Annotated in this window: 49 protein-coding genes, 4 tRNA genes and 1 other RNA gene (1 of these 54 running past the window's edge); 4 read left to right on the top strand and 50 right to left on the bottom strand. The window is 52.5% G+C overall.

Annotated features, from left to right (window positions below):
• The 3 genes in view from WC515_05465 to WC515_05455 are tightly spaced (at most 8 nt apart) and all read right to left on the bottom strand, a layout consistent with a single transcriptional unit that may run on beyond the window.
• Positions 1-600 carry the start of a site-specific DNA-methyltransferase gene (locus WC515_05465; protein MFA5146796.1) on the bottom strand. Its footprint begins 1,089 nt before the window's first position, so only the first 600 of its 1,689 coding nucleotides appear in the window; it begins with the start codon at positions 598-600; its stop codon lies beyond the left edge, outside the window.
• A gap of 8 nt (positions 601-608) precedes the next feature.
• Positions 609-3,551: an SNF2-related protein gene (locus tag WC515_05460; GenBank protein MFA5146795.1), complete on the bottom strand. Its 2,943-nt coding sequence runs from the start codon at positions 3,549-3,551 to the stop codon at positions 609-611.
• A complete protein-coding gene (locus tag WC515_05455) occupies positions 3,548-3,724 on the bottom strand; it encodes a helix-turn-helix domain-containing protein (protein MFA5146794.1) in 177 nt (58 codons plus the stop codon). Before WC515_05455 ends, WC515_05460 begins: the two co-directional genes overlap by 4 nt.
• A gap of 142 nt (positions 3,725-3,866) precedes the next feature.
• Here WC515_05455 and WC515_05450 point away from each other — a divergent pair, with 142 nt between their 5' ends.
• Together WC515_05450 and WC515_05445 are read left to right on the top strand one after the other, a co-directional pair.
• On the top strand, positions 3,867-4,337 hold the full coding sequence (locus WC515_05450; protein MFA5146793.1) for a DUF2924 domain-containing protein: 471 nt from the start codon (positions 3,867-3,869) through the stop codon (positions 4,335-4,337).
• 9 nt (positions 4,338-4,346) lie between these two features.
• Complete coding sequence (locus tag WC515_05445; protein ID MFA5146792.1) at positions 4,347-5,948, top strand: recombinase family protein; 1,602 nt, start codon at positions 4,347-4,349, stop codon at positions 5,946-5,948.
• 303 nt (positions 5,949-6,251) lie between these two features.
• Here the strand turns inward: WC515_05445 and WC515_05440 are convergent.
• The 16 genes from WC515_05440 to smpB form a co-directional block, all read right to left on the bottom strand.
• Positions 6,252-6,329 (bottom strand) — tRNA-His (locus WC515_05440).
• 88 nt (positions 6,330-6,417) lie between these two features.
• The gene (locus tag WC515_05435; protein ID MFA5146791.1) at positions 6,418-7,425 is read right to left on the bottom strand and encodes an OmpA family protein; all 1,008 of its coding nucleotides are present in this window, start codon (positions 7,423-7,425) and stop codon (positions 6,418-6,420) included.
• Between the two features lie 572 nt (positions 7,426-7,997).
• Positions 7,998-8,074 (bottom strand) — tRNA-Arg (locus WC515_05430).
• Between the two features lie 308 nt (positions 8,075-8,382).
• Positions 8,383-8,459 (bottom strand) — tRNA-Pro (locus WC515_05425).
• A gap of 14 nt (positions 8,460-8,473) precedes the next feature.
• On the bottom strand, positions 8,474-9,070 hold the full coding sequence (gene rdgB / locus WC515_05420) for an RdgB/HAM1 family non-canonical purine NTP pyrophosphatase (protein ID MFA5146790.1): 597 nt from the start codon (positions 9,068-9,070) through the stop codon (positions 8,474-8,476).
• Positions 9,067-9,795: a ribonuclease PH gene (rph, locus tag WC515_05415; GenBank protein MFA5146789.1), complete on the bottom strand. Its 729-nt coding sequence runs from the start codon at positions 9,793-9,795 to the stop codon at positions 9,067-9,069. The genes rdgB and rph overlap by 4 nt, the downstream gene beginning before the upstream one ends.
• Positions 9,767-10,315, bottom strand: coding sequence for a Fe-S-containing hydro-lyase (locus WC515_05410; GenBank protein ID MFA5146788.1), 549 nt, complete (start codon positions 10,313-10,315; stop codon positions 9,767-9,769). Before WC515_05410 ends, rph begins: the two co-directional genes overlap by 29 nt.
• Complete coding sequence (locus WC515_05405) at positions 10,312-11,154, bottom strand: fumarate hydratase (GenBank protein MFA5146787.1); 843 nt, start codon at positions 11,152-11,154, stop codon at positions 10,312-10,314. Before WC515_05405 ends, WC515_05410 begins: the two co-directional genes overlap by 4 nt.
• Positions 11,151-11,573: a preQ(1) synthase gene (gene queF, locus WC515_05400; GenBank protein ID MFA5146786.1), complete on the bottom strand. Its 423-nt coding sequence runs from the start codon at positions 11,571-11,573 to the stop codon at positions 11,151-11,153. Before queF ends, WC515_05405 begins: the two co-directional genes overlap by 4 nt.
• 51 nt (positions 11,574-11,624) lie before the next feature.
• A complete protein-coding gene (locus tag WC515_05395) occupies positions 11,625-12,329 on the bottom strand; it encodes a 7-carboxy-7-deazaguanine synthase QueE (protein ID MFA5146785.1) in 705 nt (234 codons plus the stop codon).
• Between the two features lie 6 nt (positions 12,330-12,335).
• Positions 12,336-13,007: a 7-cyano-7-deazaguanine synthase QueC gene (queC, locus tag WC515_05390; GenBank protein ID MFA5146784.1), complete on the bottom strand. Its 672-nt coding sequence runs from the start codon at positions 13,005-13,007 to the stop codon at positions 12,336-12,338.
• Positions 13,008-13,014: 7 nt separating this feature from the next.
• A complete protein-coding gene (queD, locus tag WC515_05385; GenBank protein ID MFA5146783.1) occupies positions 13,015-13,374 on the bottom strand; it encodes a 6-carboxytetrahydropterin synthase QueD in 360 nt (119 codons plus the stop codon).
• A gap of 37 nt (positions 13,375-13,411) precedes the next feature.
• Positions 13,412-14,209 (bottom strand): glutamate racemase, encoded by a 798-nt coding sequence (gene murI, locus WC515_05380; GenBank protein ID MFA5146782.1) that lies wholly within the window; start codon positions 14,207-14,209, stop codon positions 13,412-13,414.
• Entirely contained in the window at positions 14,206-15,285 is a 1,080-nt protein-coding gene (locus WC515_05375) for an N-acetylmuramoyl-L-alanine amidase (protein MFA5146781.1), read from the bottom strand. The genes murI and WC515_05375 overlap by 4 nt, the downstream gene beginning before the upstream one ends.
• A gap of 63 nt (positions 15,286-15,348) precedes the next feature.
• Positions 15,349-15,760, bottom strand: a transfer-messenger RNA (tmRNA) gene (gene ssrA, locus WC515_05370).
• A 3-nt stretch (positions 15,761-15,763) separates the two neighbouring features.
• Complete coding sequence (gene smpB / locus WC515_05365) at positions 15,764-16,216, bottom strand: SsrA-binding protein SmpB (protein MFA5146780.1); 453 nt, start codon at positions 16,214-16,216, stop codon at positions 15,764-15,766.
• 132 nt (positions 16,217-16,348) lie between these two features.
• On the opposite strand from smpB, the gene WC515_05360 reads away from it, so the two are divergent.
• Positions 16,349-16,433: transfer RNA gene (locus tag WC515_05360), tRNA-Leu, on the top strand.
• Positions 16,434-16,505: 72 nt separating this feature from the next.
• On the opposite strand, the gene WC515_05355 is transcribed toward WC515_05360, so the two are convergent.
• From WC515_05355 to WC515_05330, 6 genes are all read right to left on the bottom strand, one after another.
• Positions 16,506-18,332 (bottom strand): tetratricopeptide repeat protein, encoded by a 1,827-nt coding sequence (locus WC515_05355; protein ID MFA5146779.1) that lies wholly within the window; start codon positions 18,330-18,332, stop codon positions 16,506-16,508.
• Positions 18,301-19,155, bottom strand: a complete 855-nt coding sequence (locus tag WC515_05350) for a ChbG/HpnK family deacetylase (protein ID MFA5146778.1) — start codon at positions 19,153-19,155, stop codon at positions 18,301-18,303. The genes WC515_05355 and WC515_05350 overlap by 32 nt, the downstream gene beginning before the upstream one ends.
• Entirely contained in the window at positions 19,152-19,847 is a 696-nt protein-coding gene (locus WC515_05345) for a glycosyltransferase family 2 protein (protein ID MFA5146777.1), read from the bottom strand. The genes WC515_05350 and WC515_05345 overlap by 4 nt, the downstream gene beginning before the upstream one ends.
• The gene (locus WC515_05340) at positions 19,844-21,502 is read right to left on the bottom strand and encodes a glycosyltransferase family 39 protein (protein ID MFA5146776.1); all 1,659 of its coding nucleotides are present in this window, start codon (positions 21,500-21,502) and stop codon (positions 19,844-19,846) included. Before WC515_05340 ends, WC515_05345 begins: the two co-directional genes overlap by 4 nt.
• A gap of 11 nt (positions 21,503-21,513) precedes the next feature.
• Complete coding sequence (locus tag WC515_05335) at positions 21,514-22,104, bottom strand: biotin transporter BioY (GenBank protein ID MFA5146775.1); 591 nt, start codon at positions 22,102-22,104, stop codon at positions 21,514-21,516.
• A gap of 102 nt (positions 22,105-22,206) precedes the next feature.
• Positions 22,207-29,199: a helix-turn-helix domain-containing protein gene (locus WC515_05330; protein MFA5146774.1), complete on the bottom strand. Its 6,993-nt coding sequence runs from the start codon at positions 29,197-29,199 to the stop codon at positions 22,207-22,209.
• Between the two features lie 171 nt (positions 29,200-29,370).
• Here WC515_05330 and WC515_05325 point away from each other — a divergent pair, with 171 nt between their 5' ends.
• Positions 29,371-31,191: a TonB-dependent receptor gene (locus WC515_05325; protein ID MFA5146773.1), complete on the top strand. Its 1,821-nt coding sequence runs from the start codon at positions 29,371-29,373 to the stop codon at positions 31,189-31,191.
• A gap of 54 nt (positions 31,192-31,245) precedes the next feature.
• Here the strand turns inward: WC515_05325 and WC515_05320 are convergent, their stop codons facing one another.
• The 25 genes from WC515_05320 to WC515_05200 form a co-directional block, all read right to left on the bottom strand.
• A complete protein-coding gene (locus WC515_05320; GenBank protein MFA5146772.1) occupies positions 31,246-32,115 on the bottom strand; it encodes an aminotransferase class IV in 870 nt (289 codons plus the stop codon).
• A complete protein-coding gene (gene pabB, locus WC515_05315; GenBank protein MFA5146771.1) occupies positions 32,112-33,572 on the bottom strand; it encodes an aminodeoxychorismate synthase component I in 1,461 nt (486 codons plus the stop codon). The genes WC515_05320 and pabB overlap by 4 nt, the downstream gene beginning before the upstream one ends.
• A 39-nt stretch (positions 33,573-33,611) precedes the next feature.
• Positions 33,612-34,109 (bottom strand): hydrogenase maturation protease, encoded by a 498-nt coding sequence (locus WC515_05310; protein ID MFA5146770.1) that lies wholly within the window; start codon positions 34,107-34,109, stop codon positions 33,612-33,614.
• Positions 34,096-34,716 carry a 4Fe-4S dicluster domain-containing protein gene (locus WC515_05305; protein MFA5146769.1) on the bottom strand — a complete coding sequence of 207 codons (621 nt, stop codon included), beginning with the start codon at positions 34,714-34,716 and terminating at the stop codon, positions 34,096-34,098. Before WC515_05305 ends, WC515_05310 begins: the two co-directional genes overlap by 14 nt.
• Position 34,717: 1 nt before the next feature.
• Positions 34,718-35,317, bottom strand: a complete 600-nt coding sequence (locus WC515_05300) for a PhoU domain-containing protein (protein MFA5146768.1) — start codon at positions 35,315-35,317, stop codon at positions 34,718-34,720.
• Between the two features lie 9 nt (positions 35,318-35,326).
• Positions 35,327-35,656 (bottom strand): monovalent cation/H(+) antiporter subunit G, encoded by a 330-nt coding sequence (gene mnhG / locus WC515_05295; protein ID MFA5146767.1) that lies wholly within the window; start codon positions 35,654-35,656, stop codon positions 35,327-35,329.
• Entirely contained in the window at positions 35,649-36,014 is a 366-nt protein-coding gene (locus tag WC515_05290; GenBank protein MFA5146766.1) for a cation:proton antiporter, read from the bottom strand. Before WC515_05290 ends, mnhG begins: the two co-directional genes overlap by 8 nt.
• The gene (locus WC515_05285; GenBank protein ID MFA5146765.1) at positions 36,011-36,508 is read right to left on the bottom strand and encodes a Na+/H+ antiporter subunit E; all 498 of its coding nucleotides are present in this window, start codon (positions 36,506-36,508) and stop codon (positions 36,011-36,013) included. The genes WC515_05290 and WC515_05285 overlap by 4 nt, the downstream gene beginning before the upstream one ends.
• A complete protein-coding gene (locus WC515_05280; GenBank protein MFA5146764.1) occupies positions 36,505-38,013 on the bottom strand; it encodes a proton-conducting transporter membrane subunit in 1,509 nt (502 codons plus the stop codon). Before WC515_05280 ends, WC515_05285 begins: the two co-directional genes overlap by 4 nt.
• Positions 38,010-38,348, bottom strand: a complete 339-nt coding sequence (locus tag WC515_05275) for a sodium:proton antiporter (protein ID MFA5146763.1) — start codon at positions 38,346-38,348, stop codon at positions 38,010-38,012. The genes WC515_05280 and WC515_05275 overlap by 4 nt, the downstream gene beginning before the upstream one ends.
• A 4-nt stretch (positions 38,349-38,352) precedes the next feature.
• Entirely contained in the window at positions 38,353-38,805 is a 453-nt protein-coding gene (locus WC515_05270; GenBank protein ID MFA5146762.1) for an MnhB domain-containing protein, read from the bottom strand.
• On the bottom strand, positions 38,792-39,331 hold the full coding sequence (mbhE, locus tag WC515_05265) for a hydrogen gas-evolving membrane-bound hydrogenase subunit E (GenBank protein MFA5146761.1): 540 nt from the start codon (positions 39,329-39,331) through the stop codon (positions 38,792-38,794). The genes WC515_05270 and mbhE overlap by 14 nt, the downstream gene beginning before the upstream one ends.
• 7 nt (positions 39,332-39,338) lie before the next feature.
• Positions 39,339-41,144, bottom strand: coding sequence for a proton-conducting transporter membrane subunit (locus WC515_05260; protein MFA5146760.1), 1,806 nt, complete (start codon positions 41,142-41,144; stop codon positions 39,339-39,341).
• Positions 41,141-42,334, bottom strand: coding sequence for a nickel-dependent hydrogenase large subunit (locus WC515_05255; protein MFA5146759.1), 1,194 nt, complete (start codon positions 42,332-42,334; stop codon positions 41,141-41,143). The genes WC515_05260 and WC515_05255 overlap by 4 nt, the downstream gene beginning before the upstream one ends.
• Positions 42,331-42,798, bottom strand: a complete 468-nt coding sequence (locus WC515_05250) for an NADH-quinone oxidoreductase subunit C (GenBank protein MFA5146758.1) — start codon at positions 42,796-42,798, stop codon at positions 42,331-42,333. Before WC515_05250 ends, WC515_05255 begins: the two co-directional genes overlap by 4 nt.
• The gene (gene nuoB / locus WC515_05245; protein ID MFA5146757.1) at positions 42,799-43,230 is read right to left on the bottom strand and encodes an NADH-quinone oxidoreductase subunit NuoB; all 432 of its coding nucleotides are present in this window, start codon (positions 43,228-43,230) and stop codon (positions 42,799-42,801) included. It abuts the gene before it with no gap.
• A 2-nt stretch (positions 43,231-43,232) separates the two neighbouring features.
• Positions 43,233-44,180 (bottom strand): complex I subunit 1 family protein, encoded by a 948-nt coding sequence (locus tag WC515_05240; protein MFA5146756.1) that lies wholly within the window; start codon positions 44,178-44,180, stop codon positions 43,233-43,235.
• Positions 44,177-44,683 carry a 4Fe-4S dicluster domain-containing protein gene (locus tag WC515_05235; protein ID MFA5146755.1) on the bottom strand — a complete coding sequence of 169 codons (507 nt, stop codon included), beginning with the start codon at positions 44,681-44,683 and terminating at the stop codon, positions 44,177-44,179. Before WC515_05235 ends, WC515_05240 begins: the two co-directional genes overlap by 4 nt.
• Positions 44,674-45,492, bottom strand: a complete 819-nt coding sequence (locus WC515_05230) for an FAD/NAD(P)-binding protein (protein ID MFA5146754.1) — start codon at positions 45,490-45,492, stop codon at positions 44,674-44,676. Before WC515_05230 ends, WC515_05235 begins: the two co-directional genes overlap by 10 nt.
• Positions 45,493-45,508: 16 nt before the next feature.
• The gene (locus WC515_05225; protein ID MFA5146753.1) at positions 45,509-46,558 is read right to left on the bottom strand and encodes a 4Fe-4S dicluster domain-containing protein; all 1,050 of its coding nucleotides are present in this window, start codon (positions 46,556-46,558) and stop codon (positions 45,509-45,511) included.
• A gap of 77 nt (positions 46,559-46,635) precedes the next feature.
• Positions 46,636-48,603 (bottom strand): O-antigen ligase family protein, encoded by a 1,968-nt coding sequence (locus WC515_05220; protein ID MFA5146752.1) that lies wholly within the window; start codon positions 48,601-48,603, stop codon positions 46,636-46,638.
• A 21-nt stretch (positions 48,604-48,624) separates the two neighbouring features.
• A complete protein-coding gene (locus tag WC515_05215) occupies positions 48,625-50,406 on the bottom strand; it encodes a polysaccharide biosynthesis tyrosine autokinase (GenBank protein MFA5146751.1) in 1,782 nt (593 codons plus the stop codon).
• A gap of 11 nt (positions 50,407-50,417) precedes the next feature.
• Positions 50,418-51,368 (bottom strand): polysaccharide biosynthesis/export family protein, encoded by a 951-nt coding sequence (locus WC515_05210; protein MFA5146750.1) that lies wholly within the window; start codon positions 51,366-51,368, stop codon positions 50,418-50,420.
• Entirely contained in the window at positions 51,369-53,561 is a 2,193-nt protein-coding gene (locus tag WC515_05205; GenBank protein ID MFA5146749.1) for an outer membrane beta-barrel protein, read from the bottom strand.
• Positions 53,562-53,646: 85 nt separating this feature from the next.
• A partial coding sequence (locus WC515_05200; protein MFA5146748.1) for a hypothetical protein occupies positions 53,647-57,671 on the bottom strand: 4,025 nt, incomplete at its 5' end.

The raw sequence follows: 57,671 nt of genomic DNA, 5'->3' as shown, positions 1-57,671 counted from the left end.
TTTAGTTATATTATCAAATACCCATTTATACTGTGTATCGTATTCGCGCTCAATAAATAGTTTATTTTCGTTTAGAACAAAACTATCCTTGTTTTTTGCATAAAAAAGTAACTGGTTCGCTTGTTGAAATAATGATGCGGCAGTACTTTTGTATCCAAATGGCTTATTCGTTGATACGGAAATTTGATTGAGATAATTATTTCTTCCAAATATTTCATCCATCATGACTTTACAATAAGATGCCTCGCTATCATCAAGCTGAATAAATATACATCCATCGTCTCTAAGTAAATTACGTAACAACCCCAAGCGATGTCGCATTAACTGAAGCCAAATTGAATGTTCAATGCTATCATCATAATGCTCAAAAGCTGCTCCGGTGTTAAAGGGTGGATCGACATAAATACACTTAATTTTGTCTGCAAAATCTTGTTCTAGTGCCTTAAGCGCTAGAAGATTATCGCCATGAATAAGTACGTTTTCTGATTTCGGATCTCCATAAGATTTTTTTGGATCTTCAATTAATATTCTAGGCTCTAGCCTTAACTCTTCTTCTTTTCCAATCCATGTTAATTCTAATTTTTGTTTTCTTCCGTTCATAGGACTCCTTATATTACTTTCCAGCGAATTGTAAAAAGCGTGGTTAAACTCGTTGTTTGTTTGAGCTGAGACTCTACACGCGCAATCAAATCTTCTTTTCTATTATCGACTTCATCTTGCGCTTCATAGAGTTTTTTACGCATCTCGTTGCGCTTCTTTTCCATATCTTTGACTGCGCGTTGCGCTTTAAGTTTTTCATCCAAATTCACATTCTTCTTTGCCAATGTCTTAGCAGCTTTGATATCGATATCCAACTTTTTTAATTCCAATTCAAGGGCTGTCTTCATATCATCTGCCCACCTGTCCAACTTATCGACTTCACTGTCAAAAAATTCACTGTTGCGCTCAGCACAACGCGTAGTGATAAGATCTACAGATTCTTGTTCAAGTATATCTAATTTCTTATTTCCATCATCAGAAATGCTATTCTTAGCTATGATAGATTCAGCAGTGAGAGAGAATAGCTTCTTTGCAACATCCTGAGGAATTACATCATCCTTATCATCTAAAGCCATTACCAATACCCTATCTTCTGCTTCAAGCGCCTCTAAAGTATAATTGCTCACTTTTAAAATTCCAGATCTTCCTATAAGAGGCTTCAGAACTGATATTATAGTTGAATTCTTGGAGTAATCAAAAACTACTTCGGCATCTTCTAATTCTTTTTTTTTGACCTCGCCAAGTATTCTTTGTGCCAAAGGATGCCCTGGGCGATATATATGTGCATCTTCTATGTTCTTCCCAATTTTGTATGGGCCAGAATCTATGCTACTTTCTCCAGGGAATGGGTTCCTTTTAAGTAAGAAAGAATATTCATGCTCTGAAAACTCTGCAGCATCACCAAGATAGTGTCTTGTCGTATCCCATAGCCAATGCTCGTAAATGTCCAGATAAGCCTGGCTTTCTCTAATATTGACTTTGAGTTTTTCATGAACTTCTGCGTCAAAGTTTTCTAAAAGTTTTTGGCGTGTTTCTCTAAGATTATTTTTTATACTATCATCCATCTCTTCTTGAAGAGAATCAAAAGCAGAGTTAATTTCTTCTTCACTTCGACAAGTCTGGTAGATAGCTGCGATCCGTTTCTCAAAGTCTACCCCAGATTCTATACTACCGAGGATCTCATCGCTTGCACCGAATACACCCTTGAATAAGTTAAACTTTTGATCCAATAGCTCATATACACGTTGATCGGCTGCATTCTTTCGATTCACAAAGTTTATTACCACAACATCGTGCTTCTGGCCGTATCGATGACAGCGACCAATGCGCTGCTCAATTCTTTGAGGGTTCCAGGGTAAATCATAATTAATAACTAGTGAGCTGAATTGTAGATTAACGCCCTCAGCACCCGCTTCAGTAGCAATCATTATTTCTGCATCATTTTTAAAGTATTCTATTAGGGCCGCACGTAGATCCGCTGTTTTAGAGCCCGTAATTTTATCTGTATCTTTGTTCTTCTTAATCCACTCCTGATAGATTTCTTTTGAACGAGCATCATTATTAGAGCCATTGAATAAAACTATCTTACCTTCATATCCGTTTTCCGAAAGCAACTTTAACAGATAACTTTGGGTAACTGTAGATTCTGTAAAAATGACGGCTTTCTTTTGTGCCCCAAGCTCTGCCGTCATCTCAAAACCTTTTTTAAGTGCAATAAGCAGGGCTTCCCCCTTTGAGTTTTTCCATATCTTCTTAGCCAGTTCACGAAATTTCTCAAGATCGATCTTTTCCTGCTTCATTAAATCAATATCTTCTTTAGTATATTTCTTTTTCTCATCGGCCTTCTCTTCATCCTCCTCTTCGTTATCATTCCATTCATCCGATAGCTCGTCATATTCCTCAAAGTTTTGTTCAAGCCCAGGGATACCTTCTTCCTGTGTAGCTTGCTGCTTCTCAGCTTCTTCTATAAGCCTCTTAAGCTTATAAACTAAGCTGTCGAGAGTGCTAGCAATAGCGAATGACGAAGAGGCCAGGAGTTTACGCAAAACAAGTGTAATTAATTGACGCTGGCTTGTAGGTAATGCAAAGAGTCTTGGGCGCTGCAGATATTCGGACATACCATTGTAGAGTTCGATTTCCTGCTCTGTTGGAATATAGTCCTGTGTCAGAGGAATACGCTTTGTATATTTTATATACTCTAGTACCTGACGACGTAATGTACGAGTGCATACCGGTTTAAGACGATTCCTAAGCTCTGTAAACATCTCCTGCTTGGGTTCGACTAAACCTAATTCGCTCTCATAAATATCCTGTTCACGCGAAACGCGAGCATATTTCGCTTTGAAACTTTTCAAATCACCAAAGAGATGTTCATCAAGAACGCTGGTAAGACCATACAATTCAAGCAACGAATTCTGGAGAGGAGTAGCTGTTAATAAGACCTTTGGTATTTCACTCAATGCATCTTTTATCTCTCTTGCAATCTTGTTGCTACTTTTATAGACATTACGCAAATGATGCGCTTCATCGATAACTACAAGATCCCATTTAGTCTGTTTTAAATATGACGCCTTTGCCCGTGCAAAATGATAAGAACTAATAATTATTACGTCTTTCTGATCAAAGGGGTTAAGATTACCATCCTTAATATATCGATTAAAGGATTTCGTTTCTAATATTATCGATGGTAGAAAAAACTTCTCTTGGAGTTCTGCATTCCACTGTTTACGTAAACTCGATGGAACAATAAGTAATATCTTACGTTTTCTTTCTGCCCATTTCTGAGACAGAACGATTCCTGCTTCAATGGTTTTACCAAGACCTACCTCATCAGCCAGAATTGCGCCTTTTGAGAGTGGTGAGCGAAAAGCAAAAAGAGCAGCTTCGATTTGATGGGGATTAAGGTCAACTTGCGCGTTAGAAAGCGTGGACGAAAGCTTTTCCAGGCTATCCGAAGCGCATCGTTTTGTTAATTCATATGCAAAATATTTAGCGTGATAATCGGTGATCATTTACTTCCTTCTGATCTGTTATTTCGAGACCAATTTTCTATCTCATCTTTGCGGAACCGCCATTGCCCACCAGCCTTGAAAGATGGTATCTTCCCTTCTCTGGCTAGGCGCCGGACAGTGAATGTATGCAGTTTAAGATATTTCGCTAAATCTTCTACGGTAAAAGTTTCCATAATCGCCCTCTCTTATAACAAAATGTAGTAACTCGTAGTTTATTATATTACTTTTGACCCCTTTTAACAATCAAAAATACCTCTCTATATGACTTGCTATACCTCGAAACCTATGCCTATATATGACTGAGGGTAGATACCTATGGAAAAGCCAATAGAAGCCAAAATTGCAGCCATAACTAAGCTGAATGCCTACGAGCTGCAAGAGGCCTATAAGGGCCTCTTTAAGGAGCCGGGTGAGTTCTCGCATAACAGAAGATATCTGATCAGGCGGATAGCTTACAGGCTTCAGGAGCTCGAATATGGCAGCATATCAGAAAAGGCGCAAAAACGCATTAAGGAACTTATTGCTAAGTATGATCCCATTAATAATAAGGTTCTCCGGCCTGACCCAGAAGCCGCTAATCAGAACTATTCATACAGGCCATTTAGAGATAAAAGGCTACCTATCCCGGGAAGCAAAATCATAAGGATGTATAAGGGCAAAAAACTCGAGGTAAAAGTGCTTGAACGAGGCTTTGAGTATGAGGGTAAGATTTATAAGTCCATATCTGCCGTTACCTTGGTTATAACAGGTACAAATTGGAATGCGTTTGATTTCTTTAAACTATAAGAGAAAACTATGGATGACAAATTAACACAAGATAAGAAGCCTATCCCCTGCGCCATCTATACGCGTGTTTCTACGAATGACGGCATGGAGCAGGAATTCACCTCGCTTGACGCGCAGCGCGAGGCAGCAGAAAGCTATATACTAAGCCAAAAATCCGAAGGATTGATCACGTTAGCTGATCACTATGACGATGCAGGGTTTTCAGGCGCAACTACTGAACGTCCTTCGCTGCAAAAACTGATAATAGACATCAAGTCTGGGAAAATAGGATGCGTGGTGGTCTACAAAGTAGACAGACTATCGCGCTCATTGCTCGATTTTAGTAAGCTGCTGGAATTTTTTGATCAAAATAACGTAGCCTTCGTATCCGTAACGCAGCATTTTAACACAAATACGTCAATGGGACGACTTACGCTCAATATTCTGCTCTCTTTCGCACAGTTCGAGCGTGAGATCATATCCGAGCGCACACGCGACAAAATGGGCGCTGCGCGCAAGAAAGGCCAGTGGATGGGCGGTAGGCCAGCCTTAGGCTATAACCTCGATAAGGAAAATCATAAGATCGTAATCAATGAGGCTGAGGCTCGAATTATCCGAGAAATGTTTGACCTTTATACCAAGGAACGCTCCCTCCTTTCCGTAGCCATGATCCTCAACAAAAGGGGTTATCGAACCAAACAATACCTAAGGAAGGGTAAGATGTCAGGCGGTGTTCCATTTAAGGCTACGAGCATGCAGCTAATGCTGCGTAATATGCTCTATATCGGCAAGATTAACTACAAAGGCAAGCAGGTGTACCAGGGACAGCATGAAGCGATAATCAGCGAAGAAGTCTTTAATAAGGTCCAAACTATTTTGGACGAGAATAGACGCGAGAAAAAAGTAAAACCGCATAAAAACATCGGCCTATTAAGCCAAATAGTCCGCTGCAAGCCATGCGATAGCTCTATGATATACGCATACTCTACCAAAAATCATAAATGGAAATACTTTTACTACGTTTGTTTAAACGCGCAAAAGCGAGGCTATGAGAATTGCCCTTCAAAGACCGTTAACGCATTAAGATTCGAGAATCAGATCATGCTGTGTCTGCGCCAGATCTCCGACAACAGAAACATAGCTACAGGAACGTGGGAGAACCTGCCATTTGAGAGGCAACGTGAAACGATTCTCGCCTTAGTAAAAGTTGTACTTTATGAAGCCGAGAGTAAAAAGGTCTTTATAACACTGCAAAGCTCTACTAAAATTTACGAATTCAATGTAGATTTGGCAACAAGCCTTGTACGTGAGACACCTAAAGCTGTGGCGATCCTAAAGGAGCCTAAGCTGCGCCAATTTTTAATATTAGCGTATCAAATACAAGGATTACTTGAAGACGGCAAGGCTAAAGATTTAAAACAGGTGGCTGATTGGCTCAATATAACGCACACTAAAATGTATCTTCTTCTAAATATGCTGATGCTCGCGCCTAGCATACAGGAAGAGATTCTCTTTTCAGATAATAACATCATCCAACTGATCCCCGAATACAAAATGAATGAGATCACCAGAGAAATATCCTGGAATAAGCAGAAAAAGATGTGGCAGACATTAACCGCAGGGCTCGCCTAAAGCTCTCCTCTCGTCTCTAGTCCTATATAATGACCTTTCAGCCCCGCAGTAATACTCCAAATACCGACGATATTCGCATTATATAGCCGTCAGTATATAAGATAGGAATTGGGCGATTTTGGTCTATAGTGGCGCGGAATAGGCGAGTTTATATACACACAAAACCGAAGCCGAAATTTGTAAGTTCCTAGGAATTTAATAATGCCCTAAGTCCTAGGGACATCGAGAGATAAAAAAGGCTATGATCAGGGTTACTGATCATAGCCTAGAACCTCTAACCTATGTCTATTAGAGGTTAATGATTGGGGTAGGCGACCGGATTTGAACCGGCGACACCCTGGGCCACAGCCAGGTGCTCTATCCAAGCTGAGCTACGCCCACCATAAAACTATTCGTGCGAAATCCGCCGAAGCACCTAATCTATTACGCGTTGATTGCGAAGGCGGACTGAGCTACGCCCACCGCAAAACTATTCGACCGGAATAACGAGCCTCTTCCCTGCGCTCAGCTTATTCGGGTTCTTGATCTTATCCTTATTGAGCTCGTATATTGTATTCCACCTTCTGCCCTCGCCGAGCTCCCTCTCTGCGATCTTCCAGAGCGTATCGCCCTTCTTCGTGACGTACGTCTTAGTGGAGACCTTGACCTCCGACTCGACTATCTCTTCCTTTTCTATGAGATACTTCCCTTCCTCGATCTGCGTCGCACCTTCGGGGATCTGTTCCGCCTCCTGGGACGGGACGGCCCCTTCGGCCTCACCCTGCGTGCTCGGCGCAGGGATCATGACCTCTTCCACCTCTGCTATCATGAACTGGGCATTCCTGTCTTTTGCCATGCCGGCGAGGTCCGTCACCGGCGCTATGGCATCGAGCTTACCGCGGCTTACGATCATCACCCTCTTCTCCGGGACACCGCTGTCGAGCATGAACTTCTTTACGCTGTCGCCGCGGCGCCGGCCGAGTTTCTCGTTATACTGTTCGGATCCGCGGATATCGCAGTTACCGGTGATCAGGATGCTCGTCTCCGGGTTCCGGCGCAAAGAGGCGACGGCCCCTTCCAGCACCGATACGGCATCGTCGCGAAGTTCCGCCTTATCGAAATCGAAGTAGACCTTGACGTTCTTTATGATCTTCTTGATGAGGAGCGACGGGCGCGGCTCCGAGGCCTTAGCCGGCGGTAGCTCTTCCTCTTTGTAATCGTATATGATCTTATATACGTAAATATAACCGCGGTTACCCCACGGTCTCGTCGTGCCCGGGGTGCGCGGCATCCACCAGTATCCGCCGCGCTTCTCGTCCTTCACCGGTTGCGGCTGGGCGTCGGTCGGCCACCATTCGAACCTCTTCTGGAGATCGTCTATCTCCTGCTTTTTGCGCTCCTCCTTGTCGACTTTCGTGAACGTGAACGCGCAGACGTCTCCGCATATGAAGAGCACCGCTAAAGCAACCAAAGCATACTTCAATTTTCGTAATCTCATACCCACCTCGCTTTTTGTTATAGACAAGTATATCGGTTCGAATTATGAGCGAAACTCTCTAATAGTCGTCTTTTCAATTTCGATAGCGTTATTATATAGTCATTGCCTAGTATTAGCAAGATTTTTGCGAAAGAATAAAAACAGAAGACTAACAGGTACCTCAAACACTTAAACAAGATGTCGTCTAATAAATGCTCTACCTGAGCCTGTTTTTAAATAAGCTTCGAATTCCTTAGCAGCCAAATTACTTTGAAATGAAATATATGTTTCGAGTTTCCAGGGACGATGGCGATATGTGTAATTATCACTTGCTGCTTCATCGTGCTCTTTGAGACGACGGTTCAGGTTATTGGTCATACCAACGTATATTTTATCTCTTACTTTAAGGCTTTTTAGGATGTAAACGTAGTGCATACACCTATTTGTGGCCCGCCTTCGCATTCAACGGAGCGCAACAGAATGCTTCGGCGGGCACATCCGCCGTCGCCTTCAGCATATTATAGCATGATGGCTATGGCGGATAAAATCCGCCGAAGCACCTTGCCGCTTTCCGCGTTGATTGCGAAGGCGGATGGCGTCCCTGGCCTGATTCGAACAGGCGACCCTCTGCTTAGAAGGCAGATGCTCTATCCAGCTGAGCTACAGGGACGTGAAATTTGCTCTGCAAATTTCCTTCCGAAAGCGAAACATTGAATTTCGGATATCGCCCTGCGATATACGAAATTCGCAGAGTGCTTTCGGAAGAACAAGACTACTTCCTACCGGCTCTGCTTCCCCATCTTCTAAGCGGCTGCCGGATTTCTTCGAAATCCGTCTGACCAGAAGATGAAGGTGACTTTCATCACCGTCATCAGCCGGTGAGATCATCCCCGCTCGTAATCATATCGGAAATTTCTCCGAAATTTCCGATATACTCGCGGGGATAGCCTGCCTACACGTAAACAAATGGCAGGCTTATGGTCGGGGCGCTCGGATTCGAACCGAGGACCTCTTGGTCCCAAACCAAGCGCGCTAGCCAACTGCGCTACGCCCCGATTATATCACAGAACTAAATATATCGCCTCAGGAACTTCCGGGCTTCCTTAAGCGCCTTCGAGCGATGGCTCATCCTGTCCTTCACCCTCGGCCCCAGCTCACCGAACGTCTTACCGTGCTTCGGTATGAGGAAGAGCGGATCGTATCCGAACCCGTAAGCGCCGCGCGTCGAAAAGGCGATGAGGCCCCTGCAATCCTTCTCTATGACCCTGACCGGCCTGCCCCTGTCCGCTATGGCTATGGCGCAGATGAAACGCGCTTTACGCATCCGGAGGGGCGTCTTAGCCAGCAGTTTCAAGAGCTTAAGATTATTGTCCGGGTCCCGCTTGCCCGGCCCCGCGAACCTTGCTGACCTTACGCCCGGTCTGCCCCCGAGAATATCTACACAGAGGCCGGAGTCGTCCGCCAGGACAAGGCCGCCTGTAAATTTCGAAATGGCCGCCGCCTTCTTGACGGCATTCTCCCTGAACGTATCGCCGTTCTCCACTATCCGCGGCGCGCCTTTCAGATCGAGGAGCGAACGGACCTCCGCCTTAACACCCTTCAGGTACTTCTTCAATTCGACCAGTTTCTTCTTATTCCTGGTCGCTATGATAAGTTCGCGCTTCACCGCATTATACCTTTAATGACCTTCTTCTGGTGAGCGATCAGTTCCTCCGTGCCTTTTTTGGCAAGCCCCAGGAGGTGGTCCATCTCACTCTTGCTGAACGGCTCCCTCTCTGCCGTCCCCTGGACCTCGATGAATTTCCCGGCGCCGGTCATCACTACGTTCATGTCCACTTCCGCCCTCGAATCCTCCGAATAATCGAGGTCCAGGACCGGTTCGCCCTTTATCATGCCGACGCTTATGGCCGCCACGTAATCGGCGATCGGCACCTTCTCGACTATCCTGTCCTTCTTCATCTTCTCCAGGGCAAGGGCGAGAGATATAAAGCTCCCCGTGATGCTCGCGCACCTCGTGCCGCCGTCAGCCTGCATTACATCGCAGTCGAGCATGATAGTCCTTTCGCCCAGCTTGGTCATGTCGACGACTGCCCTCATGGCCCTGCCTATCAGGCGCTGTATCTCCTGGGTCCTGCCCCCAAGCCGTCCCTTGGCGGCCTCTCTCTGGACGCGCGTCTTGCACGAACGCGGCAGCATGCCGTATTCGGCCGTGACCCAGCCGGTCCCGGTATTCTTCAGGAACGGCGGGACCGTATTCTCGATCGACGCCGTGCATATGACCCTGGTGGAACCCACTTCGATGAGGCATGAGCCCTCGGCATATTCTATATAGTCCCTGGTTATCTTAACATCACGTAACTCGTTACTTTTTCTTCCGTTTGATCTCGCCATATACATCTTTACCTTTCGTATCTATCCCCACTATGAGAGGAAAATCGCTGACCTCGAGCTTATGGACAGCCTCGGGACCGAGATCCCCGTACAATACGACCTTCGCGGACTTGACTCTCGCGGAGAGGAGCGCGCCTATGCCGCCGGTCGCCAGAAAATATACACATCCGTGCTTCCGTATCGCCTTCTTCACCTCTCCCGACCTGTCGCCCTTTCCTATCATGCCCCTCACGCCCAGATCAAGGAGAGAAGGCGTGAACGCGTCCATCCGCGAGCTCGTCGTCGGGCCGCATGAGCCGATCGCGCGGCCCGGCCGGGCCGGGGTCGGGCCGGCATAATATATTACGGCATCCTTCAGGTTCAGCGGGATGCGCTTCCCTTTTTTTACAAGATCCGCCATCCTTTTGTGCGCCGCGTCGCGCGCGGTAAATATCGTGCCGCTCAGCAGGACTTCGTCTCCGGCCTTCAGCCCTTTCAATGTCTTTGCGTCCAGAGGGGTTTGCAGTCTTATCGTCTTCATAATACCGCGCTCGCGCTCCTCGTCGCGTGACAGCTGACGTTGACGGCCACCGGAAGGCCCGCGATATGGGTCGGCGACTCGATGATATTGACACCGAGAACGGTGGCATCGCCTCCTAAGCCCATGGGCCCTATCCCCATACCGTTTATCTCTTTCAGGAGCTCCCTCTCCAGCCTGGCTATGTGACCCTTGCCGTTCCTGACATCTATGGGGCGGAGGAGGGCCTTCTTCGCGAGATGGGCTGCCCCATCGAACGTCCCGCCGATCCCTATGCCCAGGACGAGCGGCGGACACGCATCCGGACCGGCCTGCCGCACCACATCCTTAACGAACTCCTTTATATCGGCCGTTGACGCCATGGGCCTGAGCATCTTTATCGCGCTCTTATTCTCGCTGCCGAATCCTTTGGGCGCGACCGTTATCCTTATATTATCTCCGCGCACTATGTCGGTGATAAGTACGGCCGGGGCATTGGTCCGTGTATTGTTCCTCAGGATGGGGTCGTCCACTACCGACTTCCTGAGATATCCTTTACGGTAAGCCTCCTCTACGCCTTCATCGACCGCCTTCTCAAGGTCGCCGCCCGCTATGACGGCACCCTGCCCCACCTCGACGAACACGACCGCCATGCCCGTATCCTGGCATATTGCGATCCGTCTCTTCCCGGCCAGCTTTGCGTTCTCAATGATCGTCTTCAGGATACCCTTTGCGCGCCCGTCCGTCTCCTTTTTGAGAGCGGCCTTAAGGGCACGAACGATATCCTGCCTCAGCTCGAAATTCGCCTTCAGGCAAAGGTCCCGCACCGTGTCGCGTATTTTTGCAACGTTTATCTCTCTCATAGGCTTGGAGCTCGGGGCCTGGGGCTTGGAGGATTCCCGTATTCTGCCTTCACCGTCGTCTTTATCCCCCCGCGCGCATTGAATTCTCCGATCACCTCGATCCACCTAGGTCCTGATGCCTTCACAATATCATCGAGGATTTTATTGACCGCATTTTCGTTGAATATGCCGATATCCCTGTAGAATATGGTGTAATATTTCAGCGATTTCAACTCGAGACACCACCTGTCCGGTATATAACGTATGACTATGGTAGCAAAATCCGGAAGACCCGTCTTAGGGCATATACATGTGAACTCGGGTATGTCTATCGTTATGACATAATCCCTGTCGGGGTAACTGTTCTTCCAGACCTCTATCTTCGGCGTCTTCAAGTGCCGTATCTTATCCTGCAATCCCTCGTATTCCGATCTCTTCATTTTTTTCTTTTTCTTTTTTCTAATCCCTAAACCCTAACACCTAAACCCTTCTTATTTAATACCCCACGTCTTATGCATCTGCGGCACGATCCTAACGTCTTCAAATTTATTCTTCAGCGCAAATTCGAGAAACCCGAGGAGCTCCGTCTTCTCCACCTTCTTCTCGGAACTGCTGAGAGGCGTCACCGGCTGTATTATGAAAGGTATCTTTTCGCCCGTCTTCTTTATTATATCGAGCGACATTTCGATATCCTCCGTCCTGGTCGTGGGAGTGACGACGGCCTTCACGAAGACCTTCCTCTTGAGGGCTATATTCAGGAACTCCCTGTGTTCATCCCAGTAAGGGCGGTCACCCGTTGACGAAGGCAATTTGAAATCCATCGCTATGATATCGACCTGGTCCACTATATCGGCAAGCTTATCCGGCAGCGTACCGTTCGTCTCCAGGTATGATTTGATGCCGCCCCTCTTAAGGAACCCCAAAAAATCTTTAAGGAACGGCGTATAGAGAAGCGGCTCTCCTCCCGTAAGGGATACCGAGTGGTGCGGCCTCTTCATCCTCTCGAGGCGCCCCACCTCTGCGAATAGCTCCTGCGGAGAATAGTCCCGCGAATCCATATTATCGCGCTCGTCGCAGAATATACAGCGCAAATTGCAGTCCCTGAACCTGACGAATATCTGCCTGGCGCCGACGAATATACCTTCGCCCTGTATAGATGAAAAAACCTCCTTGATATGCGCCGTACGTATCCTCATAGTGACCTACCGGTTTATGAGCGGGTCCTTCATCCCGGCCGCGCTGAACCCCTTTGCCCTCAGGAGGCAGGAATCACACCGCATGCACGGCAGGCGTCCGCCGCTGTAACAGGACCACGTGCTCTGGAACGGTACCCCCAGGCTCGCGCCGAGTTTTATGATCTCTCTCTTCGTCTTACGGATAAGCGGAGACTTTATCCGCAATCTTCCCTCGAGCCCTGCCCTCGTACCAAGCCGCGCCGCATTATCGAACGCCTTGAGATACTCCGGCCGGCAATCCGGATAACCGCTCGAATCCTCAAAATGGGCGCCTATGAATATCGCCTCCGCCCCGATGGCTTCGGCATAAGAGACGGCTATGCTCAGGAATATCGTATTCCTGGCCGGGACATAAGTGCTCGGTATCCCCTTTTCGATCTCCGTTAAGCTCCTGTCTTTCGGGAGGGGGATCCGGCTGTCCACAAGGCTCGACCCCTTCCACGGCAGGGCCAGTTTCACGATAAAGAGCTTCGCCCCGGCCCTCCCTGCCAGCCGTTTAGCGGATAGCAGCTCCTTATTATGGCGCTGGCCGTAATCGAAGGCGAGCGCACGGCACCCGTAACCTTTCTTCGCCGCATAAAAGAGCGTCACAGCCGAATCGAGCCCGCCCGACAAAAGGACTACCGCCTTGCGCTTCATATAGCCCTCATGTCTCGCTGTATGTAGCACAGGAGTTCTCGTTCTCCCATACGGAGACCGATCTGATATTGCCGTTTTTGGCCTTCACGCGTCCGTATATGAAACGGGCTATATTTTCCGACGTGGGATTCGTCTTCTTGAAGAACGGCGCCCTGTTCAGATATCCGTGGTCAAGTCTCTCCGTTACGCCGCGCAGGACTTTCTTCGCTTCCCTGAAATCCACCGCAAGTCCGTCTTTGCCGAGCGTCTCGTACGCGAAGACCGCCTCCACCTGCCAGTTGTGGCCGTGGAGCAGTTCGCACTTGCCGCGGTAATTCCTGAGGTTGTGCGCCGCGCTGAACGTCGTCTTCACTTTTATCTCGTACATCTCTTTTCCTCCAAGCTCCCGGCTCCAGGCCCCAGGCTCAAACCGCCCTCTTCGCGCACTCGATCCGCTTTCTCAGGAACCTCTCGCCCATCTTCACAAAACGCGCCGGCTCATCGCTGACAAAGAATTTGTACCGCCCGGTCTTCCCGGACCGGTTAAGTATCCCGCCCGCGTCTAGTATATCCTTCGCCTCCATGGCGACCTCCCTCGCGGAATCGATAAGGAGGACGCCTTTACCCATGACGTCCTTTATCACATCCTTGAGGAGCGGGTAATGCGTACAGCCGAGTATGAGAGTATCTATCCCCTTCTTCCTTAATGCGCTGAGATATAATGCCGCTATCTCCCGGGTCACCTTTTTGCCCGTCCATCCCTCTTCTACCAGGGGGACGAAGAGAGGGCAGCTCTGGCCGTAGAACGATATTCGCGGGTTGATCCGCCGTATCGCCTTCTCGTAAGAGCCGGACGATACCGTCGCATTAGTCCCTATGACACCCACCCTGTTATTCCTGGTAACGCTGGCCGCGCCCCTGGCGCCGGGTTCTATCACGCCTGTGACCGGGACCTTGAAACACCGTTTTAGAAAATCGAGCGAGAGCGACGAAGCCGTATTGCAGGCCACCACGACGAGCTTTACGTTATGCTCCATCAGGAACTCAACATTCTCGACCGAGAACTTCGTCACCGTCTCTTTCGATTTGGTCCCGTACGGCACGCGTGCCGTGTCGCCGAAATATATGATATCCTCTCCCGGCAATATCCGCTCGAGCCCAGCCACGACCGTAAGTCCGCCTACACCCGAATCAAAGACGCCTATGGGCCTGGGATCGCTCATATCTCCGTAAATCCTTCCGTCCGTTCGAACTCTCTCTTGTACGACAATATACCCTGCGTGACGGCGTCGATCATCTTGTCGACATACTGCCCGTCCTTCAGCTTCAGCTCCTCATACCTGTTGCTGATATATCCCATCTCTACCAGCACCGCCGGCATCCGCGTACCCTTCAGCACATAAAATCTCGCCGACCTCGTCCCCCTGTCCTTCATCGCCAGACTGTCACCGACGGCTTTGCATATGTATCCGGCGAGCTCGGCCGATTCCTGCCTGTTCTCGGTCAGCGCCATATCCCACAACGTCTTGTCGAGGGCCTTCGAGTGGGCCAGCATCGTCCCCTCTTCCATGCTGAGAGGCGCGTTCTCCAGCGCCGCCACGGCCCGCGCGTTATCGTCGGTCGCGTTCGACAGATAATAACATTCGAACCCCCTGAGCGAGCGCGAGCGCGATGCGTTCACATGGACGCTGACGAAGAGGTCGGCGCCCGCCCTGTTGGCTATCTCGGCCCTGCGCGGGAGCGGTATAAATGTATCGTCGCTCCTTGTCATGATCACCCGTATGCCGTTCGCCTCCAGCCTGTCTCTCAGCTTTTTGGCCATGGCCAGCGTAAGGTCCTTCTCCTTGAGGCGTAACCTCCGGCCCGTCGCCCCCCTGTCCTTCCCGCCGTGGCCCGCGTCCACCACTACAGTCCTTATCGAAAATTTTCTTCGGACCTCGACAGGCGGTGGCGGCTGGACCGATATTATCTCGCCGAAGCTGCTCTTCACGAACGAGACCGGGACGAAGGCCGTGCCGCCGGTGATCAGCACCGGCTTTTCGAGCGACCTCTCCTCCCCGTTGACGAGACCGACCTTACTGCCTGCCCGCACCACGACCCGTTTGCCGTTCCTCTCGATGACGGCGGTAGAGGTGAACTGGTCCCACGCGCACCTAAGCCCGTAGGTATCGCACAGCCGCGTTAGCGGGACATACTGGATGCTGTCGAATGTCCGTATATCTTTCGACAGGGATGGGTCGAGCCTGATATATGATGACGGCCCGGCGCACCCGGCCAGGGCGATAAGTCCGCAGATCATGAGCGCTGCGCTATGTCTCGAATGCTTTAGCATGAAATAATATTATGATAGCCCGTAATATAATGGTGGAGGTGGCGAGATTCGAACTCGCGTCCCCAGATACCACAATAAAGGCATCTACATGTTTATCCTAATCTTTGAGTTCCCTTCCCGAACTTCAATAGGAGGAATTTCGCGAAGGTATCCTTTGACGATCTCATCTCACCGGCCGAAGGATAAACCGGAGAGACCATCCTGCTAGCGACGCTAATCCGGCCCCGCAGGAAGAGGCCGGTTAACGGGTTACCTTATAAAGGTAACGCTTGTGGTAGAACGGGCCCCGGTACCACTTGCATGGTAGCCAGAAGCTCGTTTACCGTAGCTGGCACTTTTACGTTGTCAGCATTTGATTTTTGCCAGGTGTTTAAAGAGGCCTCCTAGCAACCTCTACATGCCACCCTTACCGTATTTACCTAGGTCGATGCCTGTCACCCCCACGTTAGACCTTATCGTGCATAGCCCGCCGCAGCTCGCGTTCTGTCTCGCGGCGGCGTATCGTTTCGCGTTTATCGTACGTTTTCTTCCCTTTTGCGACGGCAAGCTCCACCTTGGCGATACCGCGCGTAAAGTATAATTTCAGAGGTATCAATGCAACGCGTTTAGAGGCAATATCCCCGATGAGCCGCCTTATTTGGCTTTTATGCAGAAGGAGTTTCCTGGGCCTTACCGGATCGACGTTGGCCCTGTTGCCGAATTCGTAAGGCGGTATATGCATATTATACAGGAAAAGTTCATTACCTTCAACCCTGGCGAAACTGTCCTTCAGGGCCGCCTGGCCCGACCTTAGGGACTTTACCTCGGTACCCTTAAGTTCAAGCCCCGCCTCAAAGCTCTCCAGGATGGTATAATTATACCGCGCCTGTCTGTTTGTTGCGACGACCTTATCCGCCATTGTAAGTCATATATATCATAATTTTGTTATAAAATCAACATAGATTGACACCTATAACGTTTTATTGTATACTAAATAAACTTATTTGGATATATAAGCGTTTTTATTTCTTAAAAATACGCTTTTCCACAGGCGGACGTGGCGGAACTGGCATACGCGTACGGCTCAGGACCGTATGGGGCAACCCTTGAGAGTTCAACTCTCTCCGTCCGCACCAATTAAAAAACCCGTCTCGATTTCTTGAGACGGGTTTTTCAATCTCTATACCCTATACCCTAACCCCCATACCCTACTTCAGTTCTCTCATCTTCCCCTCCACCACCTGCCGTATGTCTTCGGAGGAACGGTCGCATACCGCAAGCGATCTCTTATAGTGATCGAGAGCACTTATGGCGTCTTTTGTCTCGGCGTAGGTATCGCCGATACGCATGTACGCCACCGCGGCCTCCCTCTTCTCCTTTGCCTTTGCTATGATCCGGTAATACTGGGCGCGCGCCTTATCGTATTCGCCCCTCTTCTCCCAGATGCGCCCTATGTTGAGGTAGGTATTCAGGAATTCCGGGTTTATCTTACGGGCTTCCTCGAATTCCGCGGCCGCCTCATCGTACCTTCCGGCGCTCGCGTAGGCGACGCCGAGGGCGTTCCTCGACTCCACGAAATCCGGCTTTAACGATATCGATACCCTGAACTCTTCTATCGCCCGGTCGACCTTTCCCATCTTCAGATAGCAGTGGCCCAGGTTATTGTACGTTATATAGAAACCGCCCGATATGACCTCCGCCTTCTTCAGGTACCTGAGCGCCTTTTCGTAATCGCCCTTTTCGGTCAGATATGTGCCCAGCGAATTGAAGACCCAGGAGTTGAGCGGTGTCACCTCTATATTCTTCTCGCATATCGCAACGGCATTCTTCCAGTCCTCGTTCCTCTCCATCGTCCTGACGGAGTACGCCGACGCTATGAGCACTGCCGCGACGATAGCGATAAGCCGTCTCCGGCCGGCCCGGCCGTCACTGCCGCGGGTGAACTTTTCCATCATGGCCGCAAGGAATATACAGAACCCTATCGACGGCAGATACAGGAAACGCTCCGCCTCGAGCGCCTTGAGAGGGACTATGTTAAGCACCGGCAGGAGCGATATGAAGAACCATCCCATTGCAAACGATATCAGCCGCTCGCGCCTGTATGCCGCCAGGAGCGCCGCGCAGGCGAGGACTAGGAGGGCTATGGCGACCAGGACGTCCTTCTCCACGACGGATGTGGAGAGCGGCATCAGGTAGAATACGGCATACAACTTCGTCGGGAGGAAGAGCACCCTCACATAATCGACGACGACCTTGAGCATCGTAAGGAATGTGTAGTACGGGCTCTCTCCCCACCACCCCATCTGGCTCACCCGTCCGAGCATGGCGGACCTCGTTATGACGTAGAAAGCGGCCAGGGCAAAGTAAGGCGCATATACGAGGGCCCTCGGCTTCCATCCCTTCTTCCCGGCAAAATGGACGTCGTACAGGATGATGGCAAGGGGCAGCGTAACGGCCATCTCTTTCGAGAAGAGGGCTATTGCGCAGGATGCGATCGACAGGGCCAGGAACCTCTTCTTCGAAGAAGCCGAATACCTGACATAAGAGATGAGCGAGGCCAGATAAAAGAAGGTGAAGAGGACGCTCGAGCGGCCCGATACCCACGAAACGACCTCCGTCTGAACGGGATGCGCCAGGAACAGGAGCGCGCTGAAGAAGGCGACCAGAAAATTGCCGGATATGAGCCAGAGGAGGACACATACGAGTATGCCGTTACACGAATGCAAGAGCACATTGGAGAGGTGATAACCGAACGCGTTCAACCTCCATAAGAAATAGTCCAGCGAGTAAGATACGGTGGTGAACGGCCTGTAGACGTCTTTCGCCAGGGCGCCCAGGGCAACGGTAGACGGGTCGGTGAAGAAGGACGGGATATTTTCGAGCTTCCTTATGGAGATATTCCGCACAACGAAGAGCTCATCATCCCATATGAACTCGCCGCCGAGAGAGTTGGAATAGATGATGATGGATATGAAGGCAAGCAGTATCAACGCCTTCAGGAATTTAGGCGCCGGTCCCTGAAACGAATTCGCCATACGTGCTCAGCTTTATCCCTTCCGTCTTTAAGGCATCCTTTGCGCGTTTACCGGTGAGCGCATAAAGTTCATATTCGCTGTTGAGATGGAACCTATACCGAGATATGACTTCCGGGCCTATGAAACCGGGATGCGTAACAAGCTCGGTCGTCCCGTCTTTAAGGGACGCCAGGATGCCGAGGAGCGCCTCTTCGCGCAGACGGCCCGAATCGAGAAATCCTGCAAAGTGCTCCGCGTAACGGATGCCTCCGGCCCTGAGCCGTCTCTCCATGCCCGGGGCGAAACAGGCGACGATCATACGTTTGGCTATCTTCGCGGGTGATAACCCGGCCGCATATGTATCGTCGGCGGGCATCCTCAGCGCCGGTATGCCGTGCTCCTTCGCCAGGGCGACAAAGATATCGAAAAGTTTCGGCATCATGTGGATATGCTCGTGACTGCTGAGGTTCGAGATCGGTATGCCTATGCTCTCAGCCATACGGAGCTGCCGCTCAAGCTCGGTGCATATATCGTGGCGGTGTATCATCCCCAGCTTGAACTTCATAAAAAATAGGTTGTGGTCTTTATGGAACCTGCTGCCCCTTGTGACAAGGGCGGGTATCTTGCCGGGGTCGGAGACGGCATCCGTCTCGGTCAAAGAGAGATGGGCCCCTATATCCTTCGGCTTCAGCTCCTGCAACAACCGCACGGCATCGCCGAAAGCGCCGCCCGAGGGTAGGACGTTTATATTGGTGACTATGCCCTCCCGGCAGGCCTTTACGATACCTTCGTTTATGCTCCTGGTGAGCCCGAAATCGTCGGCTGTGACTATAAGTCGTTTCATGACCTTTTGGAGGAGAATTTATATGCCAGCATATCCCAGAACGTGCGCGCCACGATGGCGGGACGCGATATGGTGGACCTGCCGCCGGTACGGAGTTCGAAGATGAGGCCGAATTGCCTTATCCTGTAATTTTTCTTGATCGCTTCGGCGAATATCTCAACGTCTATGAACGGGCTCTTGGACCTGAGGTCGAGGCCCGAGATCGCCTCTCTCTTATATACCTTGAGGCCTGAATTGATATCCCGTATATCGAGATGGAACAGAACGCGGACGAGGAAGTTGTATACCTTGGACATGATGATGCGTTTCAAGCTTGCGTCCTTGAGTACCAGGCTATACGCCGTTACTATATCCGCTTCATCCAGGAGCTCCACGGCCTTCTTCATATCCTCTTCCCGCGCCGGGAGATCGGAATCCGTGTACAGGACGGCATCCTTCGAGGCGTTCTTCAGCCCCTCCCTGAGAGCCCCGCCGAACTTCGTATTCTTTTTAAGCCGTATCAATCTTATGTGCCGGTCGGCCCCGGCAATGGCGCTCACCATATCGGCGCTTCCATCGGTGGAGGCATCATCGACGACTATGATCTCGTAATCGACGCGCATCTTGCCGGCAAGGTCCGACGCCCGCTTTATCGTCGTCCTGATATTGTCGGCCTCGTTGAACATGGGAAAGACGAACGATACGCTCCTCATTCCTTCCTCTCCCTCTTCACCAGGTAGACGCCGTCGTCCGGTACCTTGTTAGTTATGATACACCGCTTGCCGATCTTGTAGACCATGTATGTAGGCCTCATGCAATAGGGCTTGGTATCGAGCGTATATAGCTGTATATGGTTCTTCTCTTTCAGCACACACCATACCCTTTCCTCGACATCCAGGAACTTTACGAACCTGTCATGCTTGTCTATATCGTCGGGAAATTTGCCGGTATAGAAGGCTACCCCCGAAAGGTAGTTGCTCTCGCAGGCGACCTTCTCCAGGGGCTTCATAAGCGAGGCGAGTTTCAACGCGACCTCTTTGCTCGTCTCATATCGCTCGATATCGTCGAGAACGAGCTTATTCAGGGGGTATATGAAGAGCACGACCGAAAACACGATAAAGAAGAAAGCGAATATAAAATTCCTGGCCTTGAATGCGATGAGCGACATGCCGAACCCGAGGACAAGGAAGGATGCCGACACGACCGCCCCGCCCAGGACCATGGGGAACTTCATCTTGATGAGGATGTAGAGAGTTATCACGCCCGCCAGCACCGCGATATCGAGGATATAGTACGATATCCTCATGCCCTTCCATATACCTCCCGGATCTCCGTCCTTCAGGAATTTATCCCAGACGACGGCTACTATCAGGGCAAGCGCCGGGAATAACGGGAATACGTAAGTGGGCAGCTTAGTGCTCGATATGGAGAAGAAGATGAATATCACGAAAAACCATGAAAGAACGAAGAGGATGGGACCCCTGTATTCCGAGGATCTCGTAAAGGCCTTCGTGAATATATACCAGAAGCCGAAAGGCAGAAAGACGCTCCACGGGAAGAATCCGCCCAGTATTATGGGGATGTTATAGTAGAACTGGGACCCTATCGCGTGCTCGGATTCGAGGAACCTCGTCACGTTATGGAACCCGAAGAAGGCGTCTACGAACTTCATGCCGTGGAGCCGGTATTCGACAAGATACCACGGGAGGGCTATCGCGAAGAATACCGCAAGGCATGGTATGACGGGTATCCTAAGGACCGACTTCAGGTCCCTGAAGAGTATCAGGTAGACCAGAAGGACAACGCCCGGCAACAGGACACCTATAGGCCCTTTCGTAAGCGTTGCAAGGGCGAAGAAGGATGCCGATAAGATATAAAAATAGCCTTTCCCCCGCATGCGGCCGTATAGGAAGAAGAGAAATCCGTACGCTATCAGTGTAGCCAGGATCATGTCCGTCACACAGGCCCGGGAGAGCATCACATATTCGACATTCGTCGCAAGTATGAGGGCCGAGAGGATACCGACGCGTTTATTGAATAAGAGCATGCCGAGGAGATATACAGCAACGAGGCCCAAAAAACCGAAGACGGCCGAAGGGAAGCGCGCGGCAAATTCGTTCACGCCGAATAGCTTATAAGAGGACTCGACGAACCAGTATAAGAGGATAGGTTTTTCGAATTGCGGTTTGCCGAAGAGATACGGGGTGAGCCATTCGCCCCTCTCCAGCATCTCCTTCGCGGTCTGTGCATAGAACGTCTCGTCCGGGTCGGATAGGGCCATGCCGCCCAGGTGGAAGAAGAAGAGATACCCTGAGAGTATGAGAAGAAGGAATATGGACGTAGCCGGATGCTCTAATAGTCGTTTCATAACAGTGACTTTTATTTTACAGAGAAGATGCGGCTTGTGCGGGATGATATCCCGGAAAACACGGAAGCCGCGCACAATATCTTCAACGCTTCGCCCGGGATGAAAGGCAGGAGACCGATAAGGAAAGCGCTTTCTAATGGTATGCGATATAGATAGATGAGCCATGCGATGCCGCATGTATAGATAACCGCATTTCCCAGAATGAATCCGAGTATGATCCGCCATATCGCGGGTCGTCCTGCTGTCTCTGTCAGACGGCCGGCGATATACGACGCGAAGACGAACCCTATGAGATATCCGCCAGTGGAACCCATAAAATGGCTTATGCCGGAAGAGTACCCCTGGAAGACCGGGAGGCCGACAACCCCGAGCAAGAGGTATCCGGCCTGACTGTAGAGGCCCAGCCGCTTTCCGAGCACGGCGCCTGAAAGGACGACAAAGAATGTCTGCAGGGTTATCGGGACAGGCGTCCCGGGTAACGGTATCCGAACATAAGCCCCAAGCACCATGGCAAGTATGAAGAATGCGACCCCCAACGCTGCGCTCGCTGGACGACTATAGATCACTTCCCTGCCCAGAGCCAATGTGTGCGAATGTCCCATCTGTAATGCCTCCTATATATACTATATATGTTTATATACCCTGATATTGTTATAAGATTACTATAAATGGCGGGCAGTGTCAACCATTTCTGGTTTGAGATCTTACGCGGCGATGAGCGCCGTCTGCTGCGAGTCGTAGATAATTTTCAGTTCACCGGGATCTTTGGGCTCTATATCCGGCATGAAGAGTACCATGCCATTTTCGAGCATCTCTTTATCGTCGATACCTATATGGGGATGGTTCTTTCTGAACGCCCGGAGCATTTCGCTGACTACCCCGGCAAGCTCTTCCTGGGCCAGCTCACCTCTCTCTCTTCTCTCTTTTGCCTTAGATACGAATTCGGCAAGCTCCATCGCCATGCGGACCATCTCACAGAGCCGTATGTAATTAAGCTCCTCCCCCGACTCCGCCTGCAGTTTTGAAGTATCCATGCCTGCGATGAACGCCCTGCCGATCAATTCTTTAAATTTCTCAAGATCTTTATTGTTTACGGTCACCTCGCTTGCTATTACAAAAGCGTTATGCGGTTTCACATTATATTCTGCGATCTTGGCCAGGACGTTCTGGGCCAGGTCATCTCCTGCGCCGCCGACTATCTTGACGTTATCATGACCGGCCTTCTTCAATTCCGCCTCCAGGCGGTTGGTGAACTCGTTCACGAGCGGCTGGATGAGGTTTTGCTTCCGCTGGAGCGGAGGGATCCACTCATTCGATTCAAGGCCTATCACTATAGTCTCGTTCTTCTCCTCCGCCGCATGCGCCATTAGCCGTATCCTATCGGTCAGCATCGTCGCTTCCCGGGCTTCCTCCGGTCGTTTTTCATCCCTCATCCTTCGTCCCTCTATCTTCTCGAGTTCCTCGAGGGCGCGCATCTGCACCTCCGCCCTGTAGAGGTTAATATCTTCCGATTGGCCGGGCCCCGGTTTAAAGTATCTGTTACCAACGAGAGAATCCGCGAAGAACCTGATACATTGGACATAGAGGAATTGTTTGAACGCCGTTACGGCCTCTCCCCGCAATTCTGCGGCCCTATCCGCGCCGTAAAATTCTCCTGTCTTATCCAGATATCCGTCTATTATGTCATTCACTACCTCCATATCTATGGTCACGCTATTTATATCCTCGGGCGCTTCGCCGGCCGGGTTGCCGGCCGAACGTAAGGCGTCACCGAGATCGTCCAGGAGGCCGCCCACCTGTATGGTATCGAGGTCTATCAGTGATATACAGCGTATCCGGCCCTGCGCGTCACGGGCGAAGACGGCATTATTTATCTTGGTGTCGCCATGGGTCAGCGCCTTACCGAGGTCGTTCAGGGATGCCGCAAGTCCGTCTCTCTCCCGCACCTTGGCCATGAGCGCGTCTACACGGTCTTTATATCTCGCCATGAAGGCGCCCTGTAATCTTACTTTTCTGGAGGTATCGTGGCTTAAACTTAATACCGTCTCCTCTCCCCGCAGAATGGCGTCAAGATAACCGCGGTGATATCCGGCATTGTGAAAGTTGGGAAGCGGGTTTCGCCACGAATCCTGCGGGACGTCCGCGACCATCCTGCCGAATATGGCTATCGCCTCGCCCAGGGAACGGGCTGCGTACTGTCTGTCTGCTTCGGGCACCTCGCTGAATGAGCTATATATAAGTATATCACCCGGTATGAAGTCCATGACGCGCCATGCCATGCCAGCCCCGTCGTAATAGATCTTGCCTCCTCCGTCTTTTCTGTCAAGGTAACTCACCTTTTGCCAGTGATCCGGCAGGAATTCGCCGGCCCTGGCCTGGGTATCTTCCAGGACCGTCAGGTTGTGGCCTATGGCGTCTATATCGAATATGGTATTCAGTTTCTGTACGATGAATCTCCTGCCGGCCGCCTTATCCGTGAGGCGCCACGTCACATTGATATGGCCTGTATAGTCGCGCTCTATCTCGCAATTGTCCGCCGTGGCCGCCAAGCCTGAATCGAAGGCATTGAATGCGGCTATCGCATCACTCTCCGTGGGCCTCGGCGTAAGTTTATAGACGACCTGCCCTCTATACTCCTCTTCCGCCTTTTCATCGAGCCGCGGGACCGTTATCTCTTCTATATCAAACCCTGCCTCATCAAAGAATTCGTCATAATAACCGGACTTGAAGAGCCTGACCAGGGCGAATCCGCCCGGCTTCAGGTGCTCTCGCATAGATCTCATTATCCTTTCAAAACCGGCGCGGTAGATGAAACCGGCGCTCATAATGGAATCTATCGGTACTTCGTCTTCCAACACTTCGGGACAATTGGATATGATGACGTCAAATCTGCCCAGGCCATTCAACCCGTCTCTTACGGAGATATTGGCCCGTTCACTTAAACCGCTATCCTTCACATTGGCCCTGGCATTTGCGACCGCCCAACCCTCACCTCTGTCTGTCGCCTCGACGTGCCCGTTAGGACCGACGTCGTTCGCCGCAAAGATCGTATCATATCCGGAACCGGCGCCGATCACGCCGACCTCCATCCCCTCTCTGATAAAGTTATTCTCATCGAGAGCAGCTATCAGATATTCGCTCGTATGGTCCGGGGCGAATACTCTGTCATGCACCAGCAGCGAATCTATCGTCCCTTTTGGCGTGCGCAGGGGTATCGTAAGCTTAACGCGTCCTCCCGTCCTCCTGACTTCGTCTTCGAGGCCGGCGAGCCATTTCTCCTGAGGGCTCTGAGCCCGTAACCTGTCGAACTCATCGGTGACGCCTTCTTTCTGCAGGGCAAGCGCAACCAGACGTACCACACCGGCTACGGTCACATCCGGCCCGAGCTGCCGTTCTCCCTCCGCGATGATAAGATCCGCGAGATCCCTGGCCACTTTTGCCGCAAAATACGGCACTTTCTCAAGAACCGCCCTGTATTGCCCTATCGCGATATCGGCACGACCCTTTTTTATATTGGCCATAGCGGCGGCCATGCGTGATGCATTGAAAGATTCATAGCCTATTCTCATATCGATCGCCTTGATCTCGTCCCGCATAGCAGCACAATCCCGGGCAGCAAAATAGAACAGAGAACCCGATGCCTTTCCGAAGAAAGATTGGTCAAATAGATCACCATACCTGTCATGACCTGCCGGCGTTAGGTTATCATATGAGATAAGGTCTGCCTCGTATTGTAACGGCAGCGCCGCTTTCGAATATTCCTCATATACGCCCATGATCTTTCTCCTGCCGTCATCTGTCAGCGCAGTGAATTCCTGGGCGGCCTCTTCCGACACGATAAATCCGCTTACGCACCGCAGCTTCCGGATAAACTGCCATTCTGATGACATCCGCCTGATATTTGTACGCCTTCGGACCGCCTCCATAAAGATGTCGACCGGATAATGCATCGCCCTGTCAAGCAGTACCGCCACTTCCGGGGTCAGAGAAACGACCTCACCTCTTTCATCGGGTTTGCCGAGCATAGTGTCATCCGCATTCCATACCGGTTGGACCGGGAATGCCTCCTTGCCCTCTTCGGTCTGTCTCGCCCATTCCAAAAGCGAATTCACGAAGAAAAATCTTGTCTTCATTTCATCCGGTAATGGCAATGAGCCGAGAACTCTATATGCCTTTTCCGTAACTCTGCCATCGCTATTTGCAAACTCCAGGAGCGCTTCCGCAAATTCCTCTACGGTCATCTTCCCGAGCTCTATCTCCGACCTTGCCTCCAGTATCCGCATCTCGATATCTTCCGCAGAGACCGAATTCCGTATCCTGTCCAATAGCCCCGGTATTCCTATCTGGCCGGACGCTTCGGGCGGAATCCTGCCTGGCCTCTCGCGCAGCTTCTCCGGCGTAGTAATGGGAGCATTTTTAAGGGCCGCCAGATTATCCAGGAAATTCGTCCTGTCATCTTTTATCATCGCGGCCAGATCTTCTTCCGCGGGAACCGACCTGTCCCGCCATACGATAGCCCTCTCCACGATCTGGCGGTCCCTATGCCTGAACTCATAGACCTCATGTTTTACGATATCCGACCCCGCCTCATCCTTAAGGTGTTTGTGGAAGATTAGGAAATAGGTGCCAAGCATCTCTCTCTCCATCCTCCCGGCAATGGCCTTCCTCTCTTCCTCGCTCGACCGGTCATCCTCCAGCACGATCTCTTCATACACCTCGTAGTTGCCGCTCACGATAATGCGTTGTATGCCTGTTGCGGCGGAATTTCTCTTTAGAATATTCGCGATATCTTCCCGAAGCCCTGACTTAAAATAATCGTGGCTCAACTGCCCATCCTCAAACTCGGTGCCTTTTTGTTCGATGAATTGAACTATCAGATCACGGACATTCTTACCGCTCACCCCTGCCGGTTCTTCCATCTTAAGAATGACAGGCCTCGCATAATCGTTATAGTCAATTTCGACTTTCATGTAGTGAAGCCCTTCGTTGGCCGCCTTATCGGCTTCCTCTGTCACCACAATATAAACTCCGGCGGCCTCGCCGGGATAGCTGAATGTTGTCGGCGCAAGCATCCGGCCCATGGCCGTGCCTCCGGACTCCGGTCCGTCCGCCGCGGCCGCGCCGAGGGAGCGGGGACGCCGCCCGGGTCCTTTACGCTTTTTGAGCACCCCATTAAGCCGCGCAAGCGTGGCCTCATCGCCTTTCCCGGAAGCGGCCTTTATTATCTTTCCGACCCTGTATGTGAGGGCCACCTTGGATATGTCGAGAACGGCGGCGGCCCTGGTCATGTTACCGTCTGTCTTTTCCAGCGCAGCTATCGTATCTTCCGTATAGGACGGTAATGATACGAGCGCCCTATTGAGGCGGGCAAGCGTGGCCTCATCGCCTTTCTCGGAAGCGGCCTTTCTTATAACCTTTGTCCTGTAGGATACGTCTGAATCGGATACGCCAAGGGTGCCGACGGCCTTTGCCTGACTACCGCCTGCCGTCTCCAGCGCGGAGATCGTCTCTTCCGTAAAGGGCGGTAATGATATGCGCGCCTTATTGAGGCGGGCAAGTGTGGCCTCGTCGCCCAATTTGGAAGCGGCCTTTCTGATCGTTACCATCCTTTTAAAAAAGGCCTCTCTTCTTATACCAAGGTAACCGGCCGCCTTCGTCTGGTTACCGTCTGCCCTATCCAGTGCGGCTATCGTATCTTCCGTATAGGACGGTAATGATACGAGCGCCCTATTGAGGCGGGCAAGCGTGGCTTTGTCGCCCGATCTGGAAGCGGTATTTCTTATCGTCTTTACCCTGTATGAGACGTCTGACTCGGATACGCTAAGGATCCCGGCGGCCCTGGTCATGTTACCGCCCGTCCTCTCCAGCGCGGAGATCGTCTCTTCCGTAAAGGACGGCAATGATATGTGCGCCCTATCGAGCCGGGCAAATGTGGCCTCGTCGCCCAATTCGTAAGCGGCCCTTCCTATCGCCTTTATCCTTTTAGAAAAGTCCTGTCTGCTTATGCCAAGATCATCGGCCGCCTTCGTCCATTTACCGCCTGCCCTCTCCAGCGCGGAGATCGTCTCTTCCATAAAGGGCGGGGGCTTGGGCAACTCACCCTCGGGACCTGACGATTTTGTGGACCTTGGACCGTCGACCGGGGACTCTACGACCGGTATCTTATCCCCAAACTCCGGCCCGTCCGCCGCGGCCGCGCCGAGGGAGCGGGGCTTCGGCTCGCCGGGCGTCTTCTCTATCAGCGGAACGAAGTAGCTGTACTGCACAACTCCGATCTTGACCAACCTCGGATCGCCCCAGAGCCGGGCCTTCTTCCTGGTGAATAATGTCAGGTCGTAGATCGTCTCATTGCGTTCAGCCGACATCTCCTTATTGTAAACGGGGATTATCATACGGCCGTTCACGGCCAGCTGGTCCGCCAGGACCTCGGGCGCATCTTCGCTTCCCGCGCCGGCCGAAACGACTATGACATCATACGGGCCCCCGGGAGGATAGCCCAGCGTCCCGCCGGCCTGCATGATCTCTACATTTTTTAAGCCCAGTGCTTTTATCGTCCTCCTTGCGCGCGCGGTAAGCTGAGGTATTATCTCGACCGCTTTCACATCGCGGGCAAGGCGGGCCATCACTGCAGAGAGCCAACCGCTCCCGGCGCCTACCTCAAGGACCCTTTCGTCTTCTTTTATATCGAGGAACGCCAGGATCATCGCCACAAGCGACGGCTGTGAGATCGTCTGGGAATATCCTATAGGCTGCGCATTGTCTTTATAAGCCAATAACTGCATAGGGCGCGGGATGAAGAGGTGGCGCGGTGTCATGCGCATGGCATTTGTTATCCTCTTCAGGACCTTTCCCAATTTCCCTTCAGGGATAAAATGATGCAGGGGGACGGAATAATTCTCTTCGCCATTCAGGATCGCCGGGATATTTGAAGCGAATGACTCGTTCTCTTCCATTAAGGGCAGATATTCCGCCGTCAATTCTCTCCCGGGCCCCGGGAATGCCTCTTCCGGCCACGCGCCGGCTTCGTATATACCGTCCACTATAGCGCGGACGCGCTCATCTTCCGTAAATCCTCCCGACTCTATCTTCAATAATCCAACCGCAAGCTCTAAGCCGGATCTTCCCTTAAGCCATGTTTTGAGATCTGCCAGGTCGTCTTCTTCCGTAGCAGCTTGTGGCCCGGGGCTCGCAGCTCCGGCCGGCTCGATCGTCATATAAACGCTAAGCTCCCCTTCGCCGCTCGCGGCGAGGATACGGCTGTCGCGCTTCTCCAGCGGCTTCTCGGCAAGGTAGAATCTATATTGCAAGGACTTTATTCCGTCACGGTATATCGGAAGAGAGTAGATCTTATTTGGGCCATCGTAAGAAAGCTCATCGATCTCGCAGCCTGCAAGGACAGGGTCTTTCGCCTTTATCGCCGCAAGGTCCGATGCGGATATGATCTTCTTCAGTTCGGGGATAAGGGTGTGCTGGGATACGCCGAGTTTTAGGTGGTGGGCGATCGTAGTCAAAATTATCGCGGTTGAGGCGCCTTCCCTGAATGATCCTCGAAGGGCCGCCTCTTCTCCGGCAGACGCTATCGGTTTAAACCTGGACGCGGGAGAGAGCGCAAAGGCAGCGTCCTGTAAGAGCATCGATGATGCTATAAGGATAGCAATTGCCCGGAAATATATCCTGCTGGTCATTATGTAGTTCATAATTTTAGCAAAGTAGCAATTATGATATCATATAATGGTGTTAAGTCAACAGAAACTCGGCTACCTTTTTCCTCCCTAACTAAAAAGGTGCCTGACCACTTTTATTGTCATTGTAAACTTATATGTATATTATAGGTTGACAATTGACAGCTCTTGAGCTAAAATGCGGAGATGCGGCGTATTGGCGCACTTATATTACTGGTTTCGTTATGCTCCGGAGTTGCCGCGCGTGCCGAAGAAGCGCGCACTCTCGAAAAGATCGTCGTCACCCCCTCCCGTCTCGAATATTCGCCGACCGGTTCAGGCCGCTCCGTCACTATCCTGGATGAAGATGCTATGGGCAGCTGCGTCTACAGCTCGATCCCGGATATGTTAGGCGACCTGGGCGGGATCGATCTGCGCAGGCGCGGTGTCGGCGGTGTCCAGTCAGATGTCAATATACGCGGCACGACGTTTGAGCAGAATACGGTCATGATAGACGGCATAAAGGTTAACGACCCGCAGACCGGCCACTACAATATGGACCTCCCCGTGACCGGGGCAGATATAGAGAGGATAGAGATACTGAAAGGCCCTGCGTCGGGTCTATACGGCCCGAACGCCTTCGGCGGCGTCATAAATATAATAACCAAAAAGCCCCGGGGAAGAAAGATCATGGCTGAGGCACAAGGCGGGTCCTTCGACTATTTTTCCGGAGTGGTCTCCGTCTCTCAGGATCTCGGGACCATCGCCAACCGTTTTTCGTTCGAGGAGAGCCGTTCGACGGGGTATATGCCGGAGACAGAATATAATATACTGTCATTGTCGGACAGCGCCGTCATGAAAATAGGCGAGGGGACGGCCGGCTTCTTCTTCGGGTATACCAAAAAGGACTTCGGCGCCGACAGCTTCTATTCGAACTTATATCCTAACGAGGAGGAAGATACCGACACGAGGTTCTTTAAGGCAGATTATTCTATCGAAACCGGCAGTTTAAAGATAGCGCCTAAACTCTTCTTAAGAAGGCACAAGGATAAATTTGCGCTCGACAGGAACAGGCCCGGATGGCAGACGAATTACCATACCACATATAATTACGGCGGAGAGCTCGGGTTCGTCCTTGAAAACGATTTCTGCGACGTCTCCTACGGATTCGAGCTTTCGCGGGACACGATAGATTCTACCAATATCCAGCGGCACAGGCGGACCAAAGACGGTATATACATAGAGGCCTCGCCGCATCTCGCCGACGACCTATCATTTATCGCAGGGATGAGGGAGGACCGGTTTTCTGATTTTGGCTGGGAGTGCTCTCCGTACATGAGCGTGATCTACCGTTTTTTCGAAGATCTCAGCGTGAGGTCTTCCGTCGGAAAGGCATACAGGGTCCCTACATTCACGGACCTCTATTACAGCGATGCGGCGAATATCGGCAGTGCCGACCTGACCCCGGAACACGCATGGTCATACGAAGCCGGTGCTGACTATGTAAACGGTGCAATAAAATGTTCGGCCACGTTCTTCCACCGTGACTCACAAGATACTATCGATTGGACCCGCGCTTCATCGAAAGAGCCGTGGCGTGTCTCCAATATCGGTTCTATAGAAACGAACGGGGTTGAGTTCTCTCTCGAGATAATGCCCAAAGCGATCATCAGATCGATCCCGGTCGACAGGATATACTTTGACTACACAACGGTCGATTCCTGCAGGAAACATGACTATCTTTCAAAATATGCCCTCGATTACCTGAAACAGCATATCACCTGCGGCCTTGAGTATACACTCTTGGATTTTAAAAACTATTGGACGCTCAATTACAAGAAGCGTACCGGCGATTCCGGCTATATAGTCGTCGATACCAAGTTCGAGAGGGAGATATTCCGTAAGAAGGGTCTCTCCCTGAAAGCATTCCTGAGCGTAGCAAACCTCTTCGATGTCACTTACTCCGAGCAGTCCGACATCCCCATGCCAGGCCGCGAGTTTCGCTCCGGCGCCCGTTTCGAGTTTTGAAATATCAAATCTGGAATCGGAAATTTGACATTGACGTGGAGGACCGGCGTAATTCTACAGCACCGTCTCTGCGATGACCTGCTTCTGGTAAGCGATGCGGAGGAGGCGGGTGACGTCGCCGGGGGCGCCCTTCCCTATCCGCTTCGAATCGACGGCACGGACGGGCAGGACCTCGGCGAGCGAATTTGTGAGAAAGACCTCGTCGGCGCCAAGGAGCTCGCCCCTCGTCACGGGCTTCTCTATGACGCGCATCTTAAGCCGTTTCGCTATCTCGATCACTGCGCCGCGGGTTATGCCCGGGAGTATCCCGCTTTCGAGGGAAGGCGTTATGAGGCAGTATCCTCTGACAATGAAGATATTGCTCGTCGCCGCCTCGGCGATATGCCCTTTTGTATTTGCCAGGATAGCTTCGTCGAAACCCTCTTCCTTTGCGTGTAGGCGCGCGAGTATGTAGGGCATGAAGTTGAGCGACTTTATGCCGGATAGCGGGGAGAGCTCGTTCTGCCTGAGATCGACCACCTTCGCGCTTATGCCTCTTTTGTGCATCCAGCGCGGGTACTCTTCGAACTCTTTTGCTACGACGACCGTGTTGGGCGTGAAGATGTCCCTGTATCCTATGCCGAACCGGCCTTCCCCCCTGGTCACCGCCATGCGTATATATGCGCTCTTCAGGTTGTTCGCCTTCAGCACCCTGTAAGCTATGCCGCGGAGATATTTTTTGGCGTACGGCGGGTCCATCTTCATGACGCGGAATGCCCCGAATAACCTGTCCAGATGCCGGTCGAGCCGGAATATGACGCCCGCGTATGAGCGCATCGTCTCGAAGACCCCGTCGCCGTATAAGAAACCCCTGTCGGATATCGGGACCTTTGCCTTATCGATATCGACGAACCGGCCGTTCATCCAGACCATCCCGTTCTTCATACGCATAGATGCTCCCGTTTAGGCATGGCGACCCCGAGGGCCCGGAACATCCCCTTCGCCTTGTCGAGCGTCTCGAGGTATTCGCTCTCCGGGTCGGAATCGGCGACTATCCCGCCGCCTACCTGGAAGTAGGCCTTATCGCCCTTGATGAGAAAGGTCCGTATGGCTATCGATGTATCCATATTCCCGTCGAATGATATGTAACCTATCGAGCCGGTATAGACCGAACGCCTCACCGGTTCGAGCTCATCTATTATCTCCATGGACCGTATCTTGGGCGCGCCGGTTATGGAACCGCCGGGGAACGTTGCCAGGAGGCAATCGATCGGGTCGATACCGTCCCTCAGTCTTCCGCTGACCGTCGATACAAGATGGGATACCGTGGCGTACTTCTCCAGGATAACGAACTCGGTCGGCCTTATCGAGCCGTATTCGCATATCCTACCCAGGTCATTCCGCTCCAGGTCCACGATCATAACATGCTCTGCGCGGTCCTTGGCGCTCGCAAGCAGTTCGCCTTCCAGCCGCGCGTCTTCCGCGGTGTCATCACCGCGCGGGCGGGTCCCCTTTATCGGCCTCGTCTCTATATAGCCGCCCCGTTTCATCAGGAACCTCTCCGGCGATGAGCTCGCCACAGTGACCCCGCCGAAGCCGAGGTATGCGGAAAAGGGGGCCGGGCTTACTCTCCTGAGCCGCGAATAAAGCTCGAACGGATCGTGATCAAGCCCCGCCTCGAACCTTTGCGACAGGTTCACCTGGTAGATATCGCCCTTCTTTATATACTCCTTCGCCCTCCTTATCGCCTCGATATAAGATCCGAAAGAGAAGTTCGACTTCAGTAAAGGAGAATGATGGCCGCGCCCGTAACTTGATCCGCGCATATCCGTTTTTGATCCGTGTTCATCCGTGTCAATAATGTCTTTAAATTCTTTTATCCGGCCTACGGCACGCCTGTTACGCCTGGACTGGTCCGTCTCCGGCAGCCCGGAAGACGCTATGCGGCATCTGCCCTCAAGGTTATCGTATATCACCACCCTGTCATAAAAACCGATCATGCAGTCGGGTATGCCGAGGTCGTCGACTGAGCTCGCCGGTAAGCGCTCGACAAATTCCTTCATATCATACGCAAAATATCCGACGCCGCCGGACGTGAACGGGAGGCCGTCCGCCCCGGCCGTTTCGTACCTTTTCAGGATATCTCTTAACGCCATGAACGGGTCGGCGCTGAAATGTTCCCGGCCTATCCCTGTCCGTTCCAAAGTTATGGCAGTGCCTTTACTGCTGAAGATGAGGAACGGGTCACACCCGAAAAATGAGAAGCGCCCCAGTTTCCCGCTGTCGGATGAGCTGTCGAGAAAGAAGCTGTACGGATTATTTTTTATTCCGGCAAAGAGAGTTTCCGGCGGGGCAGGATCTTTTATATCTTCTATGATCGGCTGGAAGCGTCTCTTATTCATTTCGATGGTCTTATTATTTAAAAAGCTGAAAGCTGACAGCTATTTGAGTATCTCCTGGAATATGTCTGCCAGGAGATCCAGGCCGTCATTGACCTCCCGGCTTATACCCTCCCCGAGAGTTGTCGTCTTAGGCTGTACGGAGATGACAAATATGTCAAGATTGTCCCTTCCAGTCCTCAGGAGATCCGTCAGGAGACGGGGAGAAGGATTATGCGTCGAGAAGCTCACTTTTGATATCTCTTCCAGGTCAAAGATATTGATGTCGCCGGCCCTTTCGCTGAAATCGGCCGCGTCGACCAGTATGATCGTATTACAATCCGTAGATAGTATAGGAAAGATATAATTTTCCGGCGCGGTGCCGCAATCGAAGAGGCGCGCATTGACCGCCCGCGCCTTAAGGAGCTCCACCAGGCGCGGCCCGAGGCCGTCGTCGCCGCGCATTATATTACCTATCCCTACTATGGCGGGCCTTCCTTTTATCCTGTCTTTCAGGGTCGATCTCAATTCGGGCGAGGAGAGGACTTTAAAATTTTTCAAGCGTCGCTCTTCTTCTGCACTTCGCACAGATCACCTTTATCCGGTCGCTCCGGACGAGATCCTCTTTGGCGATCCTCGATACGTCTCCGGCAAAGTTCATGCTCTTCATAGACGAGAGGAAGAGGTTGGGGTTGGAAAAGGCGAGCGGCCCCAGGCGCTTTGCGAGCCATTCTAGATGTGCCTTCGCGGTTATCGCATCGCCGCAGACCTCGCATAGCGCAAGCTCTTTCTCGTCCGTCTGGGAGACCATGGTCGCCCTGTCAAAACCGGCAAGGTCGAATTCCGTGGTATGCCTTATACCCGGCGGGGTATCTTCCTTTGTGGTACAGAGGGCGCTGCATTGCCCGCAATAGTGGCATTCGTCCAGGTGCAATATCATCTTCCGCACGGCCTTCGTCCTGGTCACGGTATCCCTCGCCTCGATCGCCCTCGCCGGGCATACCAGCGAACAGGCGCCGCAGGCGATGCATCCGTCATTCGAATATTCCGGCTTACCCCTGAACCTCTTCGCCGGTATGTGGGGTTTGCGCGGGAACTTCGTAGTATAAGGCCCGGATATCAGGGCCGTTATCGCTTCTTTCAATTCTCTCAGTTTCGGATATCGCATTTTATTCAAAAAGTTTGACTATATTCGAAGAATGCCTGGCGAGATTTCCCGTGAAATCGAGCATGTCGAAATACATGTTCGCCGACATCGGTGTGCACAACCCTTTAACGAAGCGGTCCATGTGCTCCCTGCGGTAACGCTCAACTAGGTCCTTGACATGGAAACCGTTATCGATGACCCGTTCTTTAAGCGCCGGCTTCCGCGACTTCAGGAATTCGACCATCATCTCTACCGAGCGCTTCATGGCGTCGTACGTCTCATTGAACTGCGCGACGCCCAGGTCGCTGAAGAGGAGCCGCTCTTCGACCTTTATCTCTATGCGCTCTACCAGGTTCAACGCTTCGTCCCCCATCCTCTCAAGCATCTCGATGACGCCCGCCAGCACCGCCAGTTCCCCCCTGCATTTGCCCGATGCCTTCGAAAGGACGAGGATATTGCCTGTCAACTCCTTCTCCATGCCATTTATCGCCTTCTCTTCCTTCATTGCGGCAGCGAGCGGTTCCGGCTTATTCTCCATAAAACCCTTCTCTATAAGACCGAGCATCGAATATACCGTGCCGGCCATCTTTGCGACCTCTTCTTTCATCCCGTTCATATCCATGTCTGCCTCTTATTTTTTCAGGTCTTCGCCGTATTGATCTACGACGGTCCCCTCCCACGGCTTCACGCCGGAGAGATAGGCGCCCCTGGCGAGCGCATGGGCGGATACCGGCGCCGTCAGCAGTATGAAGGCCAGGCATAAGAGCGCCTTTATGCCCGTCGCCGTAAACCCCTGAAAGAGGAAGAGCCCGAACAGTATGCCGCACGTGCCGAGCGTAACGCATTTCGCCGACGCCTGGAGGCGGTTATAGACATCCGGGAAACGGATCAGCCCCAGGCATCCCAGAAAATCGAATGCCAGTCCTATGACTATCAATATGCTTCCGATCGTCTCATTCATCGAAATCTTTCCCTTCCAGATATTTAGCCAGCGCCATAATACCGATAAAGCTCTGAAGCGCCCACGCGATACCTATATCGATATACCAGTCCCTTCCGGTCGGTATGCTCAGCAGGGCGCAGAACCCGACTATGAGTATGCCGAGCATGTCCACGGCGACCGCCCTGTCAGGCGCGGTCGGCCCGCGCAGTATGCGCCACAGGCAGAGGCACGCGGAGAGGATCAGCCACATCAGAGAGCGGCTCAAAAACTCCGACTGCCATTTTAGGATCGAGGGAAGAGGAGATAAGAGTATCGCGCCCAGCAATATGAGCGTCGCTGCCGCGCCCGCAAACCACCTGATGCGCCTGTTCTTCACTCGAATATCCTCCTCAAAATATCCTCAAACTTCTTTACCACAGCCATCTTGGCATATGAACCGTCGGCCGACTCTTTTATGGAGATACAGTGGATATAGAGAATGCCGCCGGACCTGTCTATGTCGACGCTGGTGGTGCCGGGAGTCAGGGTAAGCGAATTGGCCAGGAATGTGATGCCCGTATCCGATTTCAGGTCCAATTTGACCCTCAGGGTGCCCGGCCTTATCGGCACGTCGGGATGTATCACCCGCCATGCGACATCGATATTGGCCTTGACGCACTCGGTAAGGAATACCGCGACGTAGTACAAAAACCACAGGTACCGTCCCGCGCCCCGGGATACGCGGGCGCGCCGTGTAAAGAGGTCCCCTGTCATTAAAGTCACAAAGAGCGATACGAGTATCCCCGTCACTATCTGCGAAGTGTCGGGCGGCCATGACAGGAAGAGCCATACGAACAGCCAGAGCATGAAAAGGACGATCTTTGCGGTCATTTCAGCGCCCCCGCAATGGCATTTACGTATCCGGACCCTCCGGAAGTCAGCACGGCGGCCGTATTCGTGATCACCAAACGGCCTGCGCCCGGTAAGAGGATAAGCCCGCTTGCAACGGTTATTATAGAAAGCACTATCAGCGCACAGGCGGTTGACCAGGATATCTTCTTAGCGGCGGGTCCGCGATCCACGCCGAATAACGCCGGCGTCATCGCGATGAAATAGTAGCCCAATGTCAGTATGCTCACAAGCGCCGCTGTCAGCGCTAAAATGGGGTGGCGCGCCTGGATGCATGCCAGTATGATAAGGAGTTTGCTCCAGAAACCTCCCAGAGGGGGCATGCCGCATATTGACAGGGAGCCGGCCAGGTTGGTGTAGCCGACCACCGGCGAAGCGGATATTATGCCGGACATCTTTGAGAGGTCCCTTGTCCCGGTCACCCGTTCCACCGAACCGGAATTCAGGAAGAGGAGCGATTTGAATACACTGTGGTTGAAGAGGTGGAACAGCGCGGCCGCGACGGATAACGGCGTTGCCACCCCCAGCCCGAGAGCTATATAACCTACCTGGCTGATGCTGGAATATGCGAACAATCTCTTGATATCGGTCTGGCCGAAGGCAAGTATGCTCGCGACGACCATCGACATTACCGCAAGCGTAATAAGTATCGCGGATATCCCCGGCGGCATGGAGAAGACGTTGAAGAATATCCTCATGATGGCGTATATGCCGAGCACCTTTATGGAAACGCCCGAGAGCATCGCCGACACTGGCGCAGGCGCCGACGAATGGGCATACGGAAGCCATGAATGGAACGGGACGAGCGCCCCTTTCAGGCCGAAACCCATAAGGAAGAGTACAGCCACAAAATCCACCACCCTGCCTCCCCCCTTGACCGCCAGCACGCCGGCCATATCGGCCATATTAAGCGTGGATGTGTAGCTATAAAGGAAAGCTATGCCCATCAGTATGAATGAGGACGCCACGGAACCCATGACGGCGTACTTGAAGGATGCCTCAAGCCCGTCGCTGTCTATCCCGAAAGCCACGAGGAAATATCCGGATATGGCCGCCATCTCCAGGAATAGATAAAGGTTGAATATATCGCCCGCTACCAGGACACCGTTTATGCCGGCGAGCATGATCGAAAAGAGCGCGAAGAACTTCCAGCTGTCCGTATACCGCCCCATGTAATCTATCGAATAGACCGATACTATAAAGGCGACCAGGTTCACCGTGACCAGCATGAAGACCGAGAGGCCGTCCGCTACGAGGGATATACCGAGCGGCTGCGCCCAGCTTCCCACTTTACATACTATGGCGGATGCCCCGGCGCCTGGGGCAAAGAGCATCTTGATAGATATGAGCAGTCCGGCGAATGCGGCGGCCGTCGCCATTGCCTCGCCGGCTCCCTTTATCCTCTTTCCTGCGAACGTGATGATAAACGCCGCCCCGAGCGGGATAGCGACAAGGAACGGCAATAATGCTGTATTAGGGCAGTTCATCCTTTAAGCCTGTCTATCTTTGTTATATCAAATGTCCCGTACTTTTCATATATCCGGATGGCGAGCGCCACCAGGAGAAGCGTTACCGAAAGACCTATTACTATGGATGTCAGGGCAAGGGCCTGCGGAAGCGGGTCTACCATCTTGTCTATCACCTGGGCGCGGTCAAATATCGGGGAACGCCCTCTCCAGGAATAACCGACCAGGACCAGGAAGAGGTTTACCGCGTACTCCATGATACCTATCCCGATTATTATCTTGATCAGGTTCCTCTTCCTGAGGACACAGTATAACCCCACCGAGAAGAGCACGAGGCATAATATATACGCGGTCATAGGATCACTCCGAATCCTTATCGGTTTTCGACAGAAGAACAAGCGCCGTAAACAGGGCGAAGAGCCCCGCGCCTACAACGACCATTTCGCATAACGGGACGGTCACCTCGCTGTTGAAGACCGGGCACGACTTAAATTGTCCGAATAAAAGGTTAAGCGGTACGCATCCGCCGCCGAAGCTGACCATGACCGTATAGAGAAATGCGAGCGCGCCCAGGCTTATCGCCCCGCGCATCACATATGAATGGAGGCGCTTCAGCGCGACCTTCTTGCCGAAGGCGAGCATCACATGGACGAAAGAGAGCGCGACGATGACCCCGCCCGCGAAGCCGCCTCCCGGGGCGTTATGCCCGTTAAGCGATATATATATGCCGTAAAGCAGGATGAACCCCAGCGTCAGGCGCGTTATCGTCTTGACGATCACCGTCATCCCGGGCTCCCTGTCACGCCCCATCATGAGACCCTTCCTTCCTGTGAGCTACGCTGCGCGCGATCGCGAGCACTCCTACGACTGCCGTAAATATTATCGCCACCTCGCCGAGCGTATCGTACACCCGGAAATTGGAAGCTATGGCCGACACCACGTTCAGCGCGCCTGTCCTTGCCTGCGCCTCGGCAATATACATCTTCCCCACCCTCATCTCGGGTTCGCCGAATGGCGGCATCTCTTTTATGGAAAGGTAGGCTAGCGCCAGGAATACGGCCAGAAAGCATAGCGTGGAGAGCGTATTGAAGAACCATCTTCCGGAGGTGCTGAACGGGAGGTCTTTCCGCACCGTTGCCCGTATCAATATGATAAGGCAGAGTATCTCGACCACGAGCTGCATTACGGCCAGGTCCGGCGCCTTCAGGACCAGGAACGCCATGGAAAGCCCTATGCCTACGGCGCCTACGGCGATGACGCCCGACAGCAGGTCCTTCACCTCGACCGCTACTATGGCGGCTACGATCATGAAGAAGAGTATAAAATTTATCTCTATCATCTTTATCCTACCTTAAAAAGAGTACCAGGAACATGCCCACCATGCCCAGCAGGCACCACACCATATATGTCGGCAGTACCCCGTTGTGGGCATATTGCCCCATACGCGTAAATATGCCCACCGCCTTCCTGCCCATTTCGTATATATCGAATGTCTTCGCTTCCTCTTTCCTGTATATCGCACCGAGCCCTTTCAGGTCCCTGATGGTATCGTAGAATTCCGTACCCGATATCCTGCCGAGATCTTCCTGGTCTGTCCCGCCCACGAACGTTGAGACCGTACGGAACGACTTTCTGCCGGAAAGACGGTAAATGAGAAAGCCCGCGAATACTCCTATGCCTACAAGCGCCGTCGCAATGGCGGGGCTCCAGAGCCCTTCGTATGAGACCCGGGCTCCTATGGCAGGCAATATAAGGATCGAAAGCGGCACGCTGAACGCGAATATACCGAAGACGACGCATAGCGCCGCCAGTATGACCATGGGGAGCTTCATAGCCGAGACGGCCTCTTTTATATTATCCAGACTCCCGGAAGGCCGCCCGAGGAATACGGAGTGAACAAGCTTCATGAAACTGGCGACGGTGAGCGCGCTGCCGAACATGGCTGCCGTCAGCCAGAGGACCCACAGGCGGCCGCCTTTACCGCAGGCCGATTCTATGATCCCCTGGTATACCATCCACTTTGAGGCGAACCCGTTAAAAGGCGGGATACCGGATATCGAGAGGGAAGCTACCAGGAAGGCCAGAAAGGTGACCGGCATGGCCTGGGCAAGCCCTCCGAGTTTATCCAGGTCCGTCGTACCCGTCTCCTTCTCGACGGCCCCGCCTGCCAGGAAGAGGCACGATTTGTATATGGCGTGGTTCAGCATATGGAAGAGGCCGCCAGCTATCCCTATGGGGTTACCCGTACCTATACCGAGTATCATATACCCTACCTGGGAAACCGCATGATACCCGAGGAGCCGTTTCAGGTCGTGCTGGACAAGGGCGTATATGACCGCCAGGACTATCGTTACCGAACCTACGATAAGGAGAAGCCCGCGGCTGATATCGTTCATGATAAATACGTTCATTGAGATCCTGGCCAGAAGGTATATGCCCAGAAGTTTGTCGAGCGACGCCGGAAGGTAGGCGGTGACCGGCGCGGGGCCGTCTTCGGCAACGTCAGGAAGCCATGAGTGGAAAGGCATTGCGCCCGCTTTGGCAAAGCTCGCTATCGCCAGGGAGAGGTAAGCGGCAAACGGCAGTATCCCGTTCAGCGGGATATGCATCTTGCTCATCGAGAAAGTCCCCGTCATGGCCCAGAGAACGGCTATCCCGAATATCATGACGGCATCCGTGCCGCCTATTACGATGAGCGCCTTCCTTGCCGACTCGGCGGCCCTTTTGGTGGCGCTCATATTCACAAGAAGATAAAGGACGACCGCCAGGGATCCCCATGAGACGAGCAGGATTATAAGGTTATCGGCGAATGAGACCCCCAGGGAACCTGCCAGGGCCAACAGGTACCAGCCAAAATACCTCCCTACGCCTTTGGCGATGAACCCGCAAGAATAGAGCGCTATCAGGAAAGCGAACACAGTAACACCCATACCTATGAACGCGGAAAGGGCATCGACGGAAAATAGCGAAGATGAGAGCCCTGCCCATTCCTCTTTATGGATGAAGATACGCACCGAAAGGACCAGGGCCGCCAGGGTGGCCGTCATTGCGATGGCCCTCGCCAGCGACTTTATCCTGTCGGGGACGGCAAGGCATACGATGCCTGCGATAACCGGTATGCCTATGATATATGTAAGCGCCGTATAGGTCATGACAACCCTTTTCCCAGCTTCTCCGCTATCCTTTTCGTCTTCTCCTGCGACAACCTTATGAGGTCCTGGGCGTTCAATTTCTCTTTTCCGCGCTCATCGATCACGACCATCCTCTCGGTGCAGCAGTAACACGGGTCTATCGCGGCCAATATTATAGTCGCGTCCGAGACCGTCTGTCCTATGACCGTCTCCCTGAACGTGGGAAAGTTCATATATGTCGGGGCCCTTATCTTGTGGCGGACCGGAGAGTTGGTGCCGTCGGATTTAACGTAATGAAAACACTCTCCTCTGGGCGCCTCGCACTGCCCTATCCCCTCGCCCTGCGAGATATCCTTCACGCCGGCGTCTATCGGCCCTTCCGGCATCCTGTCGAGACACTGCCGTATTATACCGGCCGCTTCGTACATCTCGAGTATCCTGACGACCGTCTTGGCGAATACGTCGCCCTCTTTTTGGGTTATTACGCTCCACTTGACCTTATCATAGGCGGCGTAGGGATGGTCCCTGCGGACATCTATATCCACTCCGGAAGCCCTCGCCGTCGGACCGAGCGCCGCGTAATCGACCGCTTCTTCTTTGGTCAGGATGCCGACGCCCTTCGTGCGGGCATGGATGACCGGGTCATCCAATACCGCCCCCTTAAGTTTATCGAGATTGCGCAGGAACCTGTCGAGACGCTGCAGTATGTATGACACGTGCTCTTTCTCTATATCCCGCCGTACCCCGCCGACCTTCATCATGGCATAATTCTGCCTGTTACCGGTCACCGTCTCCATAATGTCGCATATGTCCTCCCTGTACTTCCATGCCCACATGAAGACCGTGTTGTAACCGAGGAAGTGGCCCGCGAGACCCAGCCAGAGCATGTGCGAGTGGATGCGTTCGAGCTCCTGGATGATCGACCTTATGTAGAGCGCCCTCTCCGGCACCTTTATACCGTCTATATCCTCAATGGCGTTGACACACGCTATGGGGTGGCTGCCTGAACATATTCCGCAGATACGCTCCACGATGAATATCGACTGGTCGAAGCTCTTCGACTCGGATATCTTCTCTATGCCGCGGTGGTTATAACCGATCCGCACATCGACGTCCACGACCTTCTCGCCTTCGACTACAAGTTTATAAAATTCCGGCTCTTCCTGGAGCGGATGGTACGGCCCTATCGGCACGTGCGCGTTGTGGCTCATGCTTTCCTCGAATCTCTCTTGGGGACTATGAAGTCCTTCCTTAAAGGATATACGCCTTTCGGCCAGTCGTCCGGGAGCAGGAGCGGCCTCAGGTCATCATTGCCGTTGAACTCCACGCCGAATAGCTCGTGTATCTCCCGCTCTATCCACCATGCGGACTTTGTCACGGATGTTATGGTATCGATATGCGGGTCGGCTTTGTCCGATATGAGCGCGCGCACGGATACGACAAGGCCGGACCGGTCCAGCGCAAAGTGGTACAGTATCTCGATGCCTTCAAATGTGTCTACGGCGCTCGCGATATTGAACCTCAGGCCCGCTTCTTTTAATAGATAGCGCGTCAGGTCTACGATATCTTTCGGATATATATCGACGTACGCCTTCTTATCCGAATGCCTGTATGTCTTCAGGACTTTGCTGGTAAAGCGCCCCTGTAATTTAGCCAATATCTCGTCGATCGTCATCTATATTTCCTTTTTCGCCCTTATCTTATTTACAAGTTTCACCAGGGCCGCCAGGACCGCCTCCGGCTTGGGAGGACATCCGGGGATATACATATCTACCGGGATGACCTCGTCGAGCGGGGTGCCGGTATTGTAGCTATCCTTGAATAGCCCCCTGGAAGAACCGCACGCGCCCCAGGCGATCACAAAGCCCGGTTTCGGCATCTGGTCATAAAGTTTTTTTATGAGAGGTATCGTCATCTTATTTGCGGAACCGGTGCAGAGAAGCACATCCGCGTGTTTTACGCTCCCCACCAGTACTATCCCTAAACGTTCCAGGTCGAACCGCGGCGTAAGACAATCGATGATCTCGATATCGCAGTTATTGCAGCTGCCGCTTGAAACGTGAAAGACATAAATGGATCTCGTCAATATCTTCTCTTTGAAGCCCATGGCTAATATCCCATATATGCGGCCAGTACGGCCACTATCGATATCGCGGTAACGGGTCCCCAGAAGAACCTGAGCGCCTGGTCTACCCTCACCCTCGGGTTGGTATTCTTTATAAGTACAAGCATGACCACGACGGCCGCATACTCCGATATGCTCTTTAAAAATCCTCCGGGTCCGGGCTTTATCCCGCCCATGTACAATGTCATGACTATCACGGGAAGGATGAACGTCAATATGGCCCTGGCCGCTTTCAATATGCCGAGGGCCTTCCCGGAATATTCTATGAAGGTGCCTGCCATTATCTCCGTCTCTGCCTCGGGGATGTCGAAAGGCACAAGCCCCAGCTTCGCCTGGATACAGATGATCATTACCATAAAGGACAATGATCCGGAGACGCTCCCTATGATGGCCCCGTTCATCTCCTGGTACAATAGTATATCTCCCAGCTTTATGGCATATCCCGACTTCATCACAGGGACGATCAGCGCAAGTATGAACGGAAGTTCATATGAGAGCATCATCTTCATCTCGCGCGACGCGCCTAGCGATGCCAGCGTATTGCGTGACGCGAAGGCGCCCAGCATGGTGGCCACCGGCGGTATCATAAGAAGGTAGACGATGACTATGAGGTCTCCTATGAAACCCTTCCCGGGGGCATGATTTACTACAAGGATCATCGTCGATACAAGCGACGCGCTTGCGGCCGCTATGAGCGGCATGCCCAGGAAGATGCCCTTCGAAACGCCTTCCGGCATGAGCGTCTCTTTATAAAATAAGAGCTTGATCATGTCGGCAAAATTCTGATACCAGGGGGGGCCTACGCGCCATTGCACCCTCGCCGTGACCTTCCTGTCGATCCAGCCCACCAGGCATCCCATAGCAACGGAAAAGAGGAATCCGGGGAAGAGAAGGAATAGGGCTATATATTCTGCCGCCTTGACCATGTTCATCGCTTATGCACCGTCTGGAGTATGCGCTCCCACTTAAGGTTCGTCTTCACCATTATGCTGTCAGAGACCCTGTATATACCGTCCTCTTTCTTCTCCTCGAATTCCCCGTATTTAACGCCGCCGTGGCTGCATGATTCGAGGCATATGGGTACGGCGTCCCCACGCAACCTGCCGATGCAGAGATCGCATCTCGATATTATGAACGGTATCGTCTCCGGATATATGGTGCCGAACGGACAGCCGTTCGCGCACGACTTGCATGAGGTGCACCTCATCATATACCGCTTAAGCACCCTGTCCGGTTGTTTCTCGAGCGCCTCCCACGGGCATGATCCGACGCACGGCTCATCATCGCAGCGCCGGCATATGACCGCAAAGTGCGCCAGCTCCCGCATCGTCGTTATGCCGTTATTGCCGGGGTGCTGGGTGTAGCTGCAGATCGAGCCGCACTCTTCGCATCTCTGGCATATGTCCAAGTCGATCAATAACTGTCTCATTCCCATATATTCGGCAGGTCCTTCAGCTTATCGTACGTGAATACCGGCCCGTCCTTGCATGCATAATACGGCCCCACCCTGCAGTGGCCGCACTTGCCTATGCCGCAGGACATATTCTTCTCCATCGAAAGGTATATATTATGCTCCTTGAACCCCAGGTCCAGGAGTTTGAACGTGGTGAATTTCATCATTATGGGCGGACCGCATACGATGGAGACGGCCGTCTCCATATCCAACCCCCGGTCCTTGAGTATAGTCGTTACGAGGCCCACGTTGCCCTTCCACGTTTCGTCCCCTATATCCGTCGTCACCTCAAGCTCGACGTGCTGGCCCCTCTTCTTCCAGCCCTCTATCTCATTCTTGTAAACGATGTCTTTGGGCGTCCTGGACCCGTATTTGACTATTATCTTCCTGTAATCGTTCACTTCATTAAAGAGCGCGTAGAGAAGTGCCCGGAGCGGCGCAAGGCCGACGCCGCCGCCGACTATATAGACCTCTTTTGACTTAAAATCTTTTAAAGGGTAGCCGAGGCCGTACGGCCCCCTCAATCCCACCATGGAGCCGGGGCCCATCCCGTGCAGCGCCTTCGTAACGCGCCCGGCTTTCATTATCGTGAAGTCGAGCGTCTCGCACGAATTATGGTTCGAGGAAGGCGTAAAGGGCGCCTCTCCTGTCCCGGGCACGGTGACATCCATGAACTGGCCTGCCCGGAAGCTTACCGGCTCTTTCGGTTTGAGCGTGAATGTCTTTATACTGGCCGTTTCCGTCACTACGCCCGTTATCTCTGCATCTATGTAACGATACGGATTATCCATTTTCAGCTTTCAGCTTTCACTTATGCGGCGGCTTACTCCACTCGCCCCTAACGAGCCCCTTGAGCACCTCCCGGATATCTATATCTCCGGGGCAGGCCTCAATGCACCGGCCGCATCCGGTACAGGCAAAGTAATCGAGGACTTCCGGGAAGAAGGCAAATTTCTTGTCAAACCTGTTCCGGAGGCGTTCGTACAGATGCTTGCGCGGGTTCGCGCCTCCTGCGACCCTGGCAAAACTGTTGTAGAGACAGGAGTCCCATATCCTGAGCCGCCTGGACCCTTCGTTCACCTTTTCGTCGAAGAGGAGGAAACAATGGCAGGTCGGGCATACGAGGTTACAGGCGCCGCACTCGACACAGGTCGAGGAAGAATCCTGCCAGAGCCCGACCGTATTGTAATGCCTCTTCATCATACCGCTGATCGCCTCCGTATTCGGCGTGCCTCGTTCGGAGATATACCGCGATACCTCGCCCGCGACCTTTTGCCTCCCGGCATCTCTCTTCTCGATCTCTCCGGGTAGAGCATCCCTGAAGAAAGTTTTATACACATTTACTATACCCATCCCTTTTTCGCTGCCGACCTCGACGAGAAAGCTGCCGCCGGCATCGGATAGGTTAAGGTCAAAATACTTTTTTGGATACGGCGCGCCTGCCATGGCTGTGCAAAAACATGTTTCGCGCGCGTAGGTGCAGTCACTTGATATTATCAGGCACCGTTCCCTGTTATTGACATAGAACGGGTCCTTAAGATCTCCGTCTTTGAACACGAAATCCTGCAGCACCAGGCTCTGGAGGTCGCATCCTTTGACACCGGCTATCACAACGGGCCTGCTGTCGCTATCCGGACCTCCCGTGACCTTCTCCCGCGGATGGTTAAGGAACGACTTGAGCGGCTGGCTCTGCCGAATCCCTCCGAGATCTATTGCGCTCTCCTTCGCCGGGTCAAAGGGCCCGAAGGAGAGTCTCTCCCCTTTACGGTAAGGGACAAAGACCCTGCTCGTTCCCGACAACCTTGTGAGGAGGTCAAAAAGATCGTTCCGAGTTATGGTATAGATATCGTTACTCATAATTTTGGGGAATGTTTATTCTAATATAGGGGTGAGGTTATGTCAAGGCAAAATCCGGCGCGCCTTATAGGCGGGCGCTAGAGGGAGTACTCTTTCAGGGCCCTCTTAACACTGCCGTAATCGTCAATGATATCCCTGTGCCTGTACACGGTGAGCGCGGGGTCGAGCGACAGCGCCTTTTTGTATTCCGCGACGCCTCTATCCATCGCCCCGGAGCCTGCGGGGTTCACTCCCCTGACGGCCGTTGCCTCGTTAAAATAGTGCGCCGCCAGGAGGAAGTAATTGAAAGGGTTTAACGGCTCCGTATCCTGGGCCTTCTTGAACTCCTCCACGGCCCTTTCACCCTTACCGACACAGCTATATAAGAAACCGAGGCGGCGATGGTATTTGCTGAAAGCGGGATTTAGCCGCACCGCGCTTTCCAGCTCCGCTATCGCCTTTCCGGCCGAGCCTCCGTTACGCATCGTCTTTTTGCTGAAACCGTTCGAGAAGAGATATGCGAGATCATAATGGTACTCGGAGGCGGACGGCTCCAACGCTATTGCCGTCTCAAGATGGTCGGCCCTCTTTTCCGCCGACCCTAAGATGCCGTACACGTCCGCAACGGCCAGGGACGTGATTGCATTGGCCAGATATAAAAAAGATGCCACTCCCGCGCCCAGGAGGGCCGCCCTCTTTACTGCCCCCTCTACCCGGAAGGTCTTCGTCTTAAAGATGGCGTCCTCGTCTTCAGCGCCGTCGGACCTGGAGTGGATGGCGCAAAAACCTATACCCAGGATGGCCGAAAAGAGGAGCGCATTGGACATAACCCGCATATTGGAATCGACAAAGCTGAAGACGAATATCGAAAAGGCTGATGCCAGACAACCGTATCCGATGGCCCTGGAATAAGAGTTGTGGCGCAACCGGAGAAGCCGTATGTAACGTTTGAAAAAAGAGGACATCCCGAGCGCAAATATGGAAAACCCTATAACGCCGCTTTCCAGCAAGACACCCAGGTAGTCGCTGTGGGGGTGCGCAAAAGATACGTTCACGTGCGGCTGATATTTGAGGAATATATACCTGAACGTGCCGGCGCCTATGCCGAGGATGGGATGTTCCTTCATCATGCCGATCGCCCTGGCCCACAACGGCACGCGTAACCCATAGGTATTGATGTTGCCCAACACCGCTGCCAGTTCGCTGAAGATCCTGGATAACATCCCGCGCAAGAACCATGCCGACACGACCGCCGCTATGGCCGCCGTGAAAAGAAGGGCTGCCGGAAGGATCCATTTTTTTTGCGACATCTTCTCCGAATACGAAACATAGAAGAATACCGACGACGCGAAAAAGACGATGATGCCGCCCATGGAAAGGGTGTGCAGAAGGCTTGCCGTCATGATACCTATGGCGAATAGAAAGATCAAATTCCACCCCTCGAATACGTCAAAATGCCGGTAACCCCTCTCCTTTTCGAGGTATGCCAGGTACGCAAAGAACGCACCCAGCGCGAGAAATATGACCATATTCATATAACCGGAGTAATAGTTGCAATTAGTGTAGCTCGAATATATCAGGAGCACCTCCTCGGCCTCTCGCACACCGAATATCCTGGTGACGCCGGATACCTTCTGGACGATCCCGTATGCCGCCAGCATGACGCCGACGGCGAGGATCGTGAATATAAGACGGTTTATCTCGCGGCGCGAGCGAAGGGTGTTCACGATAATGAAAAAGAGGCACATATATGAAAGGACTTTGAAAAAATAGAGCTTTGTGATGTACGGGTATATGGTGCCGAGATGCCCGCCCGTCACCTTTCCCAGCAGAAGCTGTGCCGACAGCAATAAGATGAACGCGCACATGGGCAGGTACAGGGTCGTCTTCGTTACGATTATCTTTCCGGATAGTACGGACCTGAGGAACCACAGGAGAGCGGAAGAGAAGATGAGCACTTCCATTAACGCCATTACGGGGATATCGCGTGAATCAAACAGGACGGGCGAAAGTATCAGGACGGCTATAAGTATGCACTGGAGAAAAATGCCGGTTATATCTCGCAATCGCAACACCTCATGGATGTGCTACTCGTAGTATTTATGATACCTGTAATCGTAATACTTGTAATAGTACGATTCTTTTCTGGTGTCGACGCCGTTTATGATCACCCCTATCATCTTCACCCCGAGGTTCTGCAGCCTCTGTTTGCACTTATTTGCCATATCCCAGGTGACCTTGCCGAACCTGGTGATCTGTATGACTCCGTCGAGGGCCTTGGCCAGCACCACGGAATCCGATATCCCGAAGATCGGGGCCCCGTCGAATATGATCTTGTCGTATTTCTTCCCCGCCTCGTCCAGAAGCTCCTTCATCCGGTAGGAACCGAATAGCTCCGACGGGTTCGGTGGTATCGGCCCGCACGGCATAAAATAGAGATTTTCAAATCTTGTCTCCACCACCGCTTCTTCAATGGCCATTTTCGATGTCAGGTAGTTGCTCAACCCCTTCGCCGTATGCGACCCCACCATCTTGTGCAGGCTCGGACGCCGCATATCGCCGTCCACCAGCAGCGTCCTGGACCCGTCTCCTGCGACGACGATGGCGAGGTTAAGCGCTATTGTGGACTTGCCTTCTTTCGGGAGGGCGCTCGCGATAAGTATCGACTTAAGCGCGTCCGGAGGGGCGGAGAAGGTGATGCTTGTCCGCACATTCCTCAGCGATTCCAGCAGATTTGAACGGCGGTCTTTCGGATTCACTACGACATAATCGCTTATGCTGACGGGTTTACCTTTGACCGGGGCATCTTTCACAAGCGGTATATACCCAAGGTACGGCAATCTTACATATTTTTCCACGTCCTCCTGTGTCTTTACGGTATTGTCGAGATAATCGATAAAGATCGCGACGCCGCAGGCGCCGAAGAAAGCCATAATGGATATAAGGAGAAAATCTTTCAGGCGTTTAGGGCCTATCGGGGAGGCCGGGACATCCGCATATTCGATCACCTTTACGTTGCTGATGTCGAACCTCCCGCTCATCGAGTCCTTCATTTCGCTTACGATGTTACCTGAGAGGGCCTGCATCTCTTCCTTTACCGCCTGGATCTCCCTCTTCGCTTTTATGACCTTGGGATGTTTGTCCGTATATTTGGCGGAATAAAGGGCGAGGTCCTTGGAGATGTCCGATTTTTTTTCTTTGAGCTCCGCCATTTTCGGGTTTTTTACCACATATGGAAGCGACTGGAGGACTTCATCCTTTGACATCCCCCTAAGTTTCCCGTATATGGCATCGGCCCTCGTCTTACCGTCGCCGTCGGGGAACATCTTCTTCAACATGTCGGGAGACGACAGGAATGATGTGACTATATTCTTCTCTATATATTCGTCAACGAGGCCGTTAGCCAGTTCCGCGCACAGGTTCGGGTTGGTTGAGGTCGCCACCACATCGAAAACCCGGCTTTCGCCTATCTGATTTATGCTTACCATACCCCGCGCCGCCTTCGCGGCGCCTTTCAGGCCGGTACCCAGGATGCCCGGGTATTTCGACATGAGGTCGTACTTCTCGATCACCGCGGATGCCACAGAAGCGCTCTTCATCAGCTCTATCTGGGACCTGAGCCCGCCGGTGCTCAGAGAGAACTGCTGCAACTCGGGCGCAGTTTTAAAGGCCTTGGACGGGTCCTGTATCAGTATCTGGGACGTGGCGGAATAGATATTGGGGCGCGTAATGTTATGCAGGGCCGCCATGAATGAGACCATTACAAAAAAAGATATGACGACACTCTTCCTTTTAATGACGATATCGGCATAATCCTTGAACGTGACTTCCCGGGGCGTCTCTTCAAAAGAGACGGACTGCTGAGCCATAAAATGCCTCCCTAAAACCAGCTCTCCTGGACAACTATTATGTCATCCGGCTCAAGAGGGACATCCCGCTCTTTGCCGTAGTATATATTTTTGACGTTCACCTTTATCTGCTTCCTGTTGCCGAATTCATCGACGCGTATGATCGTCACAGGATTCAACGAGGCTATCCTGGTGAACCCGCCCGCTGTAGATATGGCCCCTAATAACGTAAGCTTACTGACATCCCCGAAACCGTAGGTCCCGGGTTTTGTGACCTCTCCGATCACAATGACGTTCGCGCTGGGCACGTTGACTCTGTCACCGGGGCTGAGGATTATGTCCTTTGCCTTGGCGGCCATTACATCCCCGGCATTCACCTCCAGCTTCCTGGTCTTGCCGTCCGGTTCGGAGCGTATTATAGTGGTCCTGTTCAGGCACGCCTTTTCGGTGGGGCCGCCTGCGAGCGTAAGAAGTTCCGCCAGCGTCATATTCTTATCGTCCCCAAAATCGAACGGCCCGGGGCTCTTGACCTCGCCGGAGATAGTGACCCTCCTCTTGTGAAATTTTTTGATCTGTGCGTCAACGGTCACTTTTATCTTAAAATAATCCCTCTCCAGCAGCTTGCTTATATGCTCCTCCATCTGGGATATCGTCATGCCCTCCACTTTTATCTTTCCCAGGATAGGGAACCTTATCTCCCCGTTATTATTGACTCTATACATGTTTGAAAGGTCGTCTTCGCCGCTGACCTTTATATCGATCTCGTCGCCGAACGACAGGACATATGTATCTTTTGCGGCCCTGTCCTGTGGTTTGACATCTTTGGCCGTAACGGCGGCACTCCCCGGTACATTGCCCGGTTCCACCTTCGCCTCTTCGGCATATGAAGCATCTGCAAGTGCGAATATGCAAAGAGACGCGGCGCATATCAGGGTTGTCCCTTTTATCCTGTATCTATAAAGATCCGGGAACGGTCTTTTCATTTAGTAAGATGCCCTCAAATTCACGAGTAGCCTGTTGTCGCGGTAGTAATACCGCTTGAAATTCGAATCCCTGCCCTTGTATTCGTACGCTAAGCTGGAGTCGAGCCACCGCGTGATCCTATACGACAACCCTCCCTTAAGACCCCAGACGTAATCCCTCCTTGTCCTCACCCCTTCGTCTTCCTCGCTGTTCCTCGGGTAATCGTTCTTCCCTAAGCTGCCGCCTATCAATAAAGACGTCTTCCCGCTTATATGCTTCACCAGCTCGAGTTCCGCGTACTTCAGGTCAAAGTAGGCGTTATCCTGGTATGTGGACTCGACTATCGACTTGCCAAGCATCAGTTTCATAACAACATCTTTCCTGAGCATGGAGGACATGGATCCTGTCATCGTGAGAGAATTATAATCGCCGTAAATATTCTTGTTCTCATATGCCCTGAACTGGTATCCGGCTTTAAGATATACGTCCGTCTTGGGGGTTATCTTACCGGTTATGCCGCCGCTTATCTGAAGAAATGTGGAATTGCGGTTTCCGGTATAGTATGCCACCTTCCCGAAATCGGCATCCATAAAGAGCGTGCTCTTGGAGGTCATATTATAATAGAGCGTGGGCGTAAGGACATGCTGGCTATAACTGAACTCCTGTCTGGATTCCGGTTTATACCACTCCAGTATGTTCAGATATGCGAACGCCATGGATATCTTTTCAGCCGGCGTATATTTGGCCTTGAACTCCATTTCATTATTATACCGCGGGGTGAACTTTACGTCTTCGTTCGTCGCCGGATCGGTAGTGAAGAGCAGTATGTCCTTGAACCCGAAGACCAGCTTCCCCCTGCCGCCGAAGAGATTACTCGGGATGACGCTCGTCGTTATGAAGGAATGGCCGACGTTGCTCTCTTTCGGGTGTTCAAGGAACGTCTTTATTATGGGTTTATACTCCAGGTTGAACAATGTATGCTCCGGCACGCGGGACTCCGATTCCAAAGTCACACCGCCTGCCGATACGATGAACGGCAGGGCGAAGGGCAGGTCAAGATTTCCGCCGAAACTCGGGGTTACCGTTGAGACATAATCGGCCCTTCTGTCATCAGGGGTAAGGAAGATATTATCGTCCCACTTGAACTGATAGCTGATCGAAGGCCTCAATGTGAGAGGGCCGAATTTTAACGGACGCATCTTGCCCAGGTCCACATCTCCTGTGCCGCGCTGCATCGTTATCAATTCCCGCGCCCTCTCTCTTTCAAGGACTTCCTCCCGTACCCTCTCCCTCTCTTCCTCTATCTGTATCAGCGTCTCCGCCTCTACGCTCTCCAGGTAAGAGCGGAATTTCTCGGTATATGACGGGTCCAGTTCTACCGCCTTCTTCATGAACGGCATGGAGCTCTCATAATCGCCTCGGTCAAAATATTCGCGCCACAGCATGAAATAATCATCGGCGGTGGCTTTGCCTTCGGCGACGGACACCCGGATGATCTCGCTCTCCACGGAACGGTCGATGTAAGCGCGTATCTTATCCCCGTAGGCCGGGTCGAGCTGGGTTGCCTTCTTCATGAAAGGTATTGAGTTTTCATAATCGCCTCGGTCAAAGCACTCGCGCCACATATTGAAATAATCCTCGGCGGTGGATTTGCCTTCGGAGGCCGAGATACGGATCAGCTCGTCCTCGACGGAGCGGTCTATGTAGGCGCGTATCTTATCCTCGTAAGCCGGGTCAAGTTGGACCGCCTTCTTCATGAACGGCATGGAGCTCTCATAATCGCCGCGGTCAAAATATTCGCGCCACAGCATGAAATAATCATCGGCGGTGGCTTTGCCTTCGGCGACGGATATGTGCACAAGCTCGTTTTCGACGGAGCGGTCTATGTAGGCGCGTATCTTATCCTCGTAAGCGGGGTCGAGCTCTATCGCCTTCTTCATGAACGGCACGGAGTTCTCATAATCGCCGCGGTCAAAATATTCGCACCATATACGGTAATGATCTTCGGCAGTGGCATTTCCTCCGGCGAAAGATATGTGTACAAGCTCGTCCTCGACGGAGCGGTCTATACGGGCCCGTATCTTATCCTCGTAAGCAGGGTCGAGCCGGATCGCCTTCTTCATGAAAGGTATTGAATTTTCATAATCTCCGCGGTCGAAGCACTCGCTCCACAACCGGTAATAATCCTCGGCGGTCTGGCTGCCCTCTGTCATCTCTCCCCTCTCCTCCGCCTGTAAAATCGAAATAAGAGATGGAGATAAAAAAGTCAGCGATATAACAAAAAAAACGGCCGCTATGTTATTCGAGACTTTCATTACCGCCCTCTTCCGGTTCTTTAATTTCCTTATTCTCGCTCTCCGGGATCGGTACTTCTGGCGGTTCTTGTCCTGTCATTTTCCGGGTATCATTACCCGCTGAAGTGCCGGAAGGGTTCTGTATGGCATTTAATGCCTGGGTAGCTGCTTCGCGGACATCGGCATCGTCATCTTTTGACGCCCCGGTCAACGCCGGGATGGCTGAAGGGTCTCCTATCTCTCCTAATGCGCGGGCGGCCGTTTCACGGACATCCCACTCATCGTCTTTCAACGCCTTGACCAGAACAGGAACGGCGGAACGGTCCTTTATCATACCGAGGGCGCGGGCGGCCGATTGTCTCACACCCCAATCGGTATCCTGCAATGCCTTGATAAGGGCCGGAAGGGCGGATATGTCACGCGCTTCCCCAAAGGCATCGGCAGCGGCCTTCCGTGCCTCCCAATCTTTACCTTTCAAAAGAGTATCTACCTTGGCCTTGAGAAGAGCCGCCTTGCTCGCCGTCTCATCTTCAATTCTTTGCGCCTCTTCTGCCATACGCTTCTCTTCGGCGAGTTTGGCCTTACGGGCTTCCTCTGCTCTTAGCCTCTCGGCTTCCTTGGCTCTCTTTGCCTCGTCGGCAAGACGTTTCTCTTCGGCAAGCTTCGCCTTGCGGGCCTCTTCTGCCTGTAACTTCTCGGCTTCCTTGGCGCGGAGGGCTTCATCCTTCAGGCGTTTCTCTTCGGCGAGTTTGGCCTTTTTCTCTTCGGCAACCTTTGATCTCTCGGCTTCCCTGGCTTTCTTTGCTTCATCGGCTATACGCTTCTCTTCGGCGAGTTTTGCCTTGCGAGATTCTTCGGCCTGCAGTTTCTCTGCCTCTTTGGCTTTCCTGGCTTCATCGGCGAGACGTTTCTCTTCGGCAAGCTTCGCCTTGCGGGCCTCTTCGGCTCTAGCCCTGGCCTCTTCCTTGGCGCGGAGGGTCTCGTCTTTCAGGCGTTTCTCTTCGGCGATCTTGGCTTTGCGAGATTCTTCTGCCTGTAACTTCTCGGCTTCCCTGGCTCTCTTTGCTTCGTCGGCTATACGCTTATCTTCGGCAAGCTTCGCCTTACGGGCTTCTTCTGCCTGCAGCTTCGCGGCTTCCTTGGCGCGGAGGGCCTCATCTTTCAGGCGTTTCTCTTCGGTAAGCTTCGCCTTACGGGCTTCTTCGGCTTTACGAAGTGCTTCTTCCTTGGCTATTCTGGCTTCATCTGCGATGCGCTTCTCTTCAGCGAGTTTTGCCTTACGAGCCTCTTCGGCCTGCAGCTTCGCGGCTTCCCTGGCTCTTTTTGCTTCGTCGGCTATACGCTTCTCTTCGGCTATCTTGGCCTTACGGGCTTCCTCGTCTCTAGTCCTGGCCTCTTCCTTGGCGCGGAGGGCTTCATCCTTCAGGCGTTTCTCTTCGGCGAGTTTGGCCTTTTTCTCTTCGGCAACCTTTGATCTCTCGGCTTCCCTGGCTTTCTTTGCTTCATCGGCTATACGCTTCTCTTCGGCGAGTTTGGCCTTGCGAGATTCTTCGGCCTGCAGTTTCTCTGCCTCTTTGGCTTTCCTGGCTTCATCGGCGAGACGATTCTCTTCGGCGATCTTTGCCTTGCGAGCCTCCTCGGCTTGCAGCTTCGCGGCTTCCCTGGCTCTTTTTGCTTCGTCGGCTATACGCTTCTCTTCGGCTATCTTGGCCTTACGGGCTTCCTCGTCTCTAGCCCTGGCCTCTTCCTTGGCGCGGAGGGCTTCATCCTTCAGGCGTTTCTCTTCGGCGAGTTTGGCCTTTTTCTCTTCGGCAACCTTTGATCTCTCGGCTTCCCTGGCTTTCTTTGCTTCATCGGCTATACGCTTCTCTTCGGCGAGTTTTGCCTTGCGAGATTCTTCGGCCTGCAGTTTCTCTGCCTCTTTGGCTTTCCTGGCTTCATCGGCGAGGCGTTTCTCTTCGGCGATCTTGGCTTTGCGGGCTTCCTCGTCTCTAGCCCTGGCCTCTTCCTTCAGGCGTTTCTCTTCGGCGATCTTTGCTTTGCGAGCCTCTTCTGCCTGCAGCTTCTCGACTTCCTTAGCTATTTGGGCCGCGTCCTTTGGGTGTCTCTCTTCGGCAAGCTTTGCTTTTCTCTCTCTCTCAGCTTTTCTAACCTCATCCTCGAGGCGCCTCTCTTCGGCGAGCTTCGCCTTACGGGCTTCTTCGGCTTTACGGCGCGGTTCTTCTCTTAGACGTTTCTCTTCGGCGAGTTTGGCCTTACGAGCTTCTTCGGCTTTACGGAACGGCTCTTCCTTGGCTTTCCTGGCTTCATCGGCGAGACGCTTCTCTTCGGCGAGTTTTGCCTTACGAGCCTCCTCGGCTTGCAGCTTCGCGGCTTCCCTGGCGCGGAGGGCTTCATCCTTCAGGCGTTTCTCTTCGGCGAGCTTCGCCTTGCGGGCTTCCTCGTCTCTAGCCCTGGCCTCTTCCTTGGCGCGGAGGGCCTCATCTTTCAGGCGTTTCTCTTCGGCGATCTTGGCCTTTTTCTCTTCGGCAACCTTTGATCTCTCGGCTTCCCTGGCTCTCTTTGCCTCGTCGGCTACACGCTTCTCTTCGGCAAGCTTGGCCTTACGAGCTTCTTCGGCTTTACGGAGTGATTCTTCCTTGGCTATTCTGGCTTCATCGGCGAGGCGTTTCTCTTCGGCGATCTTCGCCTTGCGGGCTTCCTCGTCTCTAGCCCTGGCCTCTTCCTTGGCGCGGAGGGCCTCATCTTTCAGGCGCTTCTCTTCGGCGATCTTGGCTTTGCGAGATTCTTCGGCCTGTAACTTCTCGGCTTCCCTGGCTCTCTTTGCCTCGTCGGCTATACGCTTCTCTTCGGCAAACTTGGCCTTACGAGCTTCTTCGGCTTTACGGAGTGATTCTTCCTTGGCTATTCTGGCTTCATCGGCTATACGCTTCTCTTCGGCGATCTTGGCTTTGCGGGCCTCTTCGGCTTGTAGCCTCTCGGCTTCCTTGGCGCGGAGGGCCTCGTCTTTCAGGCGTTTCTCTTCAGCGATCTTGGCCTTTTTCTCTTCGGCAACCTTTGATCTCTCGGCTTCCCTGGCTCTCTTTGCTTCATCGGCTATACGTTTCTCTTCGGCGAGCTTTGCCTTGCGAGATTCTTCGGCCTGCAGTTTCTCTGCCTCTTTGGCTTTCCTGGCCTCATCGGCGAGGCGTTTCTCTTCGGCGATCTTGGCCTTTTTCTCTTCGGCAACCTTTGATCTCTCGGCTTCCCTGGCTCTCTTTGCCTCGTCGGCTATACGCTTCTCTTCGGCAAACTTGGCCTTACGAGCTTCTTCGGCTTTACGGAGTGATTCTTCCTTGGCTATTCTGGCTTCATCGGCGAGGCGTTTCTCTTCGGCGAGTTTGGCTTTGCGAGATTCTTCGGCCTGCAGTTTCTCTGCCTCTTTGGCTTTCCTGGCTTCATCGGCGAGGCGTTTCTCTTCGGCGATCTTCGCCTTGCGGGCTTCCTCGTCTCTAGTCCTGGCCTCTTCCTTGGCGCGGAGGGCTTCATCCTTCAGGCGTTTCTCTTCGGAGAGCTTGGCCTTGCGGGCTTCTTCTGCCTGTAACTTCTCGGCTTCCCTGGCTCTCTTTGCCTCATCGGCGAGGCGTTTCTCTTCGACGAGCTTTGCCTTACGGGCCTCTTCGGCTTTACGGAGCGCTTCTTCCTTGGCTATTCTGGCTTCATCTGCGAGGCGTTTCTCTTCGGCGAGTTTGGCTTTGCGAGATTCTTCGGCCTGCAGTTTCTCTGCCTCTTTGGCTTTCCTGGCTTCATCGGCGAGGCGTTTCTCTTCGGCGATCTTGGCCTTACGGGCCTCTTCGGCTTTACGGAGCGCTTCTTCCTTGGCTATTCTGGCTTCATCGGCTATACGTTTCTCTTCGGCGATCTTGGCTTTGCGAGATTCTTCGGCCTGCAGTTTCTCTGCCTCTTTGGCTTTCCTGGCTTCATCGGCGAGGCGTTTCTCTTCGGCGATCTTGGCCTTACGGGCCTCTTCGGCTTTACGGAGCGCTTCTT

The organism is Candidatus Omnitrophota bacterium (assembly GCA_041650805.1).
In the GTDB taxonomy this organism is placed as follows: Bacteria; Omnitrophota; Gorgyraeia; order 2-01-FULL-45-10; family 2-01-FULL-45-10; genus JBAZKM01.
Note: the sequence above shows the minus strand (reverse complement) of the source record. Positions and strands in the feature narration are given on the sequence as shown.

Coding starts and splice junctions, on each gene's coding strand:
- WC515_05275 (MFA5146763.1), bottom strand. CDS start 38,348: ATGACCGCGTATATATTATGCCTCGTGCTCTTCTCGGTGGGGTTATAC.
- pabB (MFA5146771.1), bottom strand. CDS start 33,572: ATGAATAAGAGACGCTTCCAGCCGATCATAGAAGATATAAAAGATCCT.
- WC515_05435 (MFA5146791.1), bottom strand. CDS start 7,425: ATGAGATTACGAAAATTGAAGTATGCTTTGGTTGCTTTAGCGGTGCTC.
- WC515_05410 (MFA5146788.1), bottom strand. CDS start 10,315: ATGAAGACGATAAGACTGCAAACCCCTCTGGACGCAAAGACATTGAAA.
- mnhG (MFA5146767.1), bottom strand. CDS start 35,656: ATGAATGAGACGATCGGAAGCATATTGATAGTCATAGGACTGGCATTC.
- WC515_05255 (MFA5146759.1), bottom strand. CDS start 42,334: ATGAGCCACAACGCGCACGTGCCGATAGGGCCGTACCATCCGCTCCAG.
- WC515_05300 (MFA5146768.1), bottom strand. CDS start 35,317: ATGGATATGAACGGGATGAAAGAAGAGGTCGCAAAGATGGCCGGCACG.
- WC515_05225 (MFA5146753.1), bottom strand. CDS start 46,558: ATGAGTAACGATATCTATACCATAACTCGGAACGATCTTTTTGACCTC.
- WC515_05455 (MFA5146794.1), bottom strand. CDS start 3,724: ATGGAAACTTTTACCGTAGAAGATTTAGCGAAATATCTTAAACTGCAT.
- WC515_05395 (MFA5146785.1), bottom strand. CDS start 12,329: ATGAGGATACGTACGGCGCATATCAAGGAGGTTTTTTCATCTATACAG.
- WC515_05250 (MFA5146758.1), bottom strand. CDS start 42,798: ATGACGATCGACGAGATATTGGCTAAATTACAGGGGCGCTTTACCAGC.
- WC515_05340 (MFA5146776.1), bottom strand. CDS start 21,502: ATGAAACGACTATTAGAGCATCCGGCTACGTCCATATTCCTTCTTCTC.
- WC515_05460 (MFA5146795.1), bottom strand. CDS start 3,551: ATGATCACCGATTATCACGCTAAATATTTTGCATATGAATTAACAAAA.
- WC515_05205 (MFA5146749.1), bottom strand. CDS start 53,561: ATGACAGAGGGCAGCCAGACCGCCGAGGATTATTACCGGTTGTGGAGC.
- WC515_05375 (MFA5146781.1), bottom strand. CDS start 15,285: ATGATCTGCGGACTTATCGCCCTGGCCGGGTGCGCCGGGCCGTCATCA.
- WC515_05210 (MFA5146750.1), bottom strand. CDS start 51,368: ATGAAAAGACCGTTCCCGGATCTTTATAGATACAGGATAAAAGGGACA.
- WC515_05325 (MFA5146773.1), top strand. CDS start 29,371: ATGCGGCGTATTGGCGCACTTATATTACTGGTTTCGTTATGCTCCGGA.
- rph (MFA5146789.1), bottom strand. CDS start 9,795: ATGGCGAGATCAAACGGAAGAAAAAGTAACGAGTTACGTGATGTTAAG.
- WC515_05330 (MFA5146774.1), bottom strand. CDS start 29,199: ATGAACTACATAATGACCAGCAGGATATATTTCCGGGCAATTGCTATC.
- WC515_05285 (MFA5146765.1), bottom strand. CDS start 36,508: ATGACCGCAAAGATCGTCCTTTTCATGCTCTGGCTGTTCGTATGGCTC.
- WC515_05320 (MFA5146772.1), bottom strand. CDS start 32,115: ATGAAGAACGGGATGGTCTGGATGAACGGCCGGTTCGTCGATATCGAT.
- WC515_05270 (MFA5146762.1), bottom strand. CDS start 38,805: ATGATGGGGCGTGACAGGGAGCCCGGGATGACGGTGATCGTCAAGACG.
- WC515_05445 (MFA5146792.1), top strand. CDS start 4,347: ATGGATGACAAATTAACACAAGATAAGAAGCCTATCCCCTGCGCCATC.
- queD (MFA5146783.1), bottom strand. CDS start 13,374: ATGTACGAGATAAAAGTGAAGACGACGTTCAGCGCGGCGCACAACCTC.
- smpB (MFA5146780.1), bottom strand. CDS start 16,216: ATGGCGGATAAGGTCGTCGCAACAAACAGACAGGCGCGGTATAATTAT.
- nuoB (MFA5146757.1), bottom strand. CDS start 43,230: ATGGGCTTCAAAGAGAAGATATTGACGAGATCCATTTATGTCTTTCAC.
- murI (MFA5146782.1), bottom strand. CDS start 14,209: ATGAGCGATCCCAGGCCCATAGGCGTCTTTGATTCGGGTGTAGGCGGA.
- queF (MFA5146786.1), bottom strand. CDS start 11,573: ATGAAGAGATCGGAATACGAGGGATTGCAGGATAAGATACGGCACTTG.
- WC515_05405 (MFA5146787.1), bottom strand. CDS start 11,154: ATGAGAGAGATAAACGTTGCAAAAATACGCGACACGGTGCGGGACCTT.
- queC (MFA5146784.1), bottom strand. CDS start 13,007: ATGAAGCGCAAGGCGGTAGTCCTTTTGTCGGGCGGGCTCGATTCGGCT.
- WC515_05230 (MFA5146754.1), bottom strand. CDS start 45,492: ATGGATAATCCGTATCGTTACATAGATGCAGAGATAACGGGCGTAGTG.
- WC515_05235 (MFA5146755.1), bottom strand. CDS start 44,683: ATGGGAATGAGACAGTTATTGATCGACTTGGACATATGCCAGAGATGC.
- WC515_05350 (MFA5146778.1), bottom strand. CDS start 19,155: ATGAAACGACTTATAGTCACAGCCGACGATTTCGGGCTCACCAGGAGC.
- WC515_05450 (MFA5146793.1), top strand. CDS start 3,867: ATGGAAAAGCCAATAGAAGCCAAAATTGCAGCCATAACTAAGCTGAAT.
- WC515_05305 (MFA5146769.1), bottom strand. CDS start 34,716: ATGCGATATCCGAAACTGAGAGAATTGAAAGAAGCGATAACGGCCCTG.
- WC515_05240 (MFA5146756.1), bottom strand. CDS start 44,180: ATGAACATGGTCAAGGCGGCAGAATATATAGCCCTATTCCTTCTCTTC.
- WC515_05260 (MFA5146760.1), bottom strand. CDS start 41,144: ATGACCTATACGGCGCTTACATATATCATAGGCATACCGGTTATCGCA.
- WC515_05280 (MFA5146764.1), bottom strand. CDS start 38,013: ATGAACTGCCCTAATACAGCATTATTGCCGTTCCTTGTCGCTATCCCG.
- WC515_05355 (MFA5146779.1), bottom strand. CDS start 18,332: ATGGCGAATTCGTTTCAGGGACCGGCGCCTAAATTCCTGAAGGCGTTG.
- WC515_05335 (MFA5146775.1), bottom strand. CDS start 22,104: ATGGGACATTCGCACACATTGGCTCTGGGCAGGGAAGTGATCTATAGT.
- WC515_05345 (MFA5146777.1), bottom strand. CDS start 19,847: ATGAGGAGCGTATCGTTCGTCTTTCCCATGTTCAACGAGGCCGACAAT.
- mbhE (MFA5146761.1), bottom strand. CDS start 39,331: ATGATAGAGATAAATTTTATACTCTTCTTCATGATCGTAGCCGCCATA.
- WC515_05215 (MFA5146751.1), bottom strand. CDS start 50,406: ATGGCTCAGCAGTCCGTCTCTTTTGAAGAGACGCCCCGGGAAGTCACG.